Annotated in this window: 54 protein-coding genes and 8 pseudogenes (1 of these 62 running past the window's edge); 30 read left to right on the top strand and 32 right to left on the bottom strand. The window is 68.4% G+C overall.

Annotated elements, in window-relative coordinates; genetic code table 11:
• Positions 1-141, bottom strand: a pseudogene (locus tag ABZX90_RS36170) (PRC-barrel domain containing protein); the annotation flags it as partial.
• Between the two features lie 652 nt (positions 142-793).
• Here ABZX90_RS36170 and ABZX90_RS36175 point away from each other — a divergent pair.
• From ABZX90_RS36175 to ABZX90_RS36220, 10 genes are all read left to right on the top strand, one after another.
• Positions 794-1,114 (top strand): gas vesicle protein, encoded by a 321-nt coding sequence (locus ABZX90_RS36175; RefSeq protein ID WP_351130966.1) that lies wholly within the window; start codon positions 794-796, stop codon positions 1,112-1,114.
• A gap of 39 nt (positions 1,115-1,153) precedes the next feature.
• Positions 1,154-1,621 carry a gas vesicle protein GvpJ gene (gene gvpJ, locus ABZX90_RS36180; protein WP_351130965.1) on the top strand — a complete coding sequence of 156 codons (468 nt, stop codon included), beginning with the start codon at positions 1,154-1,156 and terminating at the stop codon, positions 1,619-1,621.
• 3 nt (positions 1,622-1,624) lie between these two features.
• On the top strand, positions 1,625-2,374 hold the full coding sequence (locus tag ABZX90_RS36185; RefSeq protein WP_351130964.1) for a GvpL/GvpF family gas vesicle protein: 750 nt from the start codon (positions 1,625-1,627) through the stop codon (positions 2,372-2,374).
• 1 nt (position 2,375) lies between these two features.
• On the top strand, positions 2,376-2,630 hold the full coding sequence (locus ABZX90_RS36190; protein ID WP_351130963.1) for a gas vesicle protein GvpG: 255 nt from the start codon (positions 2,376-2,378) through the stop codon (positions 2,628-2,630).
• A 7-nt stretch (positions 2,631-2,637) separates the two neighbouring features.
• On the top strand, positions 2,638-3,507 hold the full coding sequence (locus tag ABZX90_RS36195; RefSeq protein WP_355212164.1) for a histone protein: 870 nt from the start codon (positions 2,638-2,640) through the stop codon (positions 3,505-3,507).
• A gap of 6 nt (positions 3,508-3,513) precedes the next feature.
• A complete protein-coding gene (locus ABZX90_RS36200) occupies positions 3,514-4,593 on the top strand; it encodes an SRPBCC family protein (RefSeq protein ID WP_355212167.1) in 1,080 nt (359 codons plus the stop codon).
• Complete coding sequence (locus tag ABZX90_RS36205; protein ID WP_355212170.1) at positions 4,586-4,936, top strand: gas vesicle protein; 351 nt, start codon at positions 4,586-4,588, stop codon at positions 4,934-4,936. Before ABZX90_RS36200 ends, ABZX90_RS36205 begins: the two co-directional genes overlap by 8 nt.
• Positions 4,937-4,998: 62 nt before the next feature.
• Complete coding sequence (locus tag ABZX90_RS36210) at positions 4,999-5,811, top strand: GvpL/GvpF family gas vesicle protein (protein WP_355212173.1); 813 nt, start codon at positions 4,999-5,001, stop codon at positions 5,809-5,811.
• A 3-nt stretch (positions 5,812-5,814) separates the two neighbouring features.
• On the top strand, positions 5,815-6,042 hold the full coding sequence (locus tag ABZX90_RS36215; RefSeq protein ID WP_355212176.1) for a gas vesicle protein: 228 nt from the start codon (positions 5,815-5,817) through the stop codon (positions 6,040-6,042).
• Positions 6,039-6,317, top strand: coding sequence for a gas vesicle protein K (locus ABZX90_RS36220; RefSeq protein WP_351130956.1), 279 nt, complete (start codon positions 6,039-6,041; stop codon positions 6,315-6,317). The genes ABZX90_RS36215 and ABZX90_RS36220 overlap by 4 nt, the downstream gene beginning before the upstream one ends.
• Positions 6,318-6,706: 389 nt before the next feature.
• On the opposite strand, the gene ABZX90_RS36225 is transcribed toward ABZX90_RS36220, so the two are convergent.
• Positions 6,707-7,135, bottom strand: a complete 429-nt coding sequence (locus ABZX90_RS36225; RefSeq protein WP_351130954.1) for a VOC family protein — start codon at positions 7,133-7,135, stop codon at positions 6,707-6,709.
• A gap of 141 nt (positions 7,136-7,276) precedes the next feature.
• On the bottom strand, positions 7,277-7,738 hold the full coding sequence (locus ABZX90_RS36230) for an ATP-binding protein (protein WP_351130953.1): 462 nt from the start codon (positions 7,736-7,738) through the stop codon (positions 7,277-7,279).
• 167 nt (positions 7,739-7,905) lie between these two features.
• On the opposite strand from ABZX90_RS36230, the gene ABZX90_RS36235 reads away from it, so the two are divergent.
• On the top strand, positions 7,906-8,268 hold the full coding sequence (locus ABZX90_RS36235) for an STAS domain-containing protein (RefSeq protein WP_351130952.1): 363 nt from the start codon (positions 7,906-7,908) through the stop codon (positions 8,266-8,268).
• A gap of 42 nt (positions 8,269-8,310) precedes the next feature.
• Here ABZX90_RS36235 and ABZX90_RS36240 read toward each other — a convergent pair whose 3' ends face one another.
• The 5 genes from ABZX90_RS36240 to ABZX90_RS36260 form a co-directional block, all read right to left on the bottom strand.
• The gene (locus tag ABZX90_RS36240) at positions 8,311-9,399 is read right to left on the bottom strand and encodes a MerR family transcriptional regulator (RefSeq protein ID WP_351130972.1); all 1,089 of its coding nucleotides are present in this window, start codon (positions 9,397-9,399) and stop codon (positions 8,311-8,313) included.
• Between the two features lie 567 nt (positions 9,400-9,966).
• On the bottom strand, positions 9,967-10,407 hold the full coding sequence (locus tag ABZX90_RS36245; protein WP_351130951.1) for a VOC family protein: 441 nt from the start codon (positions 10,405-10,407) through the stop codon (positions 9,967-9,969).
• Between the two features lie 24 nt (positions 10,408-10,431).
• Positions 10,432-10,737, bottom strand: a complete 306-nt coding sequence (locus ABZX90_RS36250; protein WP_351130950.1) for a metalloregulator ArsR/SmtB family transcription factor — start codon at positions 10,735-10,737, stop codon at positions 10,432-10,434.
• Positions 10,650-11,297, bottom strand: a complete 648-nt coding sequence (locus tag ABZX90_RS36255; protein WP_351130949.1) for a transposase family protein — start codon at positions 11,295-11,297, stop codon at positions 10,650-10,652. The genes ABZX90_RS36250 and ABZX90_RS36255 overlap by 88 nt, the downstream gene beginning before the upstream one ends.
• On the bottom strand, positions 11,191-11,874 hold the full coding sequence (locus ABZX90_RS36260; RefSeq protein ID WP_355212183.1) for a transposase family protein: 684 nt from the start codon (positions 11,872-11,874) through the stop codon (positions 11,191-11,193). The genes ABZX90_RS36255 and ABZX90_RS36260 overlap by 107 nt, the downstream gene beginning before the upstream one ends.
• 93 nt (positions 11,875-11,967) lie before the next feature.
• On the opposite strand from ABZX90_RS36260, the gene ABZX90_RS36265 reads away from it, so the two are divergent.
• Positions 11,968-13,131, top strand: a complete 1,164-nt coding sequence (locus tag ABZX90_RS36265) for a pentapeptide repeat-containing protein (protein ID WP_351130947.1) — start codon at positions 11,968-11,970, stop codon at positions 13,129-13,131.
• Between the two features lie 189 nt (positions 13,132-13,320).
• Here ABZX90_RS36265 and ABZX90_RS36270 read toward each other — a convergent pair whose 3' ends face one another.
• From ABZX90_RS36270 to ABZX90_RS36290, 5 genes are all read right to left on the bottom strand, one after another.
• Positions 13,321-13,689: an STAS domain-containing protein gene (locus tag ABZX90_RS36270; protein ID WP_351130946.1), complete on the bottom strand. Its 369-nt coding sequence runs from the start codon at positions 13,687-13,689 to the stop codon at positions 13,321-13,323.
• Positions 13,686-14,879 carry a SpoIIE family protein phosphatase gene (locus tag ABZX90_RS36275; protein ID WP_355212187.1) on the bottom strand — a complete coding sequence of 398 codons (1,194 nt, stop codon included), beginning with the start codon at positions 14,877-14,879 and terminating at the stop codon, positions 13,686-13,688. The genes ABZX90_RS36270 and ABZX90_RS36275 overlap by 4 nt, the downstream gene beginning before the upstream one ends.
• An 83-nt stretch (positions 14,880-14,962) precedes the next feature.
• On the bottom strand, positions 14,963-15,772 hold the full coding sequence (locus ABZX90_RS36280) for an alpha/beta hydrolase (protein WP_351130944.1): 810 nt from the start codon (positions 15,770-15,772) through the stop codon (positions 14,963-14,965).
• A 182-nt stretch (positions 15,773-15,954) separates the two neighbouring features.
• Complete coding sequence (locus tag ABZX90_RS36285; protein WP_355212190.1) at positions 15,955-16,965, bottom strand: alcohol dehydrogenase catalytic domain-containing protein; 1,011 nt, start codon at positions 16,963-16,965, stop codon at positions 15,955-15,957.
• Complete coding sequence (locus ABZX90_RS36290) at positions 16,958-17,398, bottom strand: tautomerase family protein (protein WP_355212193.1); 441 nt, start codon at positions 17,396-17,398, stop codon at positions 16,958-16,960. The genes ABZX90_RS36285 and ABZX90_RS36290 overlap by 8 nt, the downstream gene beginning before the upstream one ends.
• Before the next feature lie 109 nt (positions 17,399-17,507).
• Between ABZX90_RS36290 and ABZX90_RS36295 the strand changes: the two genes are divergently transcribed.
• Positions 17,508-18,092, top strand: coding sequence for a TetR/AcrR family transcriptional regulator (locus tag ABZX90_RS36295; RefSeq protein ID WP_351130939.1), 585 nt, complete (start codon positions 17,508-17,510; stop codon positions 18,090-18,092).
• A 639-nt stretch (positions 18,093-18,731) separates the two neighbouring features.
• On the opposite strand, the gene ABZX90_RS36300 is transcribed toward ABZX90_RS36295, so the two are convergent.
• Positions 18,732-19,313 (bottom strand): DUF2231 domain-containing protein, encoded by a 582-nt coding sequence (locus ABZX90_RS36300; RefSeq protein ID WP_355212196.1) that lies wholly within the window; start codon positions 19,311-19,313, stop codon positions 18,732-18,734.
• 366 nt (positions 19,314-19,679) lie between these two features.
• Between ABZX90_RS36300 and ABZX90_RS36305 the strand changes: the two genes are divergently transcribed.
• From ABZX90_RS36305 to ABZX90_RS36320, 4 genes and pseudogenes are all read left to right on the top strand, one after another.
• Positions 19,680-20,132 carry a DUF6082 family protein gene (locus tag ABZX90_RS36305; RefSeq protein WP_355212199.1) on the top strand — a complete coding sequence of 151 codons (453 nt, stop codon included), beginning with the start codon at positions 19,680-19,682 and terminating at the stop codon, positions 20,130-20,132.
• 155 nt (positions 20,133-20,287) lie between these two features.
• Entirely contained in the window at positions 20,288-20,743 is a 456-nt protein-coding gene (locus tag ABZX90_RS36310) for an SUKH-3 domain-containing protein (protein WP_355212201.1), read from the top strand.
• Positions 20,744-20,755: 12 nt separating this feature from the next.
• Positions 20,756-21,097, top strand: a pseudogene (locus ABZX90_RS36315) (transposase family protein); the annotation flags it as partial.
• A 329-nt stretch (positions 21,098-21,426) separates the two neighbouring features.
• Positions 21,427-22,257: a hypothetical protein gene (locus ABZX90_RS36320; protein WP_351130934.1), complete on the top strand. Its 831-nt coding sequence runs from the start codon at positions 21,427-21,429 to the stop codon at positions 22,255-22,257.
• Between the two features lie 331 nt (positions 22,258-22,588).
• Here ABZX90_RS36320 and ABZX90_RS36325 read toward each other — a convergent pair whose 3' ends face one another.
• On the bottom strand, positions 22,589-23,371 hold the full coding sequence (locus ABZX90_RS36325; RefSeq protein WP_355212204.1) for a DUF2071 domain-containing protein: 783 nt from the start codon (positions 23,369-23,371) through the stop codon (positions 22,589-22,591).
• A 142-nt stretch (positions 23,372-23,513) separates the two neighbouring features.
• Positions 23,514-24,251, bottom strand: coding sequence for a hypothetical protein (locus ABZX90_RS36330; protein WP_355212207.1), 738 nt, complete (start codon positions 24,249-24,251; stop codon positions 23,514-23,516).
• Between the two features lie 434 nt (positions 24,252-24,685).
• On the opposite strand from ABZX90_RS36330, the gene ABZX90_RS36335 reads away from it, so the two are divergent.
• Complete coding sequence (locus ABZX90_RS36335; RefSeq protein ID WP_351130930.1) at positions 24,686-25,084, top strand: DUF4440 domain-containing protein; 399 nt, start codon at positions 24,686-24,688, stop codon at positions 25,082-25,084.
• A pseudogene (locus tag ABZX90_RS36340) lies at positions 25,083-25,298 on the top strand (oxidoreductase); the annotation flags it as partial. The gene ABZX90_RS36335 and the pseudogene ABZX90_RS36340, both read left to right, overlap by 2 nt.
• Positions 25,299-25,529: 231 nt before the next feature.
• Here ABZX90_RS36340 and cpt read toward each other — a convergent pair.
• A complete protein-coding gene (cpt, locus tag ABZX90_RS36345) occupies positions 25,530-26,060 on the bottom strand; it encodes a chloramphenicol phosphotransferase CPT (RefSeq protein WP_355212210.1) in 531 nt (176 codons plus the stop codon).
• Between the two features lie 259 nt (positions 26,061-26,319).
• Between cpt and ABZX90_RS36350 the strand changes: the two genes are divergently transcribed.
• The 5 genes from ABZX90_RS36350 (at position 26,320) to ABZX90_RS36370 (ending at position 32,158) form a co-directional block, all read left to right on the top strand.
• On the top strand, positions 26,320-27,591 hold the full coding sequence (locus ABZX90_RS36350; protein WP_355212213.1) for an ABC transporter substrate-binding protein: 1,272 nt from the start codon (positions 26,320-26,322) through the stop codon (positions 27,589-27,591).
• Positions 27,588-28,529, top strand: a complete 942-nt coding sequence (locus tag ABZX90_RS36355) for a sugar ABC transporter permease (protein ID WP_355212216.1) — start codon at positions 27,588-27,590, stop codon at positions 28,527-28,529. The genes ABZX90_RS36350 and ABZX90_RS36355 overlap by 4 nt, the downstream gene beginning before the upstream one ends.
• Entirely contained in the window at positions 28,529-29,362 is an 834-nt protein-coding gene (locus tag ABZX90_RS36360; protein ID WP_351130925.1) for a carbohydrate ABC transporter permease, read from the top strand. Before ABZX90_RS36355 ends, ABZX90_RS36360 begins: the two co-directional genes overlap by 1 nt.
• Positions 29,363-29,400: 38 nt before the next feature.
• Positions 29,401-30,597 (top strand): sn-glycerol-3-phosphate ABC transporter ATP-binding protein UgpC, encoded by a 1,197-nt coding sequence (gene ugpC / locus ABZX90_RS36365; protein WP_351130924.1) that lies wholly within the window; start codon positions 29,401-29,403, stop codon positions 30,595-30,597.
• 244 nt (positions 30,598-30,841) lie between these two features.
• Positions 30,842-32,158 carry a ferredoxin reductase family protein gene (locus tag ABZX90_RS36370; protein WP_351130923.1) on the top strand — a complete coding sequence of 439 codons (1,317 nt, stop codon included), beginning with the start codon at positions 30,842-30,844 and terminating at the stop codon, positions 32,156-32,158.
• A gap of 169 nt (positions 32,159-32,327) precedes the next feature.
• On the opposite strand, the gene ABZX90_RS36375 is transcribed toward ABZX90_RS36370, so the two are convergent.
• The 10 genes and pseudogenes from ABZX90_RS36375 to ABZX90_RS36420 form a co-directional block, all read right to left on the bottom strand.
• A complete protein-coding gene (locus ABZX90_RS36375) occupies positions 32,328-35,258 on the bottom strand; it encodes a hypothetical protein (protein WP_355212221.1) in 2,931 nt (976 codons plus the stop codon).
• Between the two features lie 2 nt (positions 35,259-35,260).
• Positions 35,261-37,108 (bottom strand): HSP90 family protein, encoded by a 1,848-nt coding sequence (locus ABZX90_RS36380; RefSeq protein ID WP_355212224.1) that lies wholly within the window; start codon positions 37,106-37,108, stop codon positions 35,261-35,263.
• A 59-nt stretch (positions 37,109-37,167) separates the two neighbouring features.
• Positions 37,168-38,154, bottom strand: a complete 987-nt coding sequence (locus ABZX90_RS36385) for a hypothetical protein (RefSeq protein WP_355212227.1) — start codon at positions 38,152-38,154, stop codon at positions 37,168-37,170.
• A 327-nt stretch (positions 38,155-38,481) separates the two neighbouring features.
• Positions 38,482-38,811 (bottom strand): CU044_2847 family protein, encoded by a 330-nt coding sequence (locus ABZX90_RS36390; RefSeq protein ID WP_351130917.1) that lies wholly within the window; start codon positions 38,809-38,811, stop codon positions 38,482-38,484.
• Between the two features lie 17 nt (positions 38,812-38,828).
• Positions 38,829-40,058: an ABC transporter substrate-binding protein gene (locus ABZX90_RS36395; protein ID WP_355212231.1), complete on the bottom strand. Its 1,230-nt coding sequence runs from the start codon at positions 40,056-40,058 to the stop codon at positions 38,829-38,831.
• On the bottom strand, positions 40,055-40,882 hold the full coding sequence (locus ABZX90_RS36400; RefSeq protein WP_351130914.1) for a hypothetical protein: 828 nt from the start codon (positions 40,880-40,882) through the stop codon (positions 40,055-40,057). Before ABZX90_RS36400 ends, ABZX90_RS36395 begins: the two co-directional genes overlap by 4 nt.
• A 17-nt stretch (positions 40,883-40,899) precedes the next feature.
• On the bottom strand, positions 40,900-42,336 hold the full coding sequence (locus ABZX90_RS36405) for a vWA domain-containing protein (RefSeq protein ID WP_355212234.1): 1,437 nt from the start codon (positions 42,334-42,336) through the stop codon (positions 40,900-40,902).
• A gap of 152 nt (positions 42,337-42,488) precedes the next feature.
• A complete protein-coding gene (locus ABZX90_RS36410) occupies positions 42,489-44,573 on the bottom strand; it encodes a tetratricopeptide repeat protein (protein WP_355212237.1) in 2,085 nt (694 codons plus the stop codon).
• Positions 44,574-44,576: 3 nt separating this feature from the next.
• Complete coding sequence (locus ABZX90_RS36415; protein ID WP_355212240.1) at positions 44,577-46,277, bottom strand: trypsin-like serine protease; 1,701 nt, start codon at positions 46,275-46,277, stop codon at positions 44,577-44,579.
• 411 nt (positions 46,278-46,688) lie between these two features.
• Positions 46,689-46,863 (bottom strand): annotated as a pseudogene (locus ABZX90_RS36420) (recombinase RecQ); the annotation flags it as partial.
• Between the two features lie 90 nt (positions 46,864-46,953).
• Between ABZX90_RS36420 and ABZX90_RS36425 the strand changes: the two are divergent.
• A pseudogene (locus ABZX90_RS36425) lies at positions 46,954-47,103 on the top strand (HNH endonuclease); the annotation flags it as partial.
• 122 nt (positions 47,104-47,225) lie between these two features.
• Entirely contained in the window at positions 47,226-50,327 is a 3,102-nt protein-coding gene (locus ABZX90_RS36430; RefSeq protein ID WP_355212243.1) for a hypothetical protein, read from the top strand.
• Positions 50,328-50,385: 58 nt separating this feature from the next.
• Here ABZX90_RS36430 and ABZX90_RS36435 read toward each other — a convergent pair.
• The 3 genes and pseudogenes from ABZX90_RS36435 to ABZX90_RS36445 form a co-directional block, all read right to left on the bottom strand.
• A pseudogene (locus ABZX90_RS36435) lies at positions 50,386-50,479 on the bottom strand (IS5/IS1182 family transposase); the annotation flags it as partial.
• Between the two features lie 96 nt (positions 50,480-50,575).
• The gene (locus ABZX90_RS36440; protein WP_355212246.1) at positions 50,576-50,986 is read right to left on the bottom strand and encodes a PPOX class F420-dependent oxidoreductase; all 411 of its coding nucleotides are present in this window, start codon (positions 50,984-50,986) and stop codon (positions 50,576-50,578) included.
• A gap of 135 nt (positions 50,987-51,121) precedes the next feature.
• Positions 51,122-51,679 (bottom strand): hypothetical protein, encoded by a 558-nt coding sequence (locus ABZX90_RS36445; RefSeq protein ID WP_355212249.1) that lies wholly within the window; start codon positions 51,677-51,679, stop codon positions 51,122-51,124.
• A gap of 336 nt (positions 51,680-52,015) precedes the next feature.
• On the opposite strand from ABZX90_RS36445, the gene ABZX90_RS36450 reads away from it, so the two are divergent.
• Positions 52,016-52,348 (top strand): DUF6193 family natural product biosynthesis protein, encoded by a 333-nt coding sequence (locus ABZX90_RS36450; protein WP_355212251.1) that lies wholly within the window; start codon positions 52,016-52,018, stop codon positions 52,346-52,348.
• An 82-nt stretch (positions 52,349-52,430) separates the two neighbouring features.
• A pseudogene (locus ABZX90_RS36455) lies at positions 52,431-52,760 on the top strand (dihydrofolate reductase family protein); the annotation flags it as partial.
• A 74-nt stretch (positions 52,761-52,834) separates the two neighbouring features.
• On the opposite strand, the gene ABZX90_RS36460 reads toward ABZX90_RS36455, so the two are convergent.
• Positions 52,835-53,413, bottom strand: coding sequence for a TetR family transcriptional regulator (locus ABZX90_RS36460; protein WP_351130903.1), 579 nt, complete (start codon positions 53,411-53,413; stop codon positions 52,835-52,837).
• Positions 53,414-53,533: 120 nt separating this feature from the next.
• Here ABZX90_RS36460 and ABZX90_RS36465 point away from each other — a divergent pair, with 120 nt between their 5' ends.
• Both ABZX90_RS36465 and ABZX90_RS36470 read left to right on the top strand, forming a co-directional pair.
• Positions 53,534-54,517, top strand: coding sequence for an aldo/keto reductase (locus ABZX90_RS36465; RefSeq protein ID WP_355212322.1), 984 nt, complete (start codon positions 53,534-53,536; stop codon positions 54,515-54,517).
• A 117-nt stretch (positions 54,518-54,634) separates the two neighbouring features.
• Positions 54,635-55,036, top strand: coding sequence for a VOC family protein (locus ABZX90_RS36470; protein WP_355212254.1), 402 nt, complete (start codon positions 54,635-54,637; stop codon positions 55,034-55,036).
• A 176-nt stretch (positions 55,037-55,212) separates the two neighbouring features.
• Here ABZX90_RS36470 and ABZX90_RS36475 read toward each other — a convergent pair.
• A pseudogene (locus ABZX90_RS36475) lies at positions 55,213-55,475 on the bottom strand (Tn3 family transposase) (its annotated part continues 166 nt past the right edge of the window); the annotation flags it as partial.

Here is a 55,475-nt window from a genome sequence, read left to right on the forward strand (position 1 = left end):
GAGGTACGAGGAGCTGACGTCGTCCGAGTGCTTGTCGACCTTCCCGATGCTGCCGTCGGTCGCCTCGACCTTGTACCCGGTCAGATCGGTTCCCGTGATGTGGCCGGTGGTCGGCTGGTAGCCCCAGATGCTGTCACTCATAAAACGGCTCCCTCATCGAAATTCTTCGCCCACTCCACAGAAAGACTGCGGAGTCGTACAAGCGTCATCCAAATTCGGTGACGTTTCCTCGGAACGTCGGGTGCCCTGCATTCCGGATTCCACACACTCACTCTCAAGAAATACGGAGCATCTATTCACCTCCGTGTACCCGCGCAATGGAGTGCGGGAGATGAAACCTTTCTCAAGGGGGAGAGGGAGTGAGTGATTGTGGCTGCGGACGAGAAGGCACAGGCCAAGGGCGAGCAGGCCAAGGACAAGGTCAAGAAGGTCGTCGGCGGTGCGGTGGACGACGAGTAGACCGGGTGCCCGACAGCTTCAGCTCTGGCGGGACGTGCGGCACGATTCCGGCATCGGCTCGATCGCTGGCATCGCGCTGGCGTTTTGGTCGGCGTCCGGGTATGTGACGGCGTTCATCCGTGTCGCGAACGCCGTTTACGACGTGGCCGACGGCCGCCCGCATGGCAGATCCCGCCCAGTGTGCGTCGGCACCTCGGCGAGTGTGATCCTCGCCCGATCTGGTCCTGACCCGCCGAGCCAGGACGTCGGCGCAAACGACCACGATGCTGCCGGGAGCAACGCTCGACTGGCCCACTCAAGGTGCGTCGAACTGGATACACACCAGACTTGATTCATGGCAGAAGAGCGTCGGCCGCGCCCCAGGAAATCCTCGACGACAAAAGCTCGCCGCACACCGTCCGTGCGTGGAGCGGAACATGCTGCGCGTGCTGCCTGCCGGAGCCTGGAAGGTCTGATCGGCCATCCGACGGAGGGCGTATCGGCAGTGGGGCGTGAGGACGACGGTTGGTGTGTCGTCGTTGACGTCCTTGAGCTGCCGCGGATTCCGGACACGACGAGCCTTCTCGCTTCGTACGAGGTGCGGCTCGACCAGGACGGCGAACTCATGGAGTACCGCCGGGTCCGCCGCTATCGGCGGGGGTCCGCCGACGAGTGACCAGTGACTGAGGTCTGCCCGACAACCGGAAGGATGCCCATGCCTGCGACCACCTACTCCGACGAGGTAGTGGCGTGCCCACCGCGCGCCGGCACGTTGTACGACGTGCTCGAACTCATTCTTGACCGGGGCATGGTGATCGACGTGTTCGTCCGGGTGTCCCTGGTCGGCATCGAGATCCTCAAGATAGACGCGCGCATAGTGGTGGCGAGTGTCGACACGTACCTGCGATTCGCGGAAGCGTGCAACCGGCTTGACCTGGAGCGTGACTCCAGCAGCACCACCATTCCCGAGCTGCTCAGCGGTGGTGCTGCCAAGTCCATCGGTAAGCGCAAGGTTCGCAAGGCCGCGGAAAGCGTGGGGGACACCGTTCGCAAGGTGGTCGGCGGCGGTGAAGACGACTCCGACGAGCCTGATGAGGACGAGGAAGAGCAGCAGGAACGGCCGAGGAAGCGCCGTGCTCCGGCCCGCGGCGGTAGCAGCCGACGACGATCCGTGGAGGCGTGAGCCGTGACCGGCGATGGTGTGTACGTCTACGCGATCATCCGCGCGGGAAGGCCGCTGCCGGTGGACGCCACAGGTGTGGGCAGTCCGGCCGCCCCACTGCGGGCGATCCGGCAGGGACGGGTCGCCGCTGTTGTGAGTGAGGCTCCGCCCAAGCTCCGCGCCAGACGGCGCGATCTGCTCGCTCACCAGGACTTGCTGTTGAGCCTGTCGGAGCAGGGGTCGGTACTGCCGATGCGGTTCGGCATGGTCGCGTCCGACGAGGAGGCGGTGCGCGGCCAGTTGAAGGCCCGCGAGGCGGACCACGTGGCCGCACTGGAACACCTCTCCGACGGGGTCGAGGTCAACATCAAGGCGCTCCCGGCCAAGGACGCGCTGGCAAGCCTTGTCGCGGAGGACAAGACCGTCCGCCGGCTACGGGACGAAGTGCGTCGACGACCCGGATACGAAGCCAGCCTGCGACTGGGCGAGGCCGTCTCGGCTGCTCTGGAGAGCAGGGCCGCCGAAGCCGGTCGGCGAGTTCTGCGCGAGCTCACGCCCAGGGCCCGCGCGGTGGCCTCGGGGCCCGAAGTCCAGGGATGCGTGCTCAACGCGTCCTTCCTCGTCAATCGCGGCGACAGCGATGCCTTCCGAAGCGCGGCAGAGCGTTTCGGCCGTACGCATCGCGACCGTGTGGAGCTGCGCCTTACGGGTCCGCTGCCTTGTTACAGCTTCGTCTCCGCCGAAGGAACTCCCGTCCGAGCCATTGGAGTCTGAGATGGGACTCATCACCGGCCTGCTCACCCTCCCCATCGCGCCGGTCCGCGGCGTTGTCTGGGTGGCCGAGAAGCTCAATGACGCCGCCGAGCGTGAACTGCACGACCCAGGAGTGCTGCGTGCCCAACTGGCTCTGCTGAACCGGGAGCTTGAAGACGGAGACATCAGCCTGGAGGAGTTCGAACGAGAAGAGGAACGGCTGCTCGACCGGCTGCATGCCGCACAGACCTGCTCCACGCCTAGCGATCGAAGGTGACGAGATCATGGATGACACGGAAAAGGTGGCTCTCGCGGCTGCGGTAGTGGGCGGCTACGTGCTGGGCCGTACCAAGAAGGGTCGGCTGGCCTTGTCCATTGCGACCTACTTGGCGGGTCGGCGATTCGGCCTTGAACCACGCCAGCTCGCCGCCGAAGGGATGCGCAGACTGGGGGAGATCCCGCAGGTCGCCGAGTTGCAGGAGCAATTGCGCGGGGAAGTGCTGGAGGCGGGCCGCAAGGCAATGACCGCCGCTGCTGACCGAGGCATGAGCACGCTTGCCGACACCCTCAGCGACCGTACGGCCCGCCTGCTGGAGCAGGCGGATGAGGGGGAGGAGGACGAGGAGGAGTACGCCCCGGAAGAGGAGGAAGCGGAGTACGAGGAGGAGGAAGAAGAGCCAGAGGCCGAGTACGAAGAGGAAGAGCCGGAGGACGAATACGAGGAGGAGGAAGAGGAAGAACCGGAAGAAGAACTGGAAGAAGAACCTGAAGAGGAACCGGAAGCGAAGCCGCGGAGGCGCCGCGGTTCGCGACCCGACCGGTCCCGCAAGGCACCCGCACCCGCGGCACGCAAGAAGGCCGCTCCCGCCGGCGGACGGAAGCCTCGGGCAGCCAAGAAGACTGCACCGGCGAAGAAGACCACCCCCAGCAAGACGGCGGCGAAGAAGTCGGCGCCCAGCAAGAAGACCGCAGCCAGCGGGACGGCGAAGAAGTCGGTGGCGAAGAAGACCGCGGCGAAGAAGACAGCTCCTGCCAAGAAGACCGCGGCCAGGAAGACTGCGGCGAAGAAGACTGCTCCTGCCAAGAAGACCGCAGCGAAAAAGACGACGTCTTCCAAGCGAGCGGCATCCAAGCGCGCCGATCGCGGGAAGTAGGCAGCGATGACCAAGACGGAAAAGGACGAACCGGCAGAGGAAACGTCGGGTATGGACCGGATTCGCGAAGAGCTGGCCAAGTTCGTGTCCGCGCAGGTGGAGAATCTTGCCGAGAAGGCCGGCGACAAACTGACGGACGTCGCCGGGCAGCTCACCGATGCGGCCCAGAACGGTGGCTCGCTTCCCGCGATCGGGTCCCGCATCCTCCAAGGCGACTCACCCGTGAAGGCCTTCGTGTCGGAGAAGGCCAAGGGTGTCAAGGACAACGTCGTGGAAAAGGCCAAGAGCGCTTTTGGGGGCGGGAAGGGGAAGCGGAAGGCCAGCGGCGGCAAGGTCATGAACATCATCGAGGTTCTCGATGTCGGAGTGCCGCTCCGAGACACCTACGACTACTGGACGCAGTACGACAAGTTCAGCAGCTTCGCGAAGGGCGTTCGCGACGTTTCGAAGAGTGATGAGACAGGGAGTGACTGGAAGGTCAAAGTCGGCCCTTCATCACGCAGCTTCAAAGCGACTGTCCAGGAACAGATTCCTGACGACCGCATCGTGTGGACCTCCGAGGGAGCCAAGGGGACCACTCGCGGCGCGGTGAGCTTCCACGAGTTGGCGCCGACCCTGACTCGAGTCGTCCTGGTAGTGGAGTACTACCCGTCGGGGTTCTTCGAGAAGACGGGCAACATCTGGCGGGCGCAAGGGCGTCGCATGCGACTGGACTTCAAGAACTTCCAGCGATACGTGACCCTCACCAATGAAGAACCCGAGGGCTGGCGGGGTGAAATCCGTGACGGTGAAGTCGTCGTATCCCACGAGGACGCCCTAGAAGAGGAAGAGGCTGAGCAGGAGGAGTCGGAGGGCGAAGAGCCTCAGGGCGATGCCGAGGAAGGCGCCGACTCCGCATATGAGGACGAGGACGAAGACGAAGGCGATGAGGGGGCGGAGGGCTCGTACGAGGACGAAGAGGACGCATACGAAGACGAGGGTGAAGAGAGGGCGGAGGACGCATACGAGGACGAGGACGAAGAGGGGGCGGAGGACGAGGAAGACGCTCCCAAGAAGAGAAGAGGACAGAGGCGACGCCGTGAGTGACATCGACTTCCGGCAGGGCTCGTACCCCGTCTCCGGCCCTCAGACCACTAACCTCGCCGACATTCTCGAACGCGTTCTGGACAAAGGAATTGTGATCGCCGGGGACATCAAGGTCGATCTCCTCGACATCGAACTCCTCACCATTCGGCTTCGCTTGTTCGTGGCATCCGTGGATACCGCGAAGAAGGCGGGAATCGACTGGTGGGAAAACGACCCGGCGCTCAGCTCAAGCGCTTCACGCAACGCCTTGCAGGACGAGAACCGTGAACTCCGCGAGCGGCTGAAAGCGCTAGAATCCAAGGCGCCGGAAAAATCACTCGAATCCGATACGGCGGAGAAATAGCCTCAACGACGGCCCACAGGGCAATACCCCGAGTCAGCGAGGAACAAGGAGAACCGAGGCACATGACGGAGCGCGGTCCTGAGCCTTTGGGCGCCAACACCATCTACGTATTCGCTGTCTGCGCGAACCCGGATCTTTCGGCCGTGGTCGGGCTACCAGGTGTCACCGACGAGGCGCCTGTGAGCTCACTGTCGCTGGGGGCACTGACGGCGATCGTCCAGACCGTTCGGGCGAGTGACTTCACTGACGAAGTCTGGCAGGCGCGGCTGTCCGACCAGCGGGAACTTGAACGATACGCACGCGCCCACCACGATGTCGTCGCCGCGGTCGCGGCCTGCTGCCCAACAGTTCCCCTGCCGATGGCCACTCTCTACCACGGTGAGGAGAGGGCGCGAGAGGCCCTGGCCAAAGAGGCGGATCGATTCGATGCCGCGCTCAAGCGCATTGCACACCACGCCGAATGGGGTGTGAAGGTCTACGCGCCGCCCTGCCCGCGAGACGACACGGCACAGGCGCCGGTCCGGCACGTAACGCCGGCTGAGCGGTCTCGCCCGGAGCCTGGAGCCGGCCTCGCCTACCTGAACCGCAAACGAGGTGCGCAGGAGCGCCGCGAGCGGATCCAGGACGAGGCCCTGAAGACCGCGGAAGCGGTGGATACCGAAGTCCGGGGCCTCGCGGCCGCGTCCCGTAGGTTGCGGCCGCACGCCCAGCCTGCCGGGGAAATCCGGGTCCAGGTCCTCAACGCGACGTATCTGGTGGCCGAACACCGCGCTGAGGAACTGGCCCTGCTGACACGGACACTGCGGGAACGCTCCGGGGCGGACATCGAGCTGTCCGGGCCGTGGGTGCCCTACTCATTTGTTGGCGAGGTGTAGACCATGACGCACGACGTGGTGCCCTGGGACGCTCCCGGGCCCCTGAGCGGTCCCATCGGGGTACCTCTCGTCGATCTGTTGGACCGTGTCCTGGCCACCGGCGTGGTGATCAGCGGGGATCTGGTCATCGCCATCGCTGACGTTCCGCTGGTGCGGCTCTCCCTTCAAGCGCTGCTGTCGTCCGTCAACGAGCGCATCCCGGCTCCTTGGGCGGACGGCGGCCCGCTGTGAGCGGCTCTCGACTCGACCTGGACTCCGACCAGATGGGGCGCGACCTGGTCGCCCTGGTACTCACCGTGGTCGAACTCCTCAGGCAGCTGATGGAGCGCCAGGCGATTCGCCGTGTTGAGCAGGGTGACCTCAGTGATGAGCAGGTCGACGAGATCGGGACCACGCTCATGTTGCTCGACCAGCGGATGGCGGAACTCTGCGAGCAGCACGGAGTGCGTCCGGAAGATCTCAATCTCGACCTCGGCCCGCTCGGAACCCTCTTGCCCAGAAGCTGAAGGCGTCGATCCAGCTCTACCCCGCACACTGTTTTCGCGCAGGCCAAGATCCCGGATGCAGAGGCGACGCTGGTCGCTGCTGTCCCAACGATCAGCGCCGGGTCCGGATGGTGCCGGGACCCACCCTCTGGGTGACCGTGCTCGGCTCGGGTCAAACAAGTACATCGGTGGATACGCCCAGGTCGGCCATGACCGGCAGGAGAGACTCGTGGTGATGCCGAGTTCGCGGACCAGTTCGCCAGGGCTGCTCCCCGCTCCAGACCTTCATGAGCTCGGACGGCCCCGTGTAGCAGCTTGGTGCCGCTTCCTGCGAGTCGTGGCACGCGCCAACACCGATCTCCATGACCTCTGAAGTCGCTTTTCGCCGAACGGAGTTCGCCTGCGGCCCCTCAGTCGATACAGAACTCGTTGCCCTCGATGTCCTGCATCGGGATGCACGAATCATTGCCGTCATACAGCGTTCGCACGTGTACAGCGCCGAGCGGGACCAGTCGTGCGCACTCGGCCTCAAGCGCGGCGAGGCGCTCCTTACCCACGAGTCCGGTGCCGACCCGCACGTCAAGATGCAGCCGGTTCTTGGCGGCCTTCCCTTCTGGGACGCGCTGAAAGTACAGTCGCGGGCCGACGCCTGAAGGGTCGATGCAGGCAAACCACGCGTCCTGCTGCTCAGGTGGCTGCGAGCGCTTGAACTCGTCCCAAGTGGCAAACTCCGCCGGTGGCGGCGGCACGACATACCCCAACACCTCACACCAGAAACGAGCCAGGCGCTCAGGTTCTGCGCAGTCGAAGGTGACTTGGAACTTCTTGATCGACGTCATCAGGCCACCGTATTGACGCGAGCTCCTCAGCGAAACCCCAGAGTGTCATCGCGCGCAGGTCAGGCGCCTTGCGTCAGTCGTCTTCCGGAAGGAGCGGCCAACGGCCGCGGGTCCACCCTGAACGCCCCGGCCCTGAGGGCATCAGCCTTGTCCTGACCTGGAGTCGTCGGCCAGAGAGATGTGCGCGGTGACGCGTTTGCCGGACGGTTCCACGTGGACCTGGAACTTTCGGGCGACGGCCGACACGATCTCCAGGCCGTGCCGACCGATTCGGTGTGGATCGACGGCGCAGGCGACCGGCCGGGTGCGGCGGCTGTCCCGCACGGTCACTTCCACCGTGGCTTCCGCGATGCGCAATTCCATGTGGATGGGTCCTGGGGCGTACTTGCGGGCGTTGGTGACCAGTTCGCTGACCACCAGTTGCGTCAGGTCCATCACGCGTGCGGAGACCACGACGTCCTGATCTGCCTGGACACGGGTGAGGAAGTCCGCCGCGAGGTGACGTGCTTCGGCGATGCAGGAGTTGCCGCCGGCCAAGGGGACAGCGGTGGCTGTGGGGTGAGTGCTCGGCGGCCCCGCACGGTCCCTACCAGACGACTCCATTTTGTCCACCTTCGTTCCTGTTGTCTGCACATGTACCCAGGGCGGCACAGACAATGCCGCCCCTACTCACACCCATCCGCTGTCCGGGCATGCCGCCCCGTAGCATCGGGACTGGGTGGGGCACACGCTCCGTCCTCAGCGGCCCAGCGAGCGCATTCGAGGACACGGTGACAGACGTACAGCCGGCACAGTCCGGCCATTTCTCCGTCAACCACTCCACCGTCGGCGGTGTGCGGGTCGTCACGGTGTGCGGCGAGCTGGATCACCTCGTACGTGACCGTCTCGGAGAGGCGCTGAACCAGGCGGCCGACGACGCGCCCCCGCGGACCGTGGCAGACCTCACGGGGGTGACTTTCATGGACTCCAGCGGCATCAACGCTCTCATCGGTGCTCATCGCGCGGCTACCGACGCTCAGGGCTGGATCCGTCTGGCCGGCGCACAGCAGTCCGTGCTGCGCGTGATGCAACTCGTCGGTATCGACGAGCTCATTCCCTGCTACCCCACCGTGTCCCAAGCGCTGGAGAGCTGACCCCGCAGGGTGGCGAGTACGTGGCGTGGCGAGAGCACTGGTTCAGGCGACGAGCAGGCGGAGGCCGAGCTCTGCCGCGTCGAGGGCGACGAGGTCGCGGTTGCGCTCGGCCCACCGCCCTGAGGAAAGGTCGTCGCGGAGTCTGTCCACTGTCCGCTGCTCGGCCTCCGGCCCGACTCTGGTCCAAACCGATACCGCGCGGCGCACATGTTCCTCCAGGTACGCCTCGGGCCGCCGCCAGTGGGCCTCGAAGAAGCCGTCAGCGCAGTCCCACGGGACAAGCACCGGCTCCGCGCGACCCCCGATCGCGTGGGTCAGGTCGGCCAGTGAAGGCCAGTCGACGAGAAGACCGGCGAATTCCGGCAGGTAGTCGCGGGTGAGCCAGAACCTCTGAAGCCAGCCGGGGGCACTGGCGTCGTACGTGAACACCACCACGCGGCGGGCCACGCGCCGCATCTCGCGCAGCCCGGCGATCGGGTCCTGCCAGTGATGAACGGTGCTGAAGGCCATCGCGGCGTCGAAGGTCTGGTCCTCGAACGGGAGGCTCTCCGCAGCGGCATCCACGCACGGCGCCGCGCCCGCGGGGCGCTGCGCCCGCATGACCGCCGAAGGTTCCACCGCCGTGACCTCGCGGTCGGAGGGCTCGTAGGAGCCGGTGCCGGCCCCGACGTTCAGTACCGTCCTCGCGTCCCCCAGCGCATCCCAGACCTTCGCGGCGATCCGCGGCTCGGTGCGCCGCGTTGCTGGGTAGGCGGACCCGATGGTGTCGTACAACTGCGCGCCGAACACTTTCAGTTGTTCCTCTGGCGTCGTCCTGACCCCCATGGCCCGTGCCTCCAGTTCTCTGTCTATGGCCGTCACCGTGGCAGCGGCGCGGTCGCGCTGTTCCAGCAGCAGGCCGCGCAGTCGGCGTAGGTGCGCGACCGCGTCGGTGGCCGGGTCGCCGACCAGATCCGCGATCTCGCGCAATCCGAAGCCCAGCCGCCGGTAGGCGAGCACCTCTCGCAGTCGCTCCACGTCGCCTGCGGAGTAGGCCCGGTACCCGGCCGCGGTCCGCGCGGAGGGACGCACGAGGCCGATCTCGTCGTAGTGATGCAGCGTGCGTACGCTCACGCAGGCCAGTTCGGCCACACGCCCCACGGGCAGGTGCTCTTCCACGGCACCGACTATGCGGCCTGACGCCACGTGAGGGTCAAGCGTTTCGCTCCTGTTCGCCGCGTGCGAATCCACCTCCGCGGTGGCCAGTAGCTTGAGCCTGTTGATGGCCGCGTCAGCATGGACGTGAGGCCGTCGATGAGGCCGGGTCGGTACTGAATCCGTTTGAGCCGGGTTTTCACCAGGGCGGTGAAGGCTGTGTCTGGTGAGGTCGGCCAGGGACCGTTTCAGGTGCGACCAGATGCCTTCGACCGGGTTGAACTCGAGAGCGCGCGGCGGTAGTTGGTAGACGGTCAGCCATGACCGGGCGTCGATCAGCTGCGATCTCACGCGCGCGTACTCGTTCTGCCACCGCCCAGGGTGACGTGCTCACGCCGTCCGCCACAGTTCCCGGACGGCGCGTCACGTAGACGGAACAAACGTGCGCTGGCGCGACCTGGAACGACAAGAGGTCTCTGTGGCCGCTCGCAGACGGGGTTTGTCAGGGCTTCGACAGGAGCGGGCGAATCCGTCTCGACAGGGCCGTGACTGCCGACCCACTGGCTATCCCTCGTAGACCGTTCCGGCTTCGACGAAACACAGCGGGTTGCCCCATGGGTCATCGACGTAGAAGGACCGCTCACCCCACGGCCGCACGGCGATCTCGCCTCCAGATACACCGTGCACTTGCTCGTCCGACAAACACCCCAGTTCCCGGGCGCGACCGAACACCTCGTCAAGGCTCCGGACGGTGAAGTACAGCGATTTCGGCAACCGCTTGACGGTGCCATGGCCAGAGACGTCCAGGACCTGGAGCGTGACCGCACCGCAGGTGAAGTAGCACCGCGCGCCGGCTTGCCTGCGGCCAGTCACGCCGAGCAGCGTCGAATAGAACATGACCGCCTGGTCAAGGTTCGCCACCTCGACATTGAGGCGGAACAGGATCGGTTCGTCGGCGTCATGACTCTCGGAAGGCGAATTGAGGAGTGGATCGTCGCTGGTCATGGCGTTTCCTTAAGGTGTCGGTTGTTACGAACCCGTCCCGCGGATGAGGCCGAGCCAATCGGAGACCAGCGCGACTCGTTGTCGGTTCATGCGGTAGATCCGAGTCCGTCCGTGGCGTTCGTGCGTCACCAGGCCTGCGTCTTCCATCACCTGCAGGTGTCGGCTGGTCGTCGGCCAGGCATGCTCGAACATCCGCGCAATATCACCCGCCCCCATCGACCCTCCCTCGAAGTGGAGGGTGATCAAGATCTGTCGACGGGTCGGGTGGGCAAGGGCGGCGAAGACCCGGTCGTAGGCGGCCGAGTGCGCGCTGTCAGGGGCTCCGTGCACCTGGCAATACTTAGCATAGTCGCTAATTGTTTTTCAAGGCGAGGCATCGAGCCGCTCCGAGGCAGGCGTCGATCCAGTGGGGTGGCTACCGCATGCTCCGGACCACTCGCCGACAGTGAGCTGCGAGCCGGGGCCCTGGGAGCCGACGCACAGCGCAAGCGCCACGCGGAGGAGGCGAGTATCCGGTGGCTGCTGGCATCGTTCAGCCACCTGGAGGGCCTGCACCCCGGATATGCGATGTTCGAGGGCAGCTGCGGCACATCTATCGGCAACTTCTCGCGGCGGCAGGTGAACCGCTGCAGGGGCCGCCACTGCTTGTGCTCGGCATTGGTGTGCTCCACGCAGATCCGCGCGGAGGAATGGCGGCGTCGTTGCTCGCGCCAGGCGTGGTGCTCGCCCAGCGGCGCGTCGTCCTTCCGCTTCTTCGGCGAAGCGCTGACCTGGCCGGGGAACTCATTGGCCAGGCCCCGGTAGCCCTCGTCGACCTCGGCCTTGACCTTGGGGTGTCGGTGGAACTGCTCGGCGATGCCCTCGGTGCGCACGGCGGTTTGGTCGTGCATGCGGCCCGGCCGGACCACGCCGCTGAACAGCGGTGCGACCCTGCGGGTCACTGAAGGTGGTGGTCTTGATGGTGTTCCGCTTCTTCTTGCCGGAGACGAACGCCTTGCGGCCGAGGCGGTGGGGCACGGGGCGGCGGACCCGAACTTCGGTGCCGTCGATGCGCAGGTCAACGCCCTCCGCGCCGGCGCAGGCGAACAGGTCCTCCGGCATCCGCAACCGCACCCCCGGCCGGTCCGGGACGGTGAAGCCGCAGGCCGCCGGCAGCGGGCGGACCTCGCGGATCGCTCCGGAGACGGTGGAGCGGTCCACTGCGTACAACTCGGCCAGAGCGGCGTGCGGGATCCCACGCCGCAGGTGGACCAGCGTGACCAGAAGCCGGTCGACGAATACCAGGCGCTGCTCGGGCCCGGCGCCGGCCACCCGCGTCCGGTCTCCGCCACGCCGCTCGTGAAGCGCCGACTCCCGCGCGGCCTGCCACCGGGGCGCGAGTTCTTCGAGTGACTCGCCGAAGTGTGCACGCGGGACCCCGGACAGGGCAGGATGGGAACAGGCCGCACGAGCCCAGGTGAACCTCACAACTCACCCGACCCCTACGGCCGTTCTCATGTCAGGGGCCAGTGCCATGGCACTCTTGATCGTCTTCTGAGCGGTGCCTAAGCTCTCATGTCCATGGAGATCGGGGAAACGGACCGTGGGCGGCGGGCATGGCACGACGGGCTGGTCAGGCCTCGTGCAGCCGCAGGTCTGCTGGCCGCGGTGGCGGGGCTGGTCATTCTGGGCACGGTGTTCGTCGTACTGCCGGGTGTGGTGGTCGACCACGATCTCGCCGGGGCGAGCGTCGCCGCACAGGATCGACTGAAGGCGGTGAACGATGTCCGTACGACGCTTCTGCAGGTGGTCGGTGGCCTGGTCGTGCTCTTCGGCGCGTACGCCACCTGGCGGCAACTGCGGGTGAGTCAGGACGGTTTGCGGGCCACCCAAGAGGGCTACGTCACCGACCGATTCAGCCGGGCCGTCGACCAACTCGGCAGCGACAAGCTGGATGTGCGCATCGGCGGGTTGCACGCGCTGTGGCGGATCGCGGAGCAGTCCGCCCGCGACCGGGAGGCCATCATCTCCATCCAGGCCGCGTATCTGCGGACACACCTGCCCTGGCCACCCGCCGGGCCGGAATCACCGGCTGCAGACGTGCCCATCAACGACATCGCACCCCTGGAGACTCGCGCCGCCGACGCCCAGGTGGCGCTGACCGCGCTCGGCGTGCTGTGCCAGCATAGGGAGCAGTCCTGGGTCAATCTCAGCATCACCGACTTGCGCCGGGCCGACTGCGACGGGCTCTGGTTCCCCGCGGTCAACTTCGACCGCGCTTGCATGGAGGCCGCGGGCCTGTACCACGCCAATCTGACCCAGGCGTCCCTGGTCTCGGTCAACCTGCGGCACGCCGACCTCACGACTGCGATTCTCCGCCGGGCTCGCTGTATTCTGGCCGACCTACGGGCCGCGAAGCTGGTCGAAACCGACTTGCGTGACGCCGACTTCACCGAGACCGACCTGCGCGAGGCAAACCTGCGCAAGGCCGACGCCCACGGCGCGGTCTTCCACCGCGCCGACCTCCGCATGGCCGACTTGCGCGGCACCGACTTGAGCACCGCCAACCTTGTCGAAGCACGCCTGACCGGCGCCCTGGCCAGCGAGCACACCCGCTGGCCCGCCGACTTCGACCACACGGCCGCCGGAGTCGTCGACACCGATGACCCCGGCCCCGAGCCCTCGTCCCTGCTCCAGCCTCCGGGGATGACATGGCAGGCTCCGCCGCTGCGGTCCGCCACCTGACCAAGACGCGCCGGTCAAGACAGCGGCGACCGCGATCGGCCTGACATCACCACTCCTCCTCAGCGGCGTCCTGATCGCGCAGGGGCCCAGACCGTCAGGCAGATCCGGGAGCTGATAGCGCTCCCCAGGTCGGACCAGGGCGAGCCGGCGGCGGCGTCCTTGCTTGAGTTCGGGCGGGCTGCCCCGCGTTCATTCAGGAGGAGGCGGTGGTTGAGTCCACGCTGCCGCAGCCGCCTGCGACGTGGGCTGGACGGAGAAGACCTGTTCCAGACCCACCATGCGAAAGGTTCGGATGACGCCGTCCGGTACCGCGGTCAGAACGACGGACGCGTCGGCTGCCAGCGCGTGGTTGCGGGCGGCGATGAGAAGCGTGATGCCGGTGGAATCGCAGAACGTGAGCCGGTCCAGGTCGATGACGAGTTGCTGACCGGGGGAGAGGGCGAGGCGGGGGAGCAGTGTGCGGACGTCCGGCGCGCTGTGATGGTCCAAGGCGCCGACCAGTTCGATCACCGGGCCCGCTGGCGTGGTGCGGGTGTGTACGGCCAGTTCGTGGGTCACATCTGCTCTTCACTGCTGTGTCGGGGCACGTTGAAGGCCAGGACCGCGGTGTCGTCGTCCACGCCGGTGCCGAAGCTGTCGAGCAGGTCCCGGATTGCGGCCACGGCGTCGCGGGCGGTGGTGGGTGCCAGCTCCTGGGCGAACTCCAGCAGGGCTTCGTCGCCGTAGCGGCCGGCGGCGCCGACGGAGTGGGCTTCGGTGAGACCGTCGGTGTGCAGGAACAGCGTGTCGCCGGGGTCGAGGCGGACGCTGGTGGTGGCGATGTCGGCGTCGGGCAGGACGCCGATCAGCTGGCCGCCGGGAGTCGGCAGATAGTCGGCATGGCCGTCGGAACGCATCAGCAGGGCCGGCGGATGGCCGCCGCTGGCCAGGGTGACCTGGAAGCCGCCCTCGTCTCCGTCCGGGGTGAGCAGGCCGAAGATGACGGTGCAAAAACGCGGGTCCTGGCCGTTGTACTCGTGATTCAAGACGGTGTTGAGGTTGGCGAGCACAGCCGCGGGCTCGGGGTCGTACACGGCAGCGGCGCGCAGGGTGTAGCGCGCGAGGGAGGTGACGGCCGCGGCGGCGGCACCCTTGCCGCAGACGTCGCCCAGGAAGAATCCCCAGGTGCCGGAGGCGAGGGGGAACAGGTCGTAGAAGTCACCGCCGACCTCGTCGGCGGATGCGACGTGGTAGTAAGCGGCGACATCCAGGCCGGGCACGTCCACCAGTGTGGGGGGCAGCAGCGTTTTCTGGAGTGTGGCGTTCAGGCGCTTCAGACGTTCGCGTTCCCGGTCCGATTCCTGACGGGCGCGCAAGAGCTCGGCTTCGTACGTACGCCGGTCCCGGGCGTCGAAAACAGTGGTGCGGATCAGCAGCGGCTGTCCGTCATTGCCGTTGCGAATGATGGAGGTCACCAGCACCGGCAGCCGGCCGCCGTCTGCGGTTCTTAGTTCCAGGGCGATGCCGCTGATCTCGCCCTGCATGCGCAGCAGTGGGCCGAAGTGGGTCTCGTGGTAGAGCCGGCCGCCCACGGTGAGCAGATCGGAGAAATCCCTCCGGCCCACCAGGTCGCTGCTTTCGTAGCCGAGCCAATTCAGCAGAGTGTGGTTGATCTTCGCGATGCGGCCGTCCAGCGTCGTGGAGAGGTAGCCGCATGGCGCGTGTTCGTACAAGTCCTCCGCGCTGTCCTCCAGCAGTGCGGAGAACATGGCCTGGTCGTCACCTGGCGGAGAGACCGGCGGAGAGTCCGGGGGGGAACTCTCGCTCTTCTCGTGGTCGTCGGTCGTGCACATCAAAGGCCGGCTCTGACAAAGGCCGCGATCGCAACGGCGGTCTCCTCGGGGGCGGCGAGCTGCGGACAGTGCCCTGTGGCATTGAGTGTGATCAGCCTGCTGCCGGGAATCCGCGTCTGCACGAAGACCCCCACCTCAAGTGGTGCGATCGCGTCCTTGGAGCACCGCGCCACCAGGGTCGGAACACGCACGTGGGCAAGGGCCTCGCGATTGTCGGACAAGAAGGTGACCCGGGCGAAGACTCGGGCGATCTCCGGATCGGTGCGGCAGAAGCTGTTGGTCAGCTCCTCGCCCAGTTCCGGACGCTCGGGATTACCCGCGATCACCGGAGCCATGGCACGCGACCAGCCCAGATAGTTCGCATCCAGCGACTCCAGAAGCTCCTCTATGTCCTCAGCGCTGAACCCGCCCCGATAGCCGGATACCGGGTCGTCGATGAAACAAGGAGAAGGGGCGAGCAGAAGCAGACCGCTGAACGCACCCGGCTCCTGTGCCGAAGCCACCACACCCATCATTGCGCTCACCGAGTGTCCGACAAACGTCACGGGACCCAACTCGAGCTCGTGACAGATCTCCAGCACGTCCTCGGCGTAGCCATCGATGGTGGAGTAGCGCTGCTCGCTCCACGACGCCAGATCGGAGCGCCCTGCCCCCACGTGGTCGAAAACCACCACCGTGAAATCGCGCTCCAGCAGCGGGACCACCAGCCGCCACATGTTCTGGTCGCACCCGAATCCGTGCGCGAGCACCACGACGGGGCCGCCCGTCCGGCCGGTCACCCTCACATGGTTCCTGCTCCGCACGTCCATGGAGCCATCCTTGCAGACTGACCCGAACCCCCCGACCGAAAGTCCTCACCACCTCGAACGCCTCCCGCCATCGCGCGGGATCCAACCTGCGACCTGCGGCCATCATCGCTTCGTAGGTCCACACGACTGACGATGATCGACGGTGGCCGCAGCTATACGCGCAGCGGCTCGGACCAGCAGGATCACGATCTGTCGCGTACGAAGACGGGCTTGAGGCGTCGCTCCGGCAACGCGTCGGGCAGGTCCTCCCAGTCGATGACATGGGAGACGACCCGCTCGGGCGTCACCAGGCCCGAGCCGGCGAGGGCCAGGGCGTCGGGGATGTGGCTTCGCACGTTGTCGCGGGCGACGCGCAGGTTGACGCCTGTGAGGTACATGTCGAGCAGGGGCAGCTCACCGGGTCGGAAGTGGTTGCCTGCGGACTCGCAGAAGCCTTCAGGGGCAAGGGACTTGAGAGCGAGGGAAAGCTGGTCTACGCGGCCGGTGGCCTCTACTGCTACGTCAAAGCCGTGGTGGATCGGCTCGATGGCCTCGGCGGTGCGTGCGCCGAATCCCTCCGCGATCTTGCGGTGCTCGCCGTCGGGGTCGACGTACAGGACGTCGCGGGCGCCGAGCGCGCGGGCGATGTCGCACACGTACAGGCCGATGCTGCCCCGGGCGACGACCAGGACGCGGGCCCCGGGACGGGCCTTCAGGTGCGGGGCGACCAAACGCCAGGACAGGGACCAGTTGTCGCTGGCCGAGGCCATGGCGATGGGGTCCAGGCCTGGCGGCAGCGGGACCAGCATGGCGTCCGCCCAGGGCACGTGGACCAGGTCGGAGAAGAGCCCGCCCCAGCTTCCGCCGATCGGAGCGCCGTACATCGCCATGTGCGGCACGGAGGTGCAGTGAGCAGTGAGGCCGGCGCGACAGTGCTCGCAGGCGCCGCAGCTGATGGACCAAGGGACGACCACCAGGTCGCCGGGGGTCACACCGGTGACGGCGTCGCCGACGTCGACGACCTGGGCCACGCACTCGTGGCCGATGGGGAACGGCGGTTCGACGAAGCCGTGTCCGGCCAGGATCGCGGAGTCCACGTCGCACGGGGTGGCGGCCACCGGTGCCACGATCGCGTCCTGGCCGGACTGGAGCTTCGGGTCGGGCGTCTCGCGCCACTCGACGGTGTGCCGGGCGACGTAGGTCAGTTCACGCATCGGACTTCTGCCCCTTGTCCTTCTGTGCCAGGGCGACCAGGTCGGCGTGGCGGATGATGGAGCCGCCCGCGCCCCAGGTGCCGTCCGGCTGCTCGTGCACCAGTACCCACACGCGCAGGGCGTCGTCCTGGGGCAGACCTGCGGCCTTGAGCACGGTCTGGGTCGCTTCTTCGACCAGCCCTGCCGTGCGGCGCTCGGAGAGCGCGCCCTGCGGCACGGTGACGTCGACGAGGAAGCGCGGGGCGTCGTCCTCCGCGGTGATCTGTGCCCCCTTCGGCAGCTCGATCAGGTAGCTCCACGCCTGGGCGCGGAAGAAGGCGGTGTCGGGCGCGCCTTCCCAGCGCAGCAGCACCGCACCGAGGTCGCTCTGGATGCGCTTGCGGCCCTCCTCGGTCAGGGAACCGGCCGGCGCTGTGAGCCGGATCATCGGCATGGCTTCTCCTCGCTCGCTGACGACATCGACTTATGACGGTCGTTATAGGCAGGGGTCACGCTAGGCTATGACGGTCGTTATAGCCAAGGGGGTCGAGGAGATTGCGCACATGACGAGGACCAGTCCGCAGGCGCGCGAGCGGATCGTGGCCGGCGCCGCCGACATGATCAGCCGGCGCGGTCTGAACGCCACGAGCATCCGCGAAATGGCCAAGCACTCCAAGGCGCCGCTCGGCTCCACCTACCACTACTTCCCGGAGGGCAAGCAGCAACTGGCGACGGAAGCCGTCCGGTACGCGGGCGAGCTGGTGGCCAGGACCCTGCGCAAGGAGCTCCAGGCAGGCCCGGTCGCCGGGCTGCGCGCGTTTCTCGCCCTGTGGCGCACGATCGTCGTCGAGAGCGACTTCCGCGCCGGCTGCCCCGTCCTCGCCGTCTCCATCGAAGAGCCACCGACCGAAGCGATCCCGGCCGCCGTCGCGGCAGCCGCCGGGGTCTTCGAGGAATGGGAGAACCTGCTCGCCGCCTCGCTGCGGGAGCACGGCGCCGAACCCGTAGAGGCCGCACAGCTCGCGACGCTCATCGTCGCGGCCGTCGAGGGGACCGTGGCCCTGTGCCGTGCCAAGCGCAGCATCCAGCCCCTCGACCACACAGCCGAGCAGCTCCAGGTACTCATCCGCAGCGCGATCATCGACTGAGACGGCCGGAGTCGCGCGTCTCCCCGGCACTCAACGACCACGCGGCATGCGCTCGTCGTCCAGGGTGGACAGGTCGCAACGCACACGACGTGGGTGCAACCGGCCCGGACGGGCTCGCGGCGGCGTTCCGGCGGCGGGTTGCAGGCAGTCGACAGTGAACGCGGCGGCGATCAGTCGAGCGCCGACCACAGAACCTGCGGCAAGGGCCAACGGGATGTCCGCCGCGCAACCGAGAACGCCACCTTGCACTGAACCGTTGTGCCGGCGCAGGTCGTCGCGAGTGTCCCGATCAAGCGTGGCCTCACCCTCCCCTGCATCCGCCTCCATACCGGCTCCGACGAGCAAGGTCACAATCCACGGCTGGAGTACGGGGAGTCAGGCGCCGTGCCGGGGCGGCACGTTGGTGTGCGGGACGGGATACGACTGAACATGCAAACCAGTTGCCGCGCGTCGTTGCGTGATCAGCTGATCACGGACGCGCCATAGGCTCCGGGATCCCCTGATGACGGGACGCCGTCTGCGCGCGCCCCGGTGTATTCGGGCGATCCGACAACGCGGCGTGGGGGTCCCCCTGCTCGAAGAGCTTGGGGGAGTGCCGTAGCTGTCGTCGTGCGCCCGCCGGGGATTACGGGACAGCCCTTAGGTCGCGGGATTTGCTCCGACGGCCTGCCGATAGGCCACGTGACCGCCCAGCGCACCGCTCACAGCGACGGCGGCCAAGCCGCCGAACGACCACAGCCTGCCCTTCGTCGGGTGACGGCGGAGCCGCGCTGTCAGGGACGCCGTGTAGAACGCCACCGCAGCCACGTTCGAGACCGCATGGGCCAGTCCGACCCGGGCCTGCTCAGGTGGCAGGTCGGCCCAGTCGGCCCAGCCCGCGACCGCTGCCGGGACGACCCCGGCCAAACCGACGGCCGTGAGGGTCATAGGCGCACGTCCCCCTCCCGGAACGATGTCCAGTACGGCCGCCGACAGCCAGCAACCGATTGGTACTTGTACGAGAAGGGGATGCACGGGATGGCCCAGCGGTCTGCCGCGCAGCAGGTCGCGCACGTCGCCCAGCGGGATCGAGCGGACTCCCCGCTGGAGAACTCGGATTGCCGGATCCGCGACCACCGACCTTTCCATACGGTCCAGGGTCGTCAGCCACCACGCCGACGCGGTGTCCAGGCGGGAGGGCTTCGTGGTTTGCGTGAAGGTGTCGAGGGCGTGTGTGTTCATGTACAACGGCTACCCGGCATCACGCCGCCATCTCATCGTGGCCTCGACTGCACCCGAACGGTCTGCCTCCCGACGGTGGAGCAGTAACGGCCGGGTGTGCGCTCACGATCCTCGATGGTCGTATTCCCGTGCGCTCCGCCGACGGCCTTGTGCGGAGTCTTCCGAGGGCCATCTGGCTGGGGTTGCTGGGCCCCTCCGGTCGGGTGGTGGGACATGCAAAAAGGGCCCGCTCTTGACGGGCATGATTACGGCCATGGAAAGAAGGGAAGCAGGTATCAGTTGACTGCGCCGGGGAGTGGTGGGGCCTTGGCGTGGGCATAACGCCATGGCGCAGATCATCATCTCTCGGGGGGAGTGAATTCGCAGATGGCCCTTATTTCGCTGGTGATCTCGGCTGCCGCGCTCGTAGGTGTCTTGATATCCCTTGTGTATCAGTCTCGGCAGACAAGGTATTCCCGAGAAGAGAACATGAGGGCCCATCATCGGGAGCTGTTAGGGATGGTCATCCAAGATCCTTCCCTGCGCGTCTGCTGGGGCGGCACTATGGACGGCCTGCCGGAGGAAAAGGCTCGTCAGATCACTTTCGCCAACATGATCGTTTCTTGGTGGCAATCTTCCTATGTGGTCAAGGACGTCACAGATGGGCAACTGTCCCTGAATCTGGAATCCTTCTTCCGGGGGGAAATTGGCCGGGAATATTGGGCCCTGAGTCGAACCGGGTGGAGGGACTTGGCGGAGGCTACACGTTCCGCAAGGAAAAAGCGTTTTGTGGAAATCGTGGATGCGAAATATGAGTCTGCGGTTACGCCGCGTTCCTGAAGCTTGTCCCGTAAACGATCTCCGTACCTTCCGCGACCAGTACCCCTGTCTGCTGGTCCGGACGTGCGGCAGACTTCGGGCAACAGACACGGCCGGGGGGATGGGGAGGGCGCATAGAACACATCAGTGAGTCGTTGACGGGCTGTGGTCCGTCGGTGCTGGACGCGCTTGGCATTGCTGGGTGGACGGCAGGTCGCAAGATCGCCACTGGGAACTGGACACAGCAACTGACAGCCGCTGGGTTCGAGCTCAATGACGCGGCGGTCGGGGTCTGGGCCGAGTTCGGCGAGCTGACGATCAAGAGCTGCCCCGCTCGCGTCCCTGCCTCGTCACTGCGCATAGACCCCGTCGACGCCTGCGTGGACGCTGTCGCGGAAGCGTCCAGGCTGAGGCACCGATACGCAGAGAACTACAGCCCTCTGGGTATGTGGTCGGTCCAGTTCAGGTCGTACATCGCGGCCAGCGGGCGCGTCGTCGCCGTCGGGCCGAACTTCCTCCGGCCCCTGGGGTCGACCTTCGCGGAGACGCTGGCCTACGTGGTGGACGGCGATGCCGGCGTCAATCGCGCAGAACAAGCAGACTGGCTCGCCAACTGCCCCACCGGCAGATGAGGCGATCTTGCGGTGGCTGGAGTGAGTGATACGGCGTCGGAGCCGTCCTGGACGGCCCCGTTCGCCGGGCTGAGCCGTCGTCAGTTCGGCAAACCCATCACGGCGTTGCGACGCGAGCGCATCGACAAGGTCCGCATTGGCCGGCCATGGAGCCTGCCGCTGGAGGGCCGGGTGCTGCTGGTCGCCACGTACTGGCGGACGAATCTGATGCTGCGGCAGTTGACGCCGCTGTTCCGGGTGTCCCAGTCGGCCGCCGACCGCATCATCGGCGACCTCGGACCCGCGCTCGCCCTCCAGCCGCGCAAACGGTTCCACAAGGACGCCGCGCTGATCGAGGACGGCACCCTGGTCCCACTGGGCGGATGAGGAAGGCGACCCCGCCGGCACCAGCCTCCTCGCCGATCCCCACCAGGCTTTCCCGGACGCCGCGGACAGTCCTGCACCAGCGGCTGCACCGACAGCAAAGCCTTCAACTACCCAACGCTGTGCACGACTTCGTCACCACCAAGGACGACCCCGTCCCCGTTCTCCCACCACCCCGCGAGCGAGAGGCCGATCGTCGCCCACCCTGCCACTGCGTCAGACAAGCAGTATGCCGCTACCAGCGAACCGGCTTGACGATTCTTTGACCTTGACCCCAGACTCCACCTGCAACTCCATACCACCGAAGGAACTTTCGAATAATGAAGAGATTCGCGCGGCCCCGTACCGGCGCCGCAGCGGTTGTGTCCGTTCTCGCCCTCGCCCTGGTCACCGGCTGCTCCGACAGCGGCTCCGGGTCGGGTTCCGATGACAAGGACAGCGGCAAGGACTCGGCCGCCGCCGCGAAGCCCCTCAGTGACAGCGAGCTGGGCAAACTGATCATCACGGCGGCCGACGCCAAGGGCTTCAAGGTCAGTCCGGCCGACAAGGCCGACGCTTTCGCCGCCTCCAAGAAGGACGTCAAGGTCGTCGACGAGAAGTGCGCGCCGCTCGCGTACGTCCTCACCGGCTTCGCTCCGGGCGACTCGGTCTCCTACGTGAACCGCATGGCCCAGGAAGACCCGACGGCCAAGGCGAGCGCGTCCCCCACCAAGGACATGGAGGACATGTCGCCGGAGGAGCTCGAGAAGGCGCTGGGCTCCGTCACCGACGCACTCGGTTCGACGATGACCATCGTCTCGCTCTCCTCGTACGAGGGGGACGGCGCGAAGGAGACCATGTCGTCGGTCTCCGGGGCGATCGAGGGCTGTGGCGGCGGGTTCACCGCCACGGGCGCGGACGGGCCGCAGAAGTTCTCGAAGGTCGTGGGGGAGAAGGCCTCCGGGAACGGTGACGAGTCGGTGGCGTTCGCGGTGACCGCTGACGCGGAGGGATCCCCGCTGACCGTGCACGCCGAGGTCGCGCGTCACGGCTCCACCGTCGCGACGTACTACTCGCTCAGCCTCGCGGCCCTGGCTGACGACGGCAAGGCGACGACCGCCTATAGCGTGCCGCCCGCGCTCATCAAGGCCCAGACGGCCAAGCTCGACTGACCGGAGCCCGGCGGCGGGGCGGGCTCGGTCGACCCGACCACCCGCCCTCCCGCCGGGCCCCCGCGGGTAACCCTCGCGCCGCCCACGGTCGGCCACCACCGAGCAGCTGGTGACGCTCCTGACCGCCTGCGGCATGCGGCGCCATCGCCGTCGTGGTCATCGGCTCCGACCGACAGATCGTGGGGGCCCGGCGTGAACGACGGTGTAATCGCCGCGGAGCACCTGGGCGCGCTGGGTCCCTCCGGCTACCTCGTCGACTGTTCGCGCGCCGCACCCGTCGACCCGGCCGCCCTGCGGTCCACCCTGGCCTAGGGCACCATCGCGGGCGCCTTCATTGACGGTTACTTGCGGGCGACGATGATCGACGGCGACCTTCGGCATTCGCCTGGACCGGGAACCCGAGGCGGACAGGGACACCGGGCGAGTACAGGACACTGACCGGGGCGTCACCGGGTGTGACGATGCCGGCCGCCGGAAGCAGGTTCTCCTCGCACGTGATCAGCTCGGCGCGGTACAGGGGCCAGCGCGGATGGTCGTTGGGGAGAAACTCCGAGCCGCCGAAGAACGCGTTGTGCATACCCCACCGGGCGGTGAGAAAGTGCTCCAGCTCGGTGGGCTCCTCAATGCGTTCCCCGGTGCGCACGGTGATCCGGCTGTACGCCCCAGTAGGGCCGGGCCAGCGACGGGAGCTCGAGTACGCGACGGTGCGGCCGCCGGACCGGATGTCCATCCGCGACCACAGATACGGCAGCCGAAATCCGAGACGCCCGATCAGCACCGGCATCAGCCGCGCCGCGTCCATCGAGCGGAAGACGACCCCGCGCCGCCCCTGCGCATCGACCGAGTAGAGCCGCACGTTGGTCTCCGGGAAGGACCCGAAGTACGGCATCCCGGGCAGGCGCAGCAGCCCGACCTTGTGCATCCGAAAGGCGACGAGCCCCACGTGAGCAGCCCCGTGATGGGTGTCGGGAACGGTCCCGCTCGGCAGCAGCCCGGCAACGGCGTCAGGTTCGACGGCCCAGTGGATGAACGTGACGTCGAGCCACCACTGCGTGAACAGGGGACGGTCCACGGATACGGGAGCGTCGGGCGTGACCGAGGCGGGCGATTGCACGCCACCAGAATGGCAGAGGCACCCAAATCCTGTGATCAGTCCGCACGCCGAACAGGCTGAGAACCCTTTCCGAGTGGTGCGGTCGCCCGTCGGAGAACAGCCGGGTCATTCCAAGGGTTTCCGCTCGTACTGGAAGGCCGGACTACCGGCGCATCCTGTGAAGGAAGCGGCCCGATGGCCGTGACTCCCAGCGCAGGCGCGCACCGGTGGCGCGGGCAACCAGGCGCAGGTGCGGTCCTGTGTTGCCCGTGTACCAGATCGCCCGGTCCGAACGGGGCCACGCGTAAGCCGGAACCCCGTCGTCCAGCAGGGATGTCAGCCGGGGCTCCTCGAGTGACAGAGCGGAGTACGCGTAGAGCGCGGACAGCCGAGGGGCGATCAGACCGTAGTCGAGCGAGCGGGCGAGGGCGTGCTCGTCGAGGATGGCTTCCTCGACAGGCACGGCCACGGGGTAATCGGACGGGAAGGACCGGCCAAGGTCCAGGAACATCCGGACGGTACGGCTGCGAGGGTCGGCCAGCATCGGGCCGAGCACGGCCAGTGGGCCGAGCGCGAGTCGGGGACGGACCAGCATCGCGTGGGTGAACAGGACACGGAGCAGTGCGACGTTCATCATGAACCGCTCCACCTGGAGCTCCGTAGCCGCCAACTCCTCGTGCTGCAGATAGCCCGCGACGATGCTGGCGTTGTGTGCGCGGTACCAGAGGCCGGGTGCCGGAGTCCGGATGAAGTCGAGCCAGAACTCGACACTGCGGGCGCTGGCAGTGCCGGCGACGCCGTCGGTCAGCAGACGAGCCTCGGCCTTGTCCCGGAGCAGCCGTTCGTTGACAGCACGCCACCAGGGGCTTCCCGGCGCATCGAAGGATTCGGGCGCGAGCACCCCGCGAGCACGCGACCAACGAGTGAAACTCAACTCGGCGTTGCCGTAAGGACGGAGTGCGTCGGAGCCAAGATAGAAATCCCGTGCCAGGGCGAGACGGTCGGCGGCACTGTCTCGTACAAGTGCCACCTGTTGCTCGGCGCGTGAGGCCGCGTCAGTCACGACTGCCCGATCGGCTCGCAATCATTCGAGAACCCCAAGAATTCCAGGACCGATGCCCTCGCGAACATCGGCACATACGTACACAGAAAGCACAGGACGACGGTATCGCGGCTCACGCGATTCGCATCGGCATCTTGGCCTCCTGAGTCCCGCTGAGCGTCGCCCCGTAAATGATCTACGGGTGTTGGCCGGCATGCTCAGCCGCCGGGTACGGCGGCGGTGGCGGTCGAGACCGACGCTGTCCAGCGCCCCTTCGCTGTTACTGTCGCGCCATGTCCAAGATCGAGATAGACCTGGTGACAGCTGAGTTCTTCGATGCCTTTGACAATCGGGGCGGCAAGGCCGCGGACGTGGCCCGGATCCGTCGGCTGGTCCTTCCGGGTGGCGTGATCGTCAAGACGGGCCCGGAGTTCACGGTCTACACCGTGGACGAGTTCATCGAGCCGCGCCAGCGGCTGCTGACCGACGGTCGGCTGGTCGAGTTCTCCGAGTGGGAGACCTCTGAACGGACAGAGATCGCGGGCGATATCGCGTCGCGGTTCGGCGAGTACCGCAAGTCCGGGATCTTGGATGGTGCGCCGTTCGAGGGAGACGGGACCAAGACCATCCAGTTCGTCCGCACCTCGGAGGGCTGGCGGATCGCAGCGTTCTCCTGGTACGACCAGCCCTGACTCGGGCTGAGAAGGTTGGTCGGCCCGGAAGGGGTCTGCGGCGCGCGCCGTGGGGCTTCGTCACCGGCTCCGGGCGGAACTGCTGGCCGACACGCTGCTCTGGGAACGCGAGCAGGGTCTGGACCGGGCAAGACGCGCAGGCCTCAGCGCCCAGCGCGAGCGCGAGTTGCTCGACGCTCTTGGGTCGCCCGCTGATTGCGCCACGCCTCACTGAGCTGTCAGGGCTTGGGAACCCGTCGGTCCGTTCAGCCCTTTCGCTCCTGTCCGATCCCAAGGCGCCCCGCTCAACCCTGTTCGCGCCCTGGTGTTGAAGGTGCTGACGGCGGTACCGCCGAAACATGTCCCTACGGCGGCCGTACCCGAGTGACCTGTCCGATGCCCGGCAACAGCGGCCTGATCGTCACGGAGCTGCGGCGGTCATAGCGGCAGCCAGCCGGGCCGTCGATCAGCTGACATGTGCGGCGATAATCCGTGCGCACTCCATCGACTCGGCGTGTGTGGTGTCCACCTCCAGGTCATAGACCACGCCCCGGTGGACCACATCCGCCTGGGAGGCGGCCATCCCGATGACCCGATCGCCTCGTGCGACCTCACGGCCTGCGGCAACCGCACTGTCACACCGGACGCCGACCCACAGCACCCGCAGGTCGCGCGAAGCCTTCTGCCATCGCTGCTGCGAGTCCGCTCCGCCGAGGAAGACCTCGTCGACGATGACCCGTGCGCCCGCACGGGCCATCGCGGTGATCCCCTCGATCCATGCCGCTTCCAGCGTCCGGAACTCCGGCCCGACGATCACCTCTCCGTCCGGAGCGAACTCGATCCCCGCGTCCGACGCCTGCATGGACCCGGGCATCGCGTCAACCAGCGTGTCGGTCCCGAGAGCCAGCCACGGATCCGGCAGGACCGCCTGCAGACACCGGGCGATCCCGGACTTCCCCGAGCTGGAACCACCGTTGAGAACGATCACCTCAGTCATCACCGCGCCACAGTAGAGGCACCGCGCCAACCCTCGAAACGGATTTCCGCGAACGCTGCCCGTCTACAACAACCCGGTGAACGGACGACGCTGGACGGCATCCTCTGAGCAGTGTGTGTCGTGCTCTCTGCGGCCGATCGGATGACTGGTTGGTGAGGCAGACAGGGTGAAGCCTGTTGCGGGCCTATCCTGTGGCGCATCCGGACCTTTTCCCCTGTTCTGTCCGGACTTTTCGTACTGATCCGGAAGGAGTGTGAGGGTGGCGCGTCTGTCCGGCATCCGTGGCCTCCTGCGGGTTCTCCTCGCTCTGTGCCTGTCGGCAGCGCTGCTGGCCGGCTGCAGTTCCGGAGGTGGCGGGCCGGTGACGCTCAACTGGTACAACTTCCCCGATGATTCGGGTGCGTTGGCCAGTGCGGCCGATGTCTGTTCCAAACAGTCCGGTGGGCGCTACCGGATCAGCTACAACAAGCTGCCCCGAACCGCGGACGGGCAGCGCCAGCAACTGGTGCGCCGGCTGGCCGCCGAGGACGACACGGTCGACATCATCGGACTGGACGTCACCTGGCCCGCCGAGTTCGCGGAGGCCAAATGGATCCTGCCGTGGACCGGGGACAACCGCACCGCGGCCACCCGGGACACCCTGGAGGTCCCGCTGCAGACGGCCACGTGGAAGGGCCGGTTGTACGCCGTCCCTTACAACACGAACACCCAACTGCTCTGGTACCGCAAGGACCTGGTCCCCACGCCGCCCAAGACCTGGGCCGAGATGATCCGGATGGCCGACGCCCTGGCGAAGCAGGGCAAGCCGCACTACGTGGAGATCCAGGGCGCGCAGTACGAAGGACTCACGGTCTGGTTCAACACGCTGGTGGAGAGCGCCGGCGGCTCCATCCTGAACGCCACCGCCACGGCTCCCAAGTTGGGCCCACCGGCCGTGCGCGCGGCCTCCATCATGAAGGACCTGGCGACCTCGGCCGCGGCCGACCCGTCCCTGTCCAATCAGATGGAGGACCAGAACCGGCTGGCCATGGAGTCCGGAACCGCCGCCTTCGAGCTCAACTACCCCTTCGTGTATCCCTCGATGAAGGCCAACAACCCCGAGCTCTTCCAGCAGTTCCGGTGGGCGCCCTACCCGGGGGTCGAACAGGGTCGGCCGGCCAAGCCCACCATCGGCGGCATCGACCTGGCCATCGGCGCCTACTCCCGTCACTCCGCGTTCGCCTTCGAGGCGGCGCTGTGCCTGCGGAACCGACAGAACCAGCTGACCGCGGCGCTCGAGGGCGGGCTCCCACCCACGCTCCGCTCGCTCTACTCGGACCCCGCTCTGGTCAAGAACTACCCGTTCGCCTCCACCGTTCTGGCGGCCCTGGAGAACGCCAGCATCCGGCCCAAGACCCCCGCCTACCAGAACGTGTCCATCGCGATCTCGCACACCCTGTCGCCGCCGAACGGGATCGAACCGAGACCGGACGTGCAGAAGATCAGTGACCAGATCGAGGACGCCCTCGCCTCAAAGGGGCTGATCCCATGACCCAGTCGGCTCCGACCGCCCCTCAGGACGCACCGGCAGCCAAAGACAGGCGCGCTCTGTCCGAAGGGGCCCGGCAGGAGCGCCGGTTGGGCTGGCTGTTGTGCGCACCAGCCGTGATCGTCATGCTCGCCGTCACCGCCTACCCCATCGCCTATGCCGTCTACCTCTCACTCCAGCGATACGACCTGCGCTTCCCGCAACAAGCGGAGTTCGTCGGCCTCAGCAACTACAGCGCCGTACTGTCCTCGGAGTTCTGGTGGCAGGCTCTGTGGGTGACGGTGTTCATCACCGTGGTCTCCGTGGCCGTGGAACTCGTCCTCGGATTCGCCCTGGCGCTGGTGATGCACCGCACCATCTTCGGCCGCGGGACGGTTCGTACCGCCATCCTGATCCCGTACGGCATCGTCACCGTGGTCGCCGCCTACTCCTGGCAGTACGCCTGGACCCCGGAAACGGGCTACCTGGCCGATCTCCTGCCCTCGGGCGACGCTCCCCTCACCGAACAGTGGCCGGCCATCGGCCTGATCATCCTGGCCGAAGTGTGGAAGACCACCCCGTTCATGGCCCTACTGCTGCTCGCCGGCCTCGCCCTGGTGCCGGAGGAGACGCTGCGCGCGGCCCAGGTCGACGGCGCCGGAGCCTGGCAGCGCTTCTTCCTGGTGACCGTCCCCCTGATGAAGCCGGCCATCCTGGTCGCCCTGCTCTTCCGGACCCTGGACGCCTTCCGGATCTTCGACAACATCTACATCCTCACGTCCGGCGCGCACAACACCGGCTCGGTGTCCATCCTCGGCTACGACAACCTCTTCACCGCGCTCAACCTCGGCATCGGCTCGGCCATCTCCGTACTCATCTTCCTGTGCGTGGCGTTGATCGCCTTCGCCTTCATCAAACTGTTCGGGGCGGCCGCGCCCGGCTCTCAGGAAGGGGGACGCTGATGTCCGCCGCCGGACGACGACGGATGACGGGGTGGGCCCTGGTCAACATCATCGTGATCGTCTATGCCCTGTTCCCGGTCTGCTGGATCATCTCTCTGTCCTTCAAGGACCCCAGCACCCTCACCGACGGCAGCTTCATCCCGACCAAGTGGACGTGGGAGAACTACCGGGGGATCTTTCAGACCTCCGAGTTCACCCGCTCGCTGATCAATTCCATCGGCATCGCCCTGATCTCCACGGTGATCGCGGTGGTGCTGGGCACCATGGCGGCCTATGCCGTCGCCCGGCTCCGGTTTCCCGGCAAGACCCTGCTGATCGGCATGTCGCTGCTGATCGCCATGTTCCCGCCGATCTCGTTGGTCTCGCCGTTGTTCAACATCGAGCGGATCATCGGCATCTTCGACACCTGGACCGGGTTGATCATCCCGTACATGACCTTCTCCCTGCCGCTTGCCATCTACACCCTGTCGGCCTTCTTCCGGGAAATCCCCTGGGATCTGGAGAAGGCGGCCAAGGTGGACGGTGCCACCCCGGCGCAGGCGTTCCGGCTGGTGATCGCTCCGCTCGCGGCGCCGGGCGTGTTCACCACGGCGATCCTGGTGTTCATCTTCTGCTGGAACGACTTCCTCTTCGCGATCTCGCTGACCTCGACCTCGGCGGCCCGGACCGTGCCGGCGGCCATCGCCTTCTTCACCGGGAGCAGTCAGTTCGCCCAGCCCACCGGTTCGATCGCCGCCGCCGCCGTGGTGATCACCATTCCCATCATCGTCTTCGTGCTGCTCTTCCAGCGGCGCATCGTGGCCGGGCTCACCTCCGGAGCCGTCAAGGGCTGACCGGCGGCAGCCGTTCGTCAGGACAAGAAGGACCGACCGTGGCAGAGATCGTTCTCGAAGGCATCACCAAGCGCTACCCCGATGGTGCGGTGGCGGTGAAGGACGTCAACCTCAGGGTCGGGGACGGCGAGTTCGTCATCCTCGTCGGTCCCTCCGGCTGCGGCAAATCCACCACCCTCAACATGATCGCCGGGCTGGAGGACATCACCGAGGGCACCCTCCTGATCGACGGACAGGTCGTCAACGACAAGACCCCGAAGGACCGCGACATCGCCATGGTCTTCCAGAGCTACGCCCTCTATCCGCACATGAGTGTGCGCGACAACATGGGTTTCGCGCTCCGGCTGGCCAAAATGGACAAGGCGACCATCCGCGAGAAGGTCGAAGAGGCTGCCCGCATCCTGGACCTGACGGAGCATCTGGACCGCAAGCCCGCCAACCTCTCCGGCGGTCAGCGCCAACGGGTGGCGATGGGGCGTGCCATCGTGCGCGACCCCAAGGCGTTCTTGATGGATGAGCCGCTTTCCAACCTGGACGCGAAGCTCCGCGTCCAGATGCGCACCCAGATCTCCCGCCTCCAGCAACGCTTGGGCAGCACCACGGTCTACGTCACCCACGACCAGACCGAAGCCATGACCCTGGGCGACCGGGTGGTGGTGATGCGCGGGGGAGTGGTGCAACAGATCGGGACCCCGCAACGCCTCTACGAGCAGCCGAAGAACCTCTTCGTCGCCGGGTTCATCGGTTCGCCCGCGATGAACTTCCTGCAGGCCACCGTGGAGGAAAGCCGCCTGCGCACTTCGGTGGGCGACCTCGACCTCAGCGACCGACTGCGCCGCACCCTCGAGCGGCACGACGCCCCCAGGGAGCTGATCGTGGGGCTGCGTCCGGAGTCCTTCGAGGACGCCGCCCTGGTGGACCAGGGCAGGGTCGGATCGGGTACGACCTTCAGCGTGGACATCGATGTGGTCGAATCCCTGGGATCCGATGTGTACGCCTACTTCACCGAGGACGAGTGGCAGCCCACCGCCACCTCCGAACTCGCCGAGCTCGCCGCCGACTCGGGGGTGACCGACACCGGCGCGGGCGGGCACCAGATCGTCACCCGCCTCAACGCCTCCACGCAGGTGCGCGAGGGCAGCCGAGCCGAACTCTGGGTGGACACCTCCAAGATGCACGTCTTCGACCCGGCCTCCGGGGTCAACCTGACACTGTCCGACGAGCCTGCCGACTGACCCCTCGGAGGGAGATGTGTCGGCGCGACCGCTGAACTGCGGGGTCGGCCTGGCCGGCATCTGAAGGGCCGTCCAGATTTTCGAGATCTGTGTGAACCGGGACGGCGTCGATTTCCGTATCCACCGAGGGGGTCCGCGACAGGGCGGAATCCTCGGTCTAGTGACATCGTGGGCGCCGGTCGTGAGTGCGGCCGCGCAGCGATGACGGGGTATGGGGGAAACGATGGTGGCCGCTGATTATCAGGTGCAGAGAAGCACCGTGCTTCCGGTCGAAGCGGCGCGGTGGGCGCTGTGGACGTTCGTCGTCGTCAACGTGGTGACAGTTGAGGTCTTGTTCTTCAACGCTGGTGCCGGAAAGAACGGGGTGCTCACCACCGCCAAGTTCTTCGGGCTGCACGCCGCCTTGATGATGCTGTTCCAACTGCTGCTGGCGGCCCGACTGCCGTGGCTGGACCGCCGCATCGGCATGGACCGCTTGACGGTGTGGCACCGGTGGGTCGGATTCACTCTGCTGTGGACCGTCCTCACCCACGCCACGTTGGTGGTGCTCGGTTTCGCGACGCTCGACGACGCGTCGATGGCGAAGACGTTCCTCGCGCTTGCCGGGGTGCCTGCCTCCCTCCTGGGGATGCTGGCGGCCGGTGTCATCGTGGTGATCGCCGCAGTCTCCACTCGTCAGCTTCGACAGCGGCTTCCCTACGAGATCTGGCACGGACTGCACTTGCTGCTGTACGTGGCACTGGGGCTGTCGTTCGTCCACCAGCTGCTGGAGACAACGACCTTCACGTCCTCCGCGTTCGCGAGGGTCTACTGGTGGGCGTTGTGGCTGTTCGCATTCGGCGCCCTCCTCGCCGGGCGGATTGTGGTGCCGGTGTGGCGCAACGCCTACCACCGGTTCCAGGTGGCGGCCGTGACGCCGGAGTCGGACAACGTCGTGTCGGTGCACGTGACCGGCCGCCACCTCGACAAGCTGCCCGCTCGGGCCGGCCAGTTCTTCATCTGGCGGTTCCCCGGGCACAACCACTGGTGGCCGGCGAATCCCTTCTCGCTGTCGGCGGCACCCAACGGCCGCGGACTGCGTCTGACGGCCAAGGCGGTCGGCAGCGCGAGCACCGGCCTGCGGCATCTCCCGGTCGGGACCCGCGCGTACCTTGAGGGTCCGTACGGCGCGTTCACCTCTCTGCACCGCACGCGGCCCGGGGTGCTGCTGATCGCCGGCGGGGTGGGCATCACGCCCGTTCGGGCACTGCTGGAGGAGGAAGACGCCGGCGATGTCGTCGTGCTCTACCGGGTCCGTAGTGAGCGGGACGCCGTGCTGGTCGACGAGGTGCGCGCACTCGCCGCCGCCCGCGGCGGGCGGCTGCACCTGCTCACCGGCCGGACGCGGCAGGGGGCGTCGCCGTTGAGAGCCGACAGTCTCCTCGCGCTCGTCCCCGACATCACCGAACGCGACGTGTATGTCTGCGGCCCGCCCGCCATGACCTCGGCCGTGGTGAGCGGCCTGCGGAGTCTGAAAGTTCCCCGCCAGCAGGTGCATGCCGAGAAGTTCGGCCTCGCCTGAGACCTGATCCGCAGCGCGGAGACGCAGAGGGCGGTGTGCGAGCACTCCAGGGCCGGTCGGGCCGGTCGGCCTGGATCGGATAGCCGAGCCTTCGCGGCGGCTCGATGGGTGGAGAGGGGGTGGCCGCGGTGCCCGGACGGGCTGTCGTCCCGGCACCGCGGCCGCCGCGTCACTCTTCGTCGCGCAGCCGGGCGGCCAAGGCCGTCAGCGGCTCGGTGTTCGCGGTGTGACCCAGGCTGGTCAGGTGGGACACCGCTGCGTCCAGGCGGGTGAGGGCAGGGGCGGGGCGCTCCAGGTAGATGCCCTCCACGGCACCCGCGAGGCGGACGCACTCGGCCCACTCGTCGGCACGGTCGTCCTCCGGTCCCGGCTCACCGAGCAGGGCGAGGGCCCTCTCCAGGGCGGCCAAGGCGGCCTCGTACTCACCGGCGTAAGCGTTGACCCGCCCGTGTTCGTAGGCCAGCGCAGAGTCCAGGGAGCGGCCGCGGGCCTCGTACCCCGCCTCGCGGGCCTCTTCGGCGATCCGGCCGGCGTCGGAGAGGAAGGCGAGGGCGTCGGCCAGGTTGTCGGCGCCCTGCTGCTGAGCCTGGTGGCGGGCGAGTTCGCGCAGGCAGCTGCTGAGCTGCTCATAACGCGGTGCCCGGGCGTGGGCGGCGAGTGCCTGGTCCGCGGCCTCGCGGGCCCGGCTGAACTCGCCGGATTCCCCGAGGAGGACAGCCGTCTCGGCGGCGATCATGGCGTGGCTTCCTGGGTCGTCGTCCCAGCCGGCCGACTCGGCCGCGAGCGCGACGAGCTCTGCCATGGCGGCCTTGAGGTCCTCGCCCGCGTGCAACGCGCGGGCCCGTGTCAGGCGCAGCTGAGCCACGAGCCGGTCGTCCAGCTCTCCGGCGGCAACGTCCGGTTCGGCCATGAGGGAGTCGAGCAGAGCTATGCAGTCTTCGACGCGGCCCAGGTCGAGGCTGAGCTGGGCCGCGTTGCTGTAGGTGCAGAACGCGTTCGTCCGGCTGCCGTGGCGCATGTCCAGCTCCGCCGAGCGCGTCAGGTGCCGCAGTGCCTCGTCGAGCCGGCCCAGGTGCATGCACGCCTCGGCCAGATCACCGTGGAGGCGGCCGGTGTCGACCGCCTCGGCCGGCCAGTCGGCGGCCTGTCGCAGACCCTCGGTCAGGTTCGCGTGCGCGGCCTCCGCGTTGTGGAGGCCGAGCTGCAGTCGGCCGCGCAGTTCAAGCGCACGGGGCAGGTGCCAGGCGGGGCCGTGGGCCTTCAGCCGGTCGAGGAGGTTGTCGACGTCGGTGACCGCGGCGGGCAGGTCGCCGGAGAGGGCGTATGTGCCGGCCCGCAGCAGCAGCGCGCCGGAGATCTGCCCGACGACATCGTGCCGGGTGGCGAACGCGAGCAGCAGGTCCACCTCGGCGAAGACCGGCGCGACGTTCTCCTCGCTCCCTGACGTCTGCAGACGCAGGCCGAGCGCGGTCGCACGCAGCCGCAGCAGGCGGGCCTCGTGGACGGGTGTGAGGCCGGAAGTCTTCTCGTGCAAGCTGACCATGGACGCGTGGGCGGCGGTCAGCGCGGCGGCCTTCGCCTCAGCCCCGTCTTCGACACTCTTCGCGTCGGCGAGCACTGCGCAGGCGCGGGCGAGTGCCGCATGACCGGGCGATGCGGCGTCGTCGTACAGGCCAGCGGCCTCCTCGTAGAGGGCGCCGGCGACGGCGAACCCGTCCTTCTCACCCGTCCGGCCCGCCTCGTCGGCCAGCAGGTCCGCGCGGAGCCGCACGAGCGGGCCCACCTCCGGGTCGTCGGGGTGGGTGTAGTCGCGGGTGGCGGCGAGTGTGCGCAGCCGAGCCCAGCAGGCTGGTGCGTCCGGGTGTCCTTGCTCGTCCAACGCCCTTGCCTGGAGGATCATTTCGGTCAGCGACTCGGGTACGGCGGCGGCGGTACGGGCGGTGGGCGCGACGACCGGGACGGCCGTGGCCACGTCGTCGAGGCTGCGGGTGCGCAGGGTCAGCTCCAGCGATTCCAGGAGCGCGGCACGGTCGACGCGGGCCCTGCGGCGGTCGCTGTGGGCGGTGGTTCCGTTGCGCGTGTCGAAGCGGGCGGCGAGGTCGTCGGCGCGGGTTCGCACCTCGGTGCGCAGGCCGGCCACCGTCCAGGTGCGGCCCGCGTATCCGGCGGCCGGCAGTTCGCCATGGCCGAGGAGCTCGACACGCTGGAGGAGAACCTCCACGCCGGTGAGGAAGTCGAGCAGTTCCCGCGGCGAGTCCACCTCGTCGAACAGCCCCCGGTTCTCGGCGAGCAGCTCCAGACCACGTGCCTCGTTGCCGGTCAGCGCGCAGAACTCCAGGTGACGGCCGACCTCGCCGGACATCGAGGGGTTGCGGCGACAGCCGCGGTAGCCGGCGAGGTGCAGCTCGATGGCCCGGTCGATGCTGCCGGTACGCAGCAGAGGCAACAGCGCGTGCGAGATGGAACGGGCCGGCTCCTCCTGGCAGGAATCCTTCCCGGCCAGGACGGGCTCCCAGACGCGCAGAGCCCGCTCGTCGTCGCCCGCCGCGAGGTGGTACAGGGCGCGCTCGCAGATCTCACAGGCCTCGCAGTCGCTGAGCCGGGTGCGGGCGCGGCCCGCCCACAGTTCGAAGGCGAGGGCGGTGTCCTCACCGACGTGGGCGGCGAGTTGGTACGCCTGTCCGTAGGAGGGCTGGAGGCCGAGGCCGGCCTTCTCGTACCGGTCGCGCATCTCGGTCTGCCACTGGTGCAGGCTGGTCAGCGGTATCTCGGGCAGCGCGAGCAGGGCGTTGGCCACCCACTTGAACCGCCAGAACAGCATGTGGCGCAGGCGCTCGTCGAAGACGTCGGGCTGCTCGTCGAACAGAGTGAGCAGACGGGCGAAGACGACGGGCGACTTCCGGGGTTCGGAGCCGTAGGTGTACGCCTCCTGGAGTTCGAACAGCGCGTGGATGAGCGGGACGGGCTCCTCGAACTGCTCGGCTGCCTCGACGAGTTCCTCGGCGGTGACGGTGCGGGTGCGCCCGTAGGGGCGACGGTCGTTCTCCTGGAGCGCCTGGTGCAGCTCGTCTGTGCTCTGGGGATGGGGTGCGGTAGGCATCGTCAGCTGTCCTTGCGGAGGGCGTGGGCGAGAAGGTCGAGGAAGGAGCGGTTGATGAGGCTCGATTCGGCGGGCCTGAGCGGGCGCCGGGACAGCATCGCGGCCTGCCCGTAGAGGGCTTCGGCGCTGGTTCGGGCCAGCTCGGGCTCGCCGATGGTGACGGCGGTGCGAACCAGCGGGTTGAGCTGGTTGAGGATCAGCTGTGCCCGCGGAGCCTCCTGGCGCAGGGCGCCCAGGATGTCGCCCCATACGCCGCCTTCCTGCTCACGGGCGAGCTGGGAGCGGGTGCGCTCGTGCCGGGCCTCGCGGCTGTCGACGAGGAGGGCGGGGGCGGAGGCGGGCTGGAAGGCTCGCAGGGCGACGTCGCAGTCGAACACGGCAAGGGCGTCGCGGGCCTGGGCGAGGTAGGCCGCGGCGGCCAGTTCCGTCTCCCGGTCGACGGGGTCGAGGTGAGCGGTGAGGGTCGCCGGGTCGAGGTCCGCGACGCTCGCCTCGGGCCTGATCTCGGGCAGCCGGTGGACCAGTTCACGGTCGTAGGTGTAGCCGCCGTTGACGACGCCGAGCCCGGCGGCCGAGGCTATCGCGGCGACCTGCCGGAACTCCTCCACGCTCGACGTCACGAGCACGGTGCGGTGCGTGCGCGCGAACTCGTCGAGAGTGGCGTGCCCGTCGGTGGTCTCGAACGGCAGCCACGGCAGCAGCATCCGCAGGATCTCGTCGTCGTGCACCGCGAGGGACTTCACGGCCAGGTGGTGGACCTGGAGGAAGCGGGCGAGCAGATCCGGGTCGCTGGCGGCGGCCCGGGCGATCCACGCGCGTAGTCGCTCGGCGAGGGCGTCGCGGACGGCGGCGAGGGTGTCGTCCTCGTACAGGGACTCGCGGGACGCCGTCGGGCGAAGGCTCTCGGCGTCGACGACGCAGCGGACGAAGAACGCCCACTCGGGCAGGATCTCCTCGGCCTGCTCCGACAGCAGCATGCCCTTGACGTGCACGCGGTGTCCGTGGCGGCGCCCGGCCGGCACCGTCTCGGGCAGCACACAGGCGATGCCCTTCAGGCCTACGGCCGGCAGGTCCAGCTCGATCGTGTCCAGCGGCGTGAATCCGAAGACTTCCTTGCCGTAGGCGGCCAGGGCACGCGAACGGGCTCCCGGCGTGGGATACGTGTCTGCCCAGGGTGCGGGCTCGGGGTTGACCGGTGCGGCCGGGCCACTCGTGCTGTCTTCGAAGGTCACCGGGTGGCGCAACAGGGAGCCGAAGTGCCGGGCCAGCGCGTGAACCTGTACCGGCCGGGTCCACTCGCCGGCGTCGGCGCGCGGCGTCAGCGTGACGGTGGTGCCGGGCCGGGGGCGGGCGGAGGCGGGCAGGGTGCGGACGGTGTAGCTGCCGTCGCCGCGTCCCCGCCATTCCACGGTGGGGGCGTCGGAGGTGCGGGCGGAGCGGCTCAGGACGTGGATCTCGTCCGCGACCAGGAAGCAGGAGAGCAGTCCGATGCCGAACTGGCCGATGAAATCAGCGCGTTGCTCGGCGATCCTCTCGGCGCGCTTGCTGCTGCGGCCGATCGTGGCGAGGAAGGTGTGCACGTCGTCCTCGGTGAGACCGACGCCGTCGTCCTCGACGCGGACCACCGAACCGTCGGCGTAGAGGCGGATGCCGAAGGCGTCGGCCGGGGCGCCCGGTTCGAGGGAGTGCCGGGCGGTCAGCGCGTCCACCGCGTTCTGCAGTAGTTCGCGCAGGTAGACGCGGGGGCTGGAGTAGAGGTGGTGGGAGAGGAGGTCGACGAGGCCGCGCAGATCCACTTGGAAGGTGCGGTCGTTGGCGGCGGGGATCGAGGCGGTGTCGGGCAGTGTCATCGGACAGTCCGGAGGGGGAGAGATGGCGGGTGGCGGACGGGACCGGGTTCGGCCTGCGCTCAGGCGCGGCGATGGTGGACGGCGAACTGCTTCTCGGGCTCCGCGAAGTAGGTCCAGGGCCGCCCGGTGTAGGCGCCGTCGAGTGCCTGGAAGACGCGCCGGACCGTGTGGCGCTCACCGGCCAGGGACAGGGCCATGGCGAAGACGCTGAAGTCGTGTTGCCAGCCCGGGCGACGCAGGTAGGCGGGGTGGAGGATGCTGTGGTCGGCCACCTTCCGCAACTCGGCCTGGACCTCGGGGGTTTCGAGGCAGTCCGGACGATCCGACTCGACCCAGTCCTCGATGTGCGCCGTGGCGATGACGCAGCCGAGGCGGTGCCCCTGCGGGGCGCGGGTGAGCGCGTTCCGGGCGAACGCCAGGGCCTGGCCGGGATCGCCACCCCACCGGGGCTGCAACTGCGACACCCACTCGACGTGGGTCTCCAGGTCCAACGGGTCACGGCGCAGGGCGGCGTCGAGCCGGGCCTCGTTGACGGCGGGGCCCAGCGACATACCGCGGCCGGAGGTGAGGAGCCGGCGCCACGGCGTGACCCAGTCCGGCCGCAGCTCGGCGGCCTCGAGCAACTGCTCCTCGGCGATGAGGAGCCGCTCACGGAAAACGCGCCACTGCTCCTGCTTGACGTTCACGGCGAGCGCGCTGGTGCGCGCCTCCCAGCCCCAACTGATGTGGCGCGCCCCGGATATCAGCAGGGCCGTCGCCCGGTGCTCCTTGTCCTCCTCGACGGCCCGGCCGATCCACTCCTGCACACCGTCCAAATCGGCCAGCTCGGCGAGGACTTGGTGGTCGCGGCCGAGATGGAAGGGGGCCAGCGCTGCCTTGACCGCCGCCCAGTCACCCGCGTCGGCCGCCTCCACCAGTGCGAGCACCCGCGCGTCGCCGAGCGCGCGCAGCGTGTGCGTTCCGTTCCTGTGCCTGCGCAGCACGGGGAGAGCGTGCGGATCCGTCGCCGGCCTCTCCGCACCCCTGCCGAAAAGCTTGCCCCACATGCCGCGCCCTCCCATGGTCCTGCATGATCATTCGGTGCAGCATAAACGGCCCTGCCGACACCGCTTCCACAGTTTTTCCACCGGCGCTTCACGGGCCCGAGCCCGCTCCTTGTCCGCCGTCCCGTCCCGTCCAGTCGGCTCGCTCGTCCGGTCCTTGCCGGCACCTGTACGACTCCGGCTTGTGATCGCTGGCATGGGCTCTCGCGGACGAGGAGGAGGACGCGGACGCGGATGTGTGGATGGGACGACCCAGCGGCGGGTGCGGCCTCGCCCGGCGACGACACCTTGTGGGGTGTGAACCGCTGCAGGAGGGCGCCGGGTCCGGGGTCAGTTCCGTGGTGTCGGTTCTGTGCCGCTCCAGCGGAGTGTGACGTCGAGGTGGGTGCTCGCACTGACGCTCGTCAGGACCGCGCCGAGTTTGGCGTCCAGGACGACGCCGAAGGTGACCTCCACCTCGTCGGGCCGTTGAGCGATGTCGCGGAATTGGCCGATCACCTCGGAGGCGGCGGAGGTGATCGGCGTCAGTGCCGCGCGCAGGCTGCTTCCCGCGCTCTCCAGACGGGTTCCCAGGCTCACGGCGCCGGTGCCCGTGCGGGCGGGTGCGGCTACGAGGACGACGGTGCCGTCGTCGAGGGTGAACTGGATGGCGTCCGGCATGAAGGCTCCTGGATGGATCAGGGGTGGCTCGGGGGGCTGCAGAATGGTCCGGGCGGCGGCGGGGATTCGGGGTGCGCGTATCCGAGTTCCTTTTGGACCCTGTTGAGTGCCTCTAGCAGTGGGGTCAGGTCTTTGCCGTTCGTGGAGTCCAGCACCGCTCGGTAGAAGGCGGCGGACACGTCGGGATCCATCGCGTCGGCGGCGCTGAAGCAGAGCGTGTAACGGGGGGAGCGGAGCAGTGCGGCTATCCGGCCCTGAGTGGCGTTGTCGTACTCTGTCACCCTGTTGTCGGCGGAGAGCGCGAAGCCGGGTTCGTTCACCCAGGCCCGTTGGGCCTGCGCACTGGCCAGGTACGTGAGGAACTCGTCGGCGCTCTTGTTCCCGGTGAACTTTCCGACGAAGTCCGCCGAGACCTGCAGGGCTTCACGAGAGGACGGTACGTAGGTGTACCCGTCGTCCCTCACCTGGGCCGACTCGAAAGCCATCGCGGACAGGGCGCCGTGGCTCAGGGAACACCCCCTCGTGGTCATTTTTTCGGCGGCGGCGCGGAAGTTGAACGTGGCCGCGCCCTTGCGAGCACCTGCGACGAGGTCCCCCCACGCGGTCCACGCATCCTCGACGGGCCCCTTGTGCCACTTCGCGTCGCCCGAGGCCCAGGCGGTGTACGGGCCAACGCCCTTGTCGGCGAGCAGAATGTCCGCTATCCAGTCGGCGCCGGGCCAGCCGGACGTCGGACCGGACTCCAGCCCCAGGCACCAGCGGTCGGAACGGGCCCGAAGAGCGGTCCAGCTTCCGGGAGGCTGCGGGGTGACCCTGGCGTCGTACCAGATGAGGCTCTTGACGTCGGCCTTGACGGGGACGGCGTAGACATCCGCGCCGTTCATGCCGAGCCCGCGGAAGGGCTGCACGTAGGCGTCCGTGTCGACGCTCAGCTTCCAAAGCGCCCCTTCCTCGCGGTACTTGGCGATCGCTCCCACGCTGGGCAGCACCGCCAGGTCGGGCTTCGCGTCCGCGGCCACCGCGGCGTCGAGCTGCTGGGTCAGTGCGCGGGTCACCTGCGGTTCGACGTCGATGTCGTGATCGCGCTCGAAGGCCTTGACGACCGCGTAGAACGCCTTGAACTCGGTGCCGGACCAGGGAACCATGATCGTCACCTTGGCCTTCTCCGGTTCGCCGCACGCGACCGGCGCCAGGAGCAACCCGAGGACCAGGGCACAGCGTTTGAGTGGTGCCGTGAGTCTTCTCATGAGCGAGGGAACCTGTACTCGGCGAGACGGGGACGATAGGCCAGATATGCGAACGCACCGGCGGCGGCGAGCACGGGCAGCGCGATTGCCCCGGTGAGAGTGTCGGTCGTGCACATGGTGAAGCCGATCGACGCCGTGGCCAGCAGGGCCACGACGAGCGCCGGGCTGGGATAGCGCCGGAAGCGCCGGGCGACGATGTAGCCGGTCGCACAGACCAGCAGCAGCATGACCGCCACCGGTCCGATGAACAGGGGCCAGAGGAGACCGGGGCTGCGCCAGCCCGAGCTGAGCTGGTCGTGGCGGGCATCGGCCTCCAACTCCTGTAGATCCCTGAGCGATTGCCTGAGACCGCCGGTGAAGGGGACCGCAGTCTTGCCGTCGTACTCCGGCGCGTCGTCCAGTGCGTCGCGCGCCCTCGCCATGCCCGGCGCCCCGTCGAGGACCGCCGTGTTGGCCATCTGCACACACGTGGCCAACTGGCCCTGGACGAACTGGATGTGGCTCAGCCCCCGCTCTCCGGCCGCGTTGCCCTCCGTCGCCGACGTGAGGTGGGAGGCCACGCGGGCGGCGGCGTTGGCGAAGTCGGTACCGGTGCTGGTCAGGTCGATCGCCCTGGCACCGGAGACGGCGTCGAGAGCGTCGTTCGCCTTTCCTGCCTGGTCGTACGCCGCGTGGAGGTGCCGGATGGCCGTCGTTGTGCGGTGAGCGGCGGCGACCTGCTCTCCGGTCCGGTTCGCCACCGCCAGATACAGCAGTGCCGTCACCGCCACCACGCCCAGTACGCCCGCCCTGAGCCACCGCAGCACTACGATCGGATGAGGCACACGCGACCGCACGCCGGTCACAACCCGTCCACCGGCTCACCGCCCACACCCGCATCCCCGAACCGATGCCCGCACTCCTCGCAGAACTTGGCCGTGGGCGACGCCGACGTCGCTCCGCACCGTAGGCACGCGCGCGGCAGACCGGGGTCGAGGGGCGGGAGGTCGTGCGGGTCGACCGGTCGGCTCACGGTCTTGGTCGAGTCGACACCGATTCCCAGTATCTGGCCCCGGGCCACGTCCCGCCGCACCCGCAGCCGGGCGTCGGGGCCGCCGGTCGCCACCGCGCGCAGCAGCCGCAGGCGCGTGGTGTCCCGGAGGGATTCCGCGAGGCCGATCGCGAGGCGCAGTTCGCGGTCCGCGCGGTCGAGGTCTCCGCGCAGATGGGCGTCGGCGCAGGCGCGCATGGCCATGCCGAGTTCGCGTTCGTTCTCGACGCGGGTGAGGTCGGGGGAGCGGGCTATTCCGAAGCCGGGTGTCGAGCGGCGGCGTACGACCATGGCCGCGGTCTCGGAGCAGGGCCGACGGGTTCCGTCGGGGAACTCGGCGTGCAGCGTGACCCGGGCGGCACGCAGGGTCTCGTCGACGGTCAGGCTGTCGGGGTCGACGCCGAGGGAGATCTGGTACTGGCGGGTCTCCGGGGCCCAGGAGCCCAGCGGGATGTGTGTCTCGCCGTCACGCTGTTGTCGTGCCGTCAGTTCGGCCTCGACGGGGCGGGTCTGCCGTACGAACGCGAGCTGAAATCGGCTGTTGAGACGCAGGCCCAGATACATCCGGGCTACGACGATCCGCAGTGCCTCGCGCATCAGGCGGGTGAAGTCTTCGGTGAGGTCGGAGATGGTGACGACGGCCTCGGCGGTGCCGTGCAGGGCCTCGGTGACGCGGAGGAGTTCGGTGTAGTGCCAGTCGTCGCCCAAGCCTCTTGCGTGGCAGATGAACTCGTCGGTGCACGTCGTGAGGATCTCACCGAGCTGTTCGGGTGTCTCGTGCTCGTTCTTGCCGTCGGTGTAGAGCACTGCGTGGCGCACCGTGCCGGGGGACTCCACGGAGGCGAAGAGGCGGCGGGCGCCCGCCAGCCACTGGCCGATCGCCGTGCCGCCCTCCGCGAGTTGGCCGACGACCCGGATTTTGGCGTCCTCCCGGGTCCGGGCGTCGACGCGGGCCAGGCCGCCGGTCGTCGGGAAGATCACGTCGGCTTGGTGGTTGCCCGCGACGATCCCCAGGAGGGTGCCGTCCCGAAGGGTGTCGATGGCCGCGCACATCGCGCGTTTCGCCTCGTCGAGCTTGTGGCCGGACATGGACAACGAGCGGTCCATGATGAGGATTTCGGCACTCGGAGCCTGCTCGGCCGAGCCCGTCGCGGAGCGTGCCGTGACGGTGATCAGGGCATCCGCGCGCCGCTCGTCGTAGGGCAGATCCGAGGGCGCGTCCACTTCCAGGATGAAGCTGAGCCCCAAGGGTGATCTGTCCCCCACCGGCACCACCCGATCGTGTCGCTGCGTGCTTCCCTTACGGAGCGCACTCGCCTGCTCGACGGAACGTGTCAGGAGCTTAGCCTGCTCGACCCGGCTCCGGAACGGGAATGACCCGTTCTGCCACGCTTCCCCGGCTATCTCCATCTCAGCGCCGGACGCAGCCGGTTCGCCAGGTCCACCAGTGCGACGTACTCGCGCTCGGTCGGCGCGTGCGGGCCGAGGGCGCGGATCGCGTCGGACAGCTTCAGCCGGTCGTGGGTGAGCAGGAACTCCGCGTACTGGATTTCGGCACGCAGCGCGGCAGCCGCCGCCTCGTCCACGTCGAGGCCAGGCAAGGCCGCTCTGGCCCGGGCCACGTCGTCCTCGGTCGGCGCCGGGTGGCCCGGCTCGGAGAGGACCATGACGCGCAGGCGTACGGCCGCCAAGCGCGCCTCGCGCTCGTAGCGGAACTCCTCGGCGAGCTGTTCGGCGATGTCCACCGCCTTAGCGCGCTCGCCGGCCAGCAGCAGGACGCGGGCCAGGCCGAAGCCCGCCGCACCGAGCGCGGGGGTGGTGTCGAAGACCGTGCCGTAGTGGGACCGCGCGAGCGCGCGGTCCCCGCGGAGCTCGGCGCACAGGCCGAGGGCGAGCTGCGGTATCAGCTCACCGGGAAGTGCCCTGCGCACCTGGGTGAGCACGATGGCGGCCCGCTTGGGGTACCCGTCGGCCAGCGCGATCAGGCCGCAGTACCAGTCGTGCAGCCAGTGCCAGTCGTGCAGGCCCGCCGCCGCGAGCTGTTCTGCCGCCGACGCGGCGTCCTTTCTGCGCAGGGCGAGCCTGCTCTCGGCCAGCGCGCCGTCGGCCGAGCCCGTGACGCCCGGGTCGTCGGGATCGGACAGGGGGGCCGGGAGGGCGGCCGCGACGTCACCGGGTTCCGGGGACGAGAACGGCGCGGGCATCTTCAGCAGTGCCCGCTCGTCCGCCTGCGCCTCGACCCAGTGGGCAAGGGGCCGGGCCGCGCCCAGCCCGCCGTGCAACGGTTCGGGCGCCGAGCCGAACAGAGCGGAGGGACGGGCCACCTGACGATGCGTCGGCGGAGCCGCCACGACCTGCCGGATGACACCGCTGAGCTGTTCCGCGAACTGACGTGCCGACACGAACCGCCACCACGGCCGCTCCGGGTCCGTGGCACGGTCCAGAAGCAGATGGAGCGAGTCGACGCCCGGTACGGAGCGGTCCGTCCAGCGGGAGCGGCAGACCTCGCGCAGGGTCATGCCCAGTCCGTAGAGGTCGAAGCCGGGGGTGGGACGCAGATGCTCCGGATCGGTCTCCGGCGGCGCGTACGCCCGCGTGTACGCCACCACCGGCCCGGCGTCCTTTGTGTGGCTGCGCACCGCGCCGAAGTCGATGAGCCGCACCCGGTCGAGCGCGCCCGCAGGGCCCTCCTCGCGGAAGCGGATGATGTTCAGGGGTTTGACGTCGCAGTGCAGCAGGCCCCGGGCGTGCAGGTAGTCGAGCGCCTGGAGGACGCGGACGCCGTGCGCGAGGAGGGTTTCGAGGCGGTCGCCGTCGCGGGCCGAGAGCGGTTCGCCGGGCACGTATTCGAGGACGAGGTGCGGCCCTTCGGGCTCGTAGCCCAGGATGCGGACGATGCTGTCGTGCCGGAGCCCGACCAGGACGTCCCGTTCGTGCCGGGCGGTCTTGGCGACCGACTTGTGGAGGGCCTTGAGGACGACGTCGGTCGCGAGATTGCGGTCGTGGGCAAGGTAGGCGGCGCCGTACGCACCCGAGCCGACGACGCGTGTGACGTCGTAGCGATCGGCGATGGTGAGTCCGTTGGACTGGGCGAAGTCGAAACGGGTGCCGCAGTGCGGACAGAAACCGGCGGTCCGGCCCGGCTCGCCGTCGTGGCCACGGCCGGCCGGCTGCCTGCAGGAGGGGTTGGGGCAGAAGCGGTGCGACTCGGCGACCGGGTCCGACGAGCTCAAGGGTACGTCCCGGACCCCCAGGGCCTGATCGGAGTCGACCAGGCCGAGGCCGTACCAGGGGTCCGGGCGGACGTGCGCCACGCCGACGCTCGCGCCGCCTCGCGTCGGCGGTTCCGGTTCCGGGGCGCGGTCCGCCGAGGCGGCGGCGTCCCGCGGCAACGGCTGCCGGTCGCACACGTCGCAGAAGCCCTGTTCGTCGATCGTGCCGCGCCCGCAGTCGGGGCGGTTGCACATCTGAGGGCTCGTGCCCACGTGTCACTTCTCCTCGAAGCGTCGGTTGACCTCGTCGAAGTAGCGCCTGACCAGCGTGCGGGCGGCCACGAGGTCGATCGGCTCGGTCCGCAGTGCGCGAGCGGCGGGGGCGTGTCGCTCGGCGAGCCGTCGGTCCTCGGCGCCGAAATACCGCGCGGCCCGGACACGGTGCAGTTCCAGGGCGGAGGTGAGGTCCTCGTGGGCCGCGATCAGCCGGCGCAGGTCGTGATCGAACCGGACCAGGGCGGCGCGGGCGTCGTCGGCCCGGTCGTGGATCGCAGTGAGTTCGTGGTCGGGTTCCGTCGCCCGTGCCACGGCCAGCCGGACCCTCAGCCGGGGCGCGGCACGGGGCGGCAGCCGGGGCGCGGCGAAGAATCGTACGCCCCACTCCTGCTGCAGCGCGGACGCGGCGTCCTCCTGCGCCGCGAGCCGGCCGACGACCGTGTGGACCTCGGCGGCGGTCACGGCCCGGACGCCGTCCCCGCCCAGCGGTTCGGGGTCGAGGGAGACGTCGTAGGCGAGGTCGGCCGGTGGCACGCCCTCGAAGCCGAGGACGAGGCGGACGCCGCGCGACCGGGCGCGGGCGGCCAACTGCCCCAGCAGCTCACGTAACAGGGCTTCCGGGTCCTGGGCCCGGTCGACGCCGCTCACCACCAGACAGGCGGGCGGCCTGCGGCGCAGCAGTTGTCGCCGCACTTCCTGGGCGTCTCCGCCGGGGAGTCCGAACCTGCCCGTGAGGTAGTCGCTGACGTCGGCGACCGACCTGCCGCGCGCGTCGTAGGCCGCGTCGAAGGTTCCGAGCCCGAGGACGGTGTCCCCGGGGGCACCGCTGAGCTCGGCGTCGGTGACGGTGGCCCGGGCCGCCGGATCGGCCGTCCGCACCAGACGGACGAGCCAGGAGTCGCCCACGGCGGTCGTGCCGCCGGTGCCGACGACGACGGTGCCGGACCAGTCGCTGTCGAGCAGCCGGGTGAGCTCCTGCGTCAGTGCGAGCCGCAGCGGGTCGCCCAGCACATCGTGGGGCAACTCGCCGCGCGAGGGCCCCAGTTCGTCGTTGCGGTCCCCTCCGGTGAACTCTTCGATCCGGGGCAGATACGTCAGTATCGTCTCGGTCGGCAGCATCCAGGCCGCCTTCGCGTCGCCGTTGACGTAGTCGGCCACCACGATGCCGATGACGCGGCCGTCGAACTCGCCGCCCACTGCCATCGCCCCGGCGCCCGAGTACCCCCGTTCGATCCACGGGTCGCCCTCGCGCATCCGCTTCAGCAAGCCCCACTCGCCCTGCCGGTGGCCCGATCCCGCAAGCCGTGCGTCCGCCCCCATGCCGAACGGTTCGTCGTGGGGAAAGCCGTACACCTGGACCATGCCGCCGGAGATGGGTGCCTTCCACAGTGTGGTCCGGGTACCGCAGTCGGCCGGCTCGTCGAGTTCGAGGAGTGCCACGTCGCCGCGCTGCGTCCCGTGGTCGTGCACCCACGTGTTCAAGGCCACGTGCGCGGTGCGGGTCCACTCCGGGCGGCACGCCACACTGCTGATCCGCACATGAGAGGTGGTGCCCCCGGGTGCGGCTCCGGCGTAACGGACCACATGCGCGCAGGTGAGCACATGCCGGTCGTCGAGCAGTACTCCGGCGCCACAGGGCGTACCTTCCTCGTCGTCCACCCTCACGCGCCACGGACGGTCACTGTGGTGATGCAGCGCCATATCTCCAAGGTATGGCAACGAGCTTCACATTGAGCCGGGTTGGCGAGACCGGGTCGGTCCCGGGTGTCACCTGAGACTTCCGAGGATGCCCCGGCCTTCAGGACGGGGAGGAATCGGACCCCTGCGGAGTGGGGCAGGGAAAGGCGCATCGCCGTCAGCGTGATTCGCCGTCTGCCGTGGTAGCGGCGCGCGTTCGGCCTCCAGCCGGTGAACGATCTCGGAATCGAGGGACCTGTGGGCGGATCTGGCGCGAACGCGTGGCTGCGCGTCGGCAGCTCGGTGGGGCAGCAGCAGATCATCCGGCCGAAGTTCCACTCGATGTAGTCGATTGCCGCGTGGGTGCGGTGCGCGAGGAGGCAGGCCGCGGTGGACCGCTAGGTCGCCGACATCGCCGTAGACACGTCACACGGCTTCGTTGTCCCTTGCGCGCTGCGCGGAGTTGACGACCGAGGCGCCGGATCCCTCGATACGGGCAAGATCCGTGGCCTGGGTCCCGCTGGAGTGCTATCAGGGGCGAGACCACGACGGTCGGCCCGTCCAGCAGCACACCGGGCACGTGGTTCACGGCGGACTTCCCCGCACCCGACCGCTTGCTGAACCGTGGGACAGCGGAGCCTCGGCGTGGACGGCGTGGACGGCGTGGACGGCGTGGACGGCGTGGACGGTGTGGACGGTGTGGACGGCGCGAGAGCGCGAGGCCTACGCCAACGACCTCGACGACCCCGCGCTGATCGCAGTTTCCGCCGCGGCCAACCGCTCCAAGTCGGACCAGGACCCGACCACCTGGCTGCCGCCCCTCGCGTGCTACCGCTGCCCGTACGTCACCGGGCGGCAACGTGCTGCCGGGCCATTCAGCCTGCTGTGCGGCGATTCGTACTGGAGTCTCCAGTGTCCGTCTCCAACACTGTGAGCGTCGAGGCGGTGTCTGACTGCGAGCGCGAGGTGCACATGCCCCCAACTTCCATGTTCTCGTGGCTGGGCCGGGTGTGGAAGAGGGGGAGGATTCCCGCCGCGTGCGTGCTACTGCTCCTGCTTTTCGTCAGCGTGCTCCAGGTGGATGCCGCTCTCGGCAGGATCGAGGCGCCCGGGTATCCCTCTGCCACCCTCGGGAGTCTCCGGCTCGACGCCACATCTCAGGAAGCGCGGGAGGACCGGCGGACGGCCTGGTGTGTGTGGACCGAGACCCTGCCGGACGAGTCCTCGCCGACCCGGGCGCAGGGTACGCCCGGCGACAAGGGGCCCGCCGACCGGGTGAACGAATGCTTGAAGGCGTTCCGAAGCGCTGGTACTGCCGACCTGCCCGTCGTACCGCAGACCGAAGGAGAGCAGGCCCGGCAGCTGTTCCGCGTCTATGTCGCCCTCGATCTGTTCTTCGTCGCGCTCTACACAGCCATGTTCCTCTGGGCCGTCAGACGTCTGCGCGGTCGTCTCCCTCGCAACCCCGACGGTTCTATCGCTACGAACGACCCGGTCGGGGCCTCACTGGCCGTTGGCAGCGGCTGGCCCGTCCTGGGGTGCCTGGCCGGGTTCCTTTTCGTGGCGGAACTCGTCGAGGACTTCTGCCAGCTCGCCCTCTCCTGGCACGGCTGGAAGCCCCGAGAGATCGACCTTCTGGGCGACGTCGTGGGTGTGGCTTCCTGCGTCAAATGGGCGCTGGTCGCCCTGGCCCTGGTGTTGCTGGGTTTGCTGATCGTCCGCACCAGGGTCCTGAGTACCTGGGGCCGGCCGAAGTACATCGTCCTGATTCGCCTCCAGGCCGGCGTGGCGGCCGTGCTGGTCCTCCTGCTCACGGGGTTCGGCATGGACCAGGTTCAGGACGCGCTGCTTGGCCTGCCGGATCGTGTGGGCACCGCGGTGTGGACGCCTGTGGCCGCGCTGGTCTTCGCCCTGCTGCTGTGGCGCAGCGTCCACCGGACCGCGCTGACCGCCGACAAGGCGTACCGGCCGGTGCCGCAGGGGTACCTGGCATTGCTCGCCGCCCTGGCCGTCGTCGGGGGACTCTGCTGGCTCCGGCTGACGGCACTGGCCGTGCTGCTCGCCTTCGTCGTGGTCCTGTCCGCGCTCGGTGGCGCGGCCTGGCGGTTCGACACACAGAAGCGGGAACGCGGATGCTCCGAGGCGTGGGACACGGCGAACGAGCGGGCCGGGATGATTCCCGACGGCGATGTGCGGCGGGCGGGACTCCTCTCCACCGCGCGACTGCTGGCCTCGCTGCCGTTGCTCGCCCTCGGGGTGTTCGCCGTCCGTGCCGCCGTGGCCACCGCGGTCGTCGGCCCCCATCGGCCGGCCGCGATCGCCCTCGCCTTCTGCGGTCTCGCCTGCGCGCTGATCGGGATCGCGCTGCCGGCCCTGTTGGAATCGGCGGAGGGGAGGTGGAGCTGGGCGAAACCGCCGACAGACCAGGACACCAAATCCCAGCTCTACGCGGGGCTCGCGGTCTTCTGTGCGGTGTTCGTGGGCGTTTCCATCTACACGCTGGCCGACGCCGATCGCGGGAGTCTGCCCGCCAATGCCGGCCCCGTCGCGGTGCTGACGTTTTTCCTCTGCATCATGCTGGTCTTCCTGAACGAACTCCAGCGTTGGTCGGAGCGAGCCACGCCAGTGGCCGGGTTTCGGCTGCTGGGCTTTCGGCGGACGCCCGTCTTTTCCTGCCTCCTCGTCTGGTTCCTGCTCGCCTCGTCCATCGACGCCCAGGGGAGCCACCCCGTCCGGGTCACCGTCGACAGTACGGAAGCAGTCCCCGCCGAATCGCCGGGCCTCGCCGAGCAGTTCAAGCGGTGGCTGGACGCCAACTGCGCGACGGCACCCGCGAAAGGCCCGCTCCCGCTGGTGGTCGTCGCTGCGTCGGGCGGTGGCGTCCGTGCCGCGTACTGGACGGCCGGCGTGCTGGACAAGCTCTTCCCGCCGACGCCGGTCACGCCGGCGCGGGGTTCCGGGTGTGACCCCACGGACGGCCGCACACCCGTCTTCGCGGTCAGCGGCGTCTCCGGCGGCAGCCTCGGCGCGGTCTCCTGGCTCGCCCGACCCCGTACGAACGACCCCGCAAGCCACGAGCGGGTCTTCGGAGCGGACCACCTGTCCGCTCCACTCGCCTGGATGACCTACGTCGACCTGCCGCGATCCTTCATCGGATTCCCGGGGAAGGACCGGGCGGCGGTGCTGGAGCAGTCGTGGGAGGGCGGGCAGCAGGAACTCAAGGAGGACTTCTACGCCACCTGGCAGCAGCCCGGACCCTACTGGAACCCTCTCGCGCTGCTCAACGGCACCGCTGTCGAGAGCGGTTGCCGGGTCCTGACCGCCCCGGTCCGGCTCGGAGCCTTCGACCGACCGGTGGGGCCGACCTCCTGCACGCGGCGCCCGGAGGACGGCACTCACGGAGAGAGGGGTGGTTCGGCTCTGATCGACGTCCGCGGTGGCTTCCTGTGCGGCAGGCAGGACGTCCGTCGCTCCACGGCGGCACTTCTATCGGCACGCTTCCCGTACATCACGCCGTCCGGGCGGCTCAGCACCGAAACGTGCGACGAGAGGCTGAAGAAGAACGAGAGAGCGCAGGCATGGCTGTCCGTGGTGGACGGCGGCTATGTGGACAGCACCGGCAGTCTGACGGCGGTGGATCTCTTCAACGAGCTGAAGCCGCTGGTGGACTGCCACAATCAGGTGGCCGGAGCGGCGAACTGCAGTGAGAGCCGACCCCCCGTCCGGAAGGTCGAGCTGGTGCTCGTCCAGATCGACAACGGCTACAACAGCGTGGCCTCCGCGACCCCACCGGGCCGCCCACGTGAGCTCTTCGTGCCGATTGAGGGCCTGCTCGGGGTATACGGAACCAAAGACGCGAACGCGCGCCAGCGTGCCTACCAGGCCTTCGGTTGCGGAAACTATCTCCGGCTCGCCAACGTGCGGGGCCCCGGAGCGCAGGCTCCGCTGGGCTGGTCGCTTTCCAACAGCGCCAAGGACGACTTGGACCGGCAGTTGAACGCGATGAAGGACGCGCGGGGCGGCCAACTCACGCTTGCCGGTCAGCGCGCCGACGCCCGGGCCCGTTGTCAGTGATCAGTACGGAGCAGGGCGCGCACTGCTCCTGGCTTCCAGCCGCTCGCCAAGGAGATGGCCGCGGACGCCACCTCCGTGCCCCGCCGAACGGCGTCCAGCAACGGCAGCAGTTGGGCGACGTCGTGGCGGTTGCCGCCGGTGAGAGTGACGGCCGGCCAGGGGCGTCACCCTCACCGTGACGGCCGGCGTGGGCCGTGCCGGTCCACGATCAGCAAGATCGCCGGCTCAACTCGCTCTGAAACGATCGGTCAGTCGGTGACGGTGCCGACCAGCCGCTGCGGGGTGATCCTGACGACCACCCGCACCACCTCCGGTGGCAGTTCCAGGTACTCCTCACCCGTGCCGGGCCCCTCGTACTGCTCGGCCAGTGCGACGGCCAGCTTTCGGCCCAGATCCTCGGACACCGTCGCGGTACCGCGTACCTCCAGGTATCGCAGCGGGTTGGCCCGGTCGTACACCGTCAGGCTGACCCGCGCGTCGCGCTCCACGTTGGTCACCTTGCGGCGGCCGGCCGCCGAAGAGAGCAGCAGGTCGTCGCCGTCCCGAGCGACCCAGACCACCGAAGTCTGCGGGCTGCCGTCGGGGTTCACCGTGGCCAACACCGCGGGATTCACATCGTCAAGAAGCCTGCGGGCGGCATCGTTCAACTTGATCGTCACGCCCGCGACCCTAGCCAGGCCACCCGGCGGCGTCGACCGACAGATCCCCCGCCGCCACGCACGCAGCCCCGCCGACCGAGATCGTAACCTCTCAGTAGCGGGGTCGGCAGGACACGGCCGGTGCGTATGTTCAGGTCAGCAGCCGCTGGCCGTGGGGGTGAAGGCCATGTGTGTGTACCTGTCCACGCCGATGGCCGCGTCGTAGGTCGTTTTGCTGACCTGGTACCAGACGTCGTCCTGTGTTGCGTCGCCGTGGAGGTTGTCCAAGCTCACGCACCACCGTTCCGGCCGGACGACGCGCGTGTAGGTCTCGGTTCCGCTGCGGACCTGCTTGCAGCTCTTGGCCTGCTCGGTGGAGTACCAGGTGCGGGTGCGCCGCTTGGTGCCCGATCCGGTGCTTGTCGTGTGCTTGACCCGCCGCGTGGTCGTGGTGCACTTCCGGGTCATGTGCGGCCGCGTGGCCCGGGTGGTCTTGGCGGCGAGGTGGCGGACCTCGTTCCGGAGGCCGTAGACGGTCGCGTCCGTCGTGGTGGCCGTGTCCGGCTGGGGCTCCTCGGCAACGCTCCCATTGTCCTGGTCAACGTCGACCGAGTAGTCCGTGCCCTCGTCGGAGACGTCACCCCCGCCGCCACACGCGCCGAGCCCGGCTATCAGAAGTGCCGTCACTGCGGCCGTCACAAGTCGCTTGAACATGTCTTCCTTTGCGATCAACGGCCCGAAGCGTAACGGATCACTGGCCGAAGCTGAACTAATGGCCGGACAACGCCCGTACGCCCGTGACCTCATGGGATTCAGCCGTGGACCACGCCACGCCCCTTGGGGCCTGCGCCAGGGCGACCTGTTAATCGAGCAAGATTCGAACAGTGCGAGATGGCGTCATCAAGGGCGGGAGCAGCGGAAAGCTGTGGCTGTGCAGCCCAGTTGGCACCTGAGCACTTCAGTTGGCACGGGGATTGCACCCTCGGCTGCCTGGATCCGGCACACGCAGGCGTTATGCCGATACCTCCCGACAGCGATCACGCACGCCGGATGGAAAGCGAGTGGCAGCACCTTCGCCTGGAGGCGAGTGAACTGTCCTACCCGTGGGCGCCCGCCTACCGGAGCCTGATCGAGGCCGCGTATGCCGAGCCAGCGCTGCGCAATCTGTACCCGTTCACCATCCACTGGGCGCTGCGCTTCTCGACCACCACGCGCCCGGACCTGAATCCGACGGGGCCATGCCTCACAGCGAACGGCGACGGCACGTTTGGGGTGGGCAGGAGCTTCCTGACTCCGGACCTCGGCCTGTTCGCTACGCCGAGCGAGGCTGTGGCGCTGGCCGTATGCCAGCTGTCGCCGGGGCCTGGCCCGATGACCGACTGATCACGGGCGCGGCTGCAAAATCTCCAGCCCAGCGCCGTCCAGCTCACCCACTCCGAGCACTTCACATGGCGAACGGTGCCAACTGGGGTGCTCAGTCACAAAAGCCACCGCGATACTGATGGGCCGGGCCAGCCACGAGGCGTTCAGCACGGTGTGGCCCGACATGGAGGACTTCGCCGACTACAAGGAGATGCCGAAGTGCGTCGTCTCTACCACCCTCGGCGACGACGACCTGGTGTCGAACTGGGGCGAGACCACCATTCTGCGCTCCCTCAGCGAGGTCGCCGCGCTGAAGGAGATCGAGGGCGGCCCGGTCATCGTCCACGGCAGCGCGACCCTGAACCAGGCCCTTTCGGGCGCCGGCCTCATCGGCCGTTACCAGGTGATCGAGCGGCCTGGGTCGGGCAGAAGGCGCGGGCGGTGCGGATGATTTCCTCGGCGGCGACGCTGGGGCGTCCGCCGACCTTGAGTGATCCGCTGCTTGCTCTATCCGCGTGGTGTGGTGATCTGCCGTACGGCGTGGACGACGGCGGCGCGGTGCTGGATCAGTCGCTGCGCTGGCCACGGGGCGCTTCCGCTGGTCGGGCTCATGCCGCCTGTGAGGCTGAACCAGGTTTGGGTTAGCGCCAGCACGAAAGCCACCAGGTCCTCCGGGCTGAGCTCCGGATCGACTCGGCCCTGCTCCTGGGCCGCCGCCACGGCTGTGGTCTTTGCGGTGTAGGTGGCGGCCTCCTGGTCGGTGGCGCCGGGGCGCTCCAGCAGTTTCCAGAAGAGCAGCCGCATCAGGTGGGGGTGGGCGACCAGGTCGTCGAAGATCTGTCCCGCGACTTCGGGGAGGTCCTCGGCGTCGAAGGGCACGGTTTCCGTGCCCACGGCCAGCACCCGCTCGATCACCGCGTCGAACAGCTGCTCCTTGTTGCCGAAGTAGGCGTAGATCCTTTGCTTGTTCGCATTGGCCGCCTCGGCGATGCGGTCCACCCGCGCGCCGGCCAGGCCGTGCGCGGCGAACTCGGCGGAGGCGGCGTCCAGAAGGCGTGCCTTGGTCGCGGCGGAGTCTCGGGCCATGCCACCACTCTAGCAAGTAACCATCCAGTTAGTTTGACACTTGCAAAAGCGCGCCCCACCATAGAAACCATCCAGTTGGTTGCCATGGTTTGGGTGACCTCGACACAAGGAAGATCAATGATGGAACTCCGCACGCTCGGCAGCCAGGGCCTCACCGTCTCCGCCCAGGGACTTGGCCTCATGGGGATGAGCGCCTTCTACGGCGGCACCGATGAGGCCGAATCGCTGGCCACCATCGACCGCGCCCTGGAACTGGGCGTGACCCTGTTCGACACTGCCGAGATCTACGGCCCCTTCACCAATGAGCAGCTCCTCGGCAAGGCGCTCACCGGCAGCCGCGAGCAGGCCGTGATCGCTACCAAGACCGGAATCGAGATCGGCGACGACGGTGCGGTGACCGGCCTCAACGGGCGTCCCGAGTACGTCCGTCGCGCCTTGGACCGCTCCCTGCGCCACCTGAACACCGACTACGTCGATCTCTACTACCTGCACAGGGTCGACCCGCAGGTGCCGATCGAGGACACCGTCGGCGCCATGGGCGAGCTGGTGGACGCCGGCAAGGTCCACCACATCGGCCTGTCCGAAGCCTCGCCGCAGACCATCCGCCGCGCCCACCGCATCCACCCGCTGACCGCGGTCCAGACCGAGTACTCGCTCTTCGAGCGCGGCATCGAGCAGGACGGGGTCATGGCCACTCTGAACGAGCTCGGGATCGGCCTGGTCGCCTACGCGCCGCTGGGGCGCGGCTTCCTCTCCGGCGCGATTACCAGCCCGGACGACTTCGCCGCCGACGACTACCGCCGCATCGACCCCCGCTTCCAGGGCGAGAACTTCCAGCGCAACCTGGCCGTGGTCAACGAGGTCCGCCGGATCGCCGCAGCCAAGAACGTCACACCCTCCCAGCTGGCCCTCGCCTGGGTCCTGCACCACGGCGCGGTCGCCATCCCTGGCACCAAGCGCCGCCGCTACCTGGAAGAGAACAGCGCCGCTGCCGCCGTAACCATCACCGCGCAAGAGATGGCCGCCATCGATGCGGTCGCCCCGCACGGGATCGTCGCCGGTGACCGCTACACCCCCGACCAGATGCAGTTTCTCAACGGGTGAGTACGGGGCCTCCCGGCAGGGGGTCCGCCACGGCTCGGCCTCCCGGGAGGCCGAGATGCAGCAATCCAACCAGTCCTGGACGCTTGCGTAGGCGGCGTCCTCGGCCTCCGGAAAGAGATGAGCGCAATGATCGACCATGTCTTCCTGACGGTGAGCGACAAGGAACGCTCAGTTGAGTTCTACAGCCAGGCGCTGAAGCCGCTGGGCATGCGCCACGTGTTCGACTTCGACGGCTCAACCGCCCCGGAGTGGGTCGGCGACCTCGCAGGGTTCGGCACCGACACGGCCTTCACGTTCTGGCTGCGCGAAGGCGACAGCCAGGGACACGCCGCGCACGTCGGCTTCACCGCACCCTCGAGAGAGGTCGTCGACGCGGCGTACGCGGCGGCCATGGCAGCGGGGGCGACCGACAACGGTGCACCTGGGGAGCGCCCCTACTTCGCTCCCGGATACTACGCGGCCAACGTCCTCGACCCCGATGGGTACAGCCTGGAGTTCACCTACCACGGGCAGCCCTGACCTGGAGGTTTTCCGCAGGCCTGCGTGGATGGCGATGGTCCGGCCTGCCCACGCTTCACGGCGACGGCACCAGCACTGGCGGGAGAAGGCCGACGGCTCGCCCGTGACGGCGTTCGTGGGCCCATAGGCGGCGCCTGAACGCCGTTTCAGTTCAGGAAACAGACACTGGCTGACGCTCAATCCTCGTCGTCGGCGTCGTCCTCGACAGCGCCTGGGTCCCGGAAGGGGCGCAGGCCCTGACCGGGGCCGCTGACCTTGATGTTGAACAGGTAGCAGCCCAGGAAGTTGATGTGCCGCTCCTTGAGCGGGGAGAGGCAGGCGATGTCCTCGTTCTTGATGTCCTGGCCCTCGGCGCGCAGTTGGGCGACGGCGGCGTCGAGATAGCGGGTATTCCACAGGACGACGGCGTTGAGGACCAGACCGAGGGCGGCGAGCTGGT

It is taken from the genome of Streptomyces sp. NPDC002935 (genome assembly GCF_040611295.1).
GTDB lineage: Bacteria > Actinomycetota > Actinomycetes > Streptomycetales > Streptomycetaceae > Streptomyces.

Bases quoted from the DNA above. Each gene is read 5' to 3' on its own strand.
- ABZX90_RS36175 (WP_351130966.1), top strand. From the start codon at position 794: ATGGCAGAAGAGCGTCGGCCGCGCCCCAGGAAATCCTCGACGACAAAA.
- gvpJ (WP_351130965.1), top strand. From the start codon at position 1,154: ATGCCTGCGACCACCTACTCCGACGAGGTAGTGGCGTGCCCACCGCGC.
- ABZX90_RS36190 (WP_351130963.1), top strand. From the start codon at position 2,376: ATGGGACTCATCACCGGCCTGCTCACCCTCCCCATCGCGCCGGTCCGC.
- ABZX90_RS36195 (WP_355212164.1), top strand. From the start codon at position 2,638: ATGGATGACACGGAAAAGGTGGCTCTCGCGGCTGCGGTAGTGGGCGGC.
- ABZX90_RS36200 (WP_355212167.1), top strand. From the start codon at position 3,514: ATGACCAAGACGGAAAAGGACGAACCGGCAGAGGAAACGTCGGGTATG.
- ABZX90_RS36210 (WP_355212173.1), top strand. From the start codon at position 4,999: ATGACGGAGCGCGGTCCTGAGCCTTTGGGCGCCAACACCATCTACGTA.
- ABZX90_RS36215 (WP_355212176.1), top strand. From the start codon at position 5,815: ATGACGCACGACGTGGTGCCCTGGGACGCTCCCGGGCCCCTGAGCGGT.
- ABZX90_RS36225 (WP_351130954.1), bottom strand. From the start codon at position 7,135: ATGACGTCGATCAAGAAGTTCCAAGTCACCTTCGACTGCGCAGAACCT.
- ABZX90_RS36230 (WP_351130953.1), bottom strand. From the start codon at position 7,738: ATGGAGTCGTCTGGTAGGGACCGTGCGGGGCCGCCGAGCACTCACCCC.
- ABZX90_RS36245 (WP_351130951.1), bottom strand. From the start codon at position 10,407: ATGACCAGCGACGATCCACTCCTCAATTCGCCTTCCGAGAGTCATGAC.
- ABZX90_RS36255 (WP_351130949.1), bottom strand. From the start codon at position 11,297: ATGCACGACCAAACCGCCGTGCGCACCGAGGGCATCGCCGAGCAGTTC.
- ABZX90_RS36265 (WP_351130947.1), top strand. From the start codon at position 11,968: ATGGAGATCGGGGAAACGGACCGTGGGCGGCGGGCATGGCACGACGGG.
- ABZX90_RS36275 (WP_355212187.1), bottom strand. From the start codon at position 14,879: ATGTTCTCCGCACTGCTGGAGGACAGCGCGGAGGACTTGTACGAACAC.
- ABZX90_RS36280 (WP_351130944.1), bottom strand. From the start codon at position 15,772: ATGGACGTGCGGAGCAGGAACCATGTGAGGGTGACCGGCCGGACGGGC.
- ABZX90_RS36285 (WP_355212190.1), bottom strand. From the start codon at position 16,965: ATGCGTGAACTGACCTACGTCGCCCGGCACACCGTCGAGTGGCGCGAG.
- ABZX90_RS36290 (WP_355212193.1), bottom strand. From the start codon at position 17,398: ATGCCGATGATCCGGCTCACAGCGCCGGCCGGTTCCCTGACCGAGGAG.
- ABZX90_RS36295 (WP_351130939.1), top strand. From the start codon at position 17,508: ATGACGAGGACCAGTCCGCAGGCGCGCGAGCGGATCGTGGCCGGCGCC.
- ABZX90_RS36300 (WP_355212196.1), bottom strand. From the start codon at position 19,313: ATGAACACACACGCCCTCGACACCTTCACGCAAACCACGAAGCCCTCC.
- ABZX90_RS36305 (WP_355212199.1), top strand. From the start codon at position 19,680: ATGGCCCTTATTTCGCTGGTGATCTCGGCTGCCGCGCTCGTAGGTGTC.
- ABZX90_RS36320 (WP_351130934.1), top strand. From the start codon at position 21,427: ATGAAGAGATTCGCGCGGCCCCGTACCGGCGCCGCAGCGGTTGTGTCC.
- ABZX90_RS36335 (WP_351130930.1), top strand. From the start codon at position 24,686: ATGTCCAAGATCGAGATAGACCTGGTGACAGCTGAGTTCTTCGATGCC.
- cpt (WP_355212210.1), bottom strand. From the start codon at position 26,060: ATGACTGAGGTGATCGTTCTCAACGGTGGTTCCAGCTCGGGGAAGTCC.
- ABZX90_RS36355 (WP_355212216.1), top strand. From the start codon at position 27,588: ATGACCCAGTCGGCTCCGACCGCCCCTCAGGACGCACCGGCAGCCAAA.
- ABZX90_RS36360 (WP_351130925.1), top strand. From the start codon at position 28,529: ATGTCCGCCGCCGGACGACGACGGATGACGGGGTGGGCCCTGGTCAAC.
- ABZX90_RS36375 (WP_355212221.1), bottom strand. From the start codon at position 35,258: ATGCCTACCGCACCCCATCCCCAGAGCACAGACGAGCTGCACCAGGCG.
- ABZX90_RS36380 (WP_355212224.1), bottom strand. From the start codon at position 37,108: ATGACACTGCCCGACACCGCCTCGATCCCCGCCGCCAACGACCGCACC.
- ABZX90_RS36385 (WP_355212227.1), bottom strand. From the start codon at position 38,154: ATGTGGGGCAAGCTTTTCGGCAGGGGTGCGGAGAGGCCGGCGACGGAT.
- ABZX90_RS36390 (WP_351130917.1), bottom strand. From the start codon at position 38,811: ATGCCGGACGCCATCCAGTTCACCCTCGACGACGGCACCGTCGTCCTC.
- ABZX90_RS36395 (WP_355212231.1), bottom strand. From the start codon at position 40,058: ATGAGAAGACTCACGGCACCACTCAAACGCTGTGCCCTGGTCCTCGGG.
- ABZX90_RS36415 (WP_355212240.1), bottom strand. From the start codon at position 46,277: ATGGCGCTGCATCACCACAGTGACCGTCCGTGGCGCGTGAGGGTGGAC.
- ABZX90_RS36430 (WP_355212243.1), top strand. From the start codon at position 47,226: ATGCCCCCAACTTCCATGTTCTCGTGGCTGGGCCGGGTGTGGAAGAGG.
- ABZX90_RS36445 (WP_355212249.1), bottom strand. From the start codon at position 51,679: ATGTTCAAGCGACTTGTGACGGCCGCAGTGACGGCACTTCTGATAGCC.
- ABZX90_RS36450 (WP_355212251.1), top strand. From the start codon at position 52,016: ATGGAAAGCGAGTGGCAGCACCTTCGCCTGGAGGCGAGTGAACTGTCC.
- ABZX90_RS36460 (WP_351130903.1), bottom strand. From the start codon at position 53,413: ATGGCCCGAGACTCCGCCGCGACCAAGGCACGCCTTCTGGACGCCGCC.
- ABZX90_RS36465 (WP_355212322.1), top strand. From the start codon at position 53,534: ATGGAACTCCGCACGCTCGGCAGCCAGGGCCTCACCGTCTCCGCCCAG.
- ABZX90_RS36470 (WP_355212254.1), top strand. From the start codon at position 54,635: ATGAGCGCAATGATCGACCATGTCTTCCTGACGGTGAGCGACAAGGAA.